Here is a 57,671-nt window from a genome sequence, read left to right on the forward strand (position 1 = left end):
TAGGCTCGATAATGGCTGGTTTTGCTCCCACGCTAAAATCCACTCGGGTCGATAGACTAAGTATTGGTCAAAAATATCGGCAATACGGCCACACAATTGAAACAGCTTAATCGCGTCATGTGACTGATTGAGTTGCAATAAGGCGTGGGTATTTGCTGTATTAACATCGGTATCAGTATTCGCGTCTACACCTACATCTGTATCAGCAACATCAGTTGATGCGGCAATAGTGCTATTAACTTGAGGTGATAAATACTGTTTAAGTGGGCTAAAGTCTGGGTTATCTAACAGACTGGGTAATAAGTCCATCAATTTCCACGTCATGGCGGCTTTGGTAAAGGCGTTATCTTTTGGCACATTAGGCAGCAAGTCATGGCACAACTGCCAGGTAAAACTTGATGGCAAAGGGAACGATAATGCGGCAGCGATACCATTGTGTTTAGCAATCTCTAAGCGTAGCCAAGTCGACATTCCTGGACTTTGAACTAACACATGCTCACTGGCTAATAAACTGACGTTATCTAAGGGAATGGCCAATAGTTTGGCCAGTTGTTCAGATAACACTTCCATCTGATTAGATTGAATTAAAGTAAGCATGGGCAACCCGCTAATTTGAGATTAATTCATTCTATGGACTCTGTCTGAATTCATCAATCAAAACCGTTAATAATCAGAATGATTGCTGATGTTGTGCCCAACATCAGCGGCGCAGAAGTCGCAGCCGTAATCGACGGTATAACTGCTTAAATTGTTGCTGCCGTTGCTGTGCTTGTTGCACCGTGAGCGGTTGATATTTAAGTGCCACAAAGGCATTGCTTAAGGCTGTAAAGTCAGAGGCTATCTGAGGTGATAGGGCGCTTAAATGTGCGTTAACCGCTGCGGCGTAATCAGACGGGGCTTGGCCTTGTTGGCGGGCGATGCCTTTTTGAGCTAAGCGCTGACAAATGATCTGATAACGTTTATTAAGCGGGTCTTGTTGGCGGTCAACATTGAATAACCCCGCGTAGTAAGCAATCATCAGCGCGATGATCATAAAGCTGAAAATCATCAATAAAGCGATTTTACTGCTACTCACATCACCCAATAATCTTGCTAACACTTGCTGTTTTCGTTGTTCGTCAAAGCCTAGCACCCACACGCTCCAATAATAATCGACACTGGCAAGCTGTTGACGCAACTCGTTTAACCATGGGTATTGCTTCATGTGCAGAGAACTAAAAGGACTGTCTTGTAAGTAGCTGCTTTGGCTGTCAAAGGTGGCATCAAAACCATCGAGTATCCGTTGCGGTGCGATCATCGCGGTAGGATCAAAGCGTTGCCAACCTAGGCCTTCAAACCAGACTTCGGTCCAAGCATGGGCCATGTATTGATAAACGCTATAGTAACCCGCTTTAGCATTGTACTCGCCGCCTTGATAACCCGTTACCATTCTGGTTGGAATACCACTAGCGCGCGCCATAAACACCAGCGCAGAGGCGTAATGGGCACAAAATCCGGCACGGTTTTCAAACATAAAATCATCTATTTGCTGCGCACCGACACTGGGTGGACTTAACGTGTAGTAATAGGCTTGCACAGCAAAGTAATTCATCATTGCATTGATGCGCGCCTGTGGGTCGGGATAATCTTTGGCAAATTGTAAGCCGAGTTTGCGCGTTTTCGGGTTGCTATTGGACGGCAACGTGAGGTTTATCAGTTTGGTATTGTGGTCGAGTTTGGGGTCCATAATGAGATCTGGATATGACGTCACCCGATAGCTCATACGTTGATCGACAGGTCTTAATGAAAACAAACGATAATCTGCTAACTCAACCACGAGATCATTTTGGCTAAACGCTTCATCTAAACCATACAACCATTTTTGATGACTGGGTTCGCTAATGACCACATAGTTAATTTTCCTACTCATATCATTAGCGCTAGGTGCTTGACGTTCGGGCTGTTGAAAATAGGCCTGATGCTGTACCTGCTGAATACTGGGGTCTTGGCGCCAGGTTTTGCCATCATAATTTTCCATCACCAAGGTGCGCCAATAGAGATCTTTATTGGCCGGACCTAAGGTACTGCCGTCTGGGTTTTCAAAACCGGCTCGAAAAGCTAATTCAGCAGAGCGGGTTAACTTGCTAATGTCACCAAAGGAGACTTCATCAGATAAACCCGTTGTGGCGGCTTTCATGTTCGGTACTAACCACAGTGGGCTTAATCGTGGAAATACCACAAATAGCAAGATGGCTAATGGCAAACTCTGCAGCACCAATTTAAGGCTAAAACTGAGGTTGGCGGCTTTATTCGACTTATCCTGGTAAACACTGATTAACACCCCGGTATTGAGTACTGTTACCGCCAACAAGTGCAAGGTATTAAGCATGCTTTGCTGATCAAGCAAGGTCAGCGCGATTAGAAAATAGCCTACTAAGACAATGGCTTTAACGTCTCGGAGTTCCCGCATTTCAATGTATTTTAACGCATAACCTAGGATTAATAAGTTAACCAGCGCATTGAGTAACCCTATTTCACTGGACACCAATGCGAGAGTAATGGCGGCGCCAATAGCTAAGGCGGTCACCAGTATTTTGGGTGGTGCGGCCACTTTACCGAGAAAAATCCCGACTCGCCAAATAAAGCAAATGGCACAAATGCCAAGACTCCATAACGTAGCTTGTTCATGCAAGGGACTGAGGATGGCGACATTGGTGATTAATAACCAAAATAAGGTATTACGACTAATAATAGTATCAAAGTTATCGGTCATAATGGCTCACCTACTGACGACTTTGTCACATGACTTGGACTAAAATCTGGATTCATATTCGCGGGTAAATGATAAGTCCCAATGGCTGTTTGGCAGGCCACTCGGTGTGCTTCGCCTGTTTGCTGGTTGATGATATGTTCATCCAGTATTAAGCCAAATATTTGTTGGGATTGGCTTAGCTTATCGACTTGCCATGCTAATTTACTGAGCTTGTGTTCAATGTTATTCCCCGACGTATTGGCTAATGTTAACCACACAGGTAGCCCTTCAGGTTCAGCAAATTCTTTGGTTAACATCCCTTTGTCTTGAGCCCATTGTTTCCACGCGACTTGTTTGAGTGATTCGCCTGGAATATAGCTGCGTAAGCCTTTGTAGTCGTCAACGCCTGGATGCAATTTGCCGTGTTCATATTGTGTGTCATTGTCGCTGATGTGGCTTGCCAGTTTGATATCACACACTTCTGGTTTGGCGAAAATAACATGATGAATGTCTAAGTCGACATAGGACCAGGCGCGGCATAATCCTAACGGGAAGTACGACGAGACTTTGATCCGTCCCGGATTTAATCGACCGCGTTTGGTGTGTTCAAACACTACGGTTGCAATGGTTTGTTCTTGCATTCTCTTCACGCGAGCATGGCGCTGATGGCTAAATTGCAAGCAAATCTGCTGGTGGGTGGTATCGGGATTATCTTGTCGAGTATGGCCGGTTAACATGATCGGGAATGGCATACTGTCATCAGCATAGGCATGTGGCGGCGTGACGGCCTTGAAGGTTAATCCTGCTAAATTTTTGTAACTGTAAATAATGCAGGTATGGAACACACTGGCGAGTAATAAGCTTAAGCCAATCACTAAGTTGTTTTGATAATTGGTGCCAAATAAATACAGTAAGACGATCAATCCAAGCCAAAATAGACCAAAACCACTGGGTAAGATAAAAATGCCTTTATGGCTGAGGGTAACTTGTTTTTGCGGTGGCAGACGTTTACTTATCCATCTTGACCAGCGTTGTGTCAACCATGAGGGTGTTAGGCGACTTAATCGAGATGGCTTGAACGCGCCACTAGCATCATGTGGTGAAGCATGCTTTTTTGCTGTTGTCGATTTAGCCATGTGAGCCAGTACCGTTAACGTATGGGGTTGACGCTGGCGAGTATGGTGTCAGACAAAGCTTGGCCTTGAAATTGACTACTGCTGCGAATGCGATGTTCGGCAACCGAGGCAAATACCGCCTGAATATCTTCGGGTACCACGTACTGGCGCTGATGAATAAAGGCCCATGCTTTGGCTGCTTGTAATAGGGCGATACTGGCTCGTGGCGATAAACCGTTGGCGGTATTGTGTTGACGAGAAAAATCCACCAAGGCAATTAAATAATTAAGTACCGCATCAGAAGCTGACACTTGGGCCACTTGTTGTTGCAACAACATCAGCTCTTGCGGGGTTAAACATTGTGATAATGATGCCGGTTTACTGGCTTGGGTGTGCGACTTTAACATGGCTAACTCGGCTTCGGCGCTGGGATAGCCGATGGAGATCCGCATCATAAACCGGTCAAGTTGCGACTCGGGTAAAGGGAAAGTACCCGCTTGGTCAACCGGATTTTGGGTCGCAATAACAAAAAACGGTGAGCTAAGTGGGTGGGTGATCCCATCAATGGTAATTTGTTGTTCTGCCATGGCTTCGAGTAAAGCACTTTGGGTTTTAGGGCTAGCGCGGTTAATTTCATCAGCCAGTAACATTTGATTAAACACCGGGCCTTTGTGAAATATAAACTGTTGTTGCTCTTTACTGTAGATGGATACTCCAAGAATATCAGCAGGTAACATATCACTGGTAAATTGGATCCGCTGATAACTCATGCCTAAACTGCTGGCAATGCCTTGGGATAAACTGGTTTTACCCATGCCAGGTAAATCTTCAATCAGTAAGTGACCTTTGGCGAGGATACAAGCGACGGCAAGTTTGATTTGCTCAGGTTTACCTAGCAAAACTTGGCTCAGTTGATTGAGTAATGTTTGGATATTTGATTGCGACACGAAAACTCCAACTTTTAGTCATGAACCATTATCGGTTGATTATTGATTATCGATTACTGTATCTAGTGATGGTTTGTCGTTATCGCTTAGCGTTATGGTTTCTCGTTACCGGATCAGCATAAGCGTAATGGGTTAAATCGCAAATGATTATCAACAATTATTGAGTCAGCAGAGAATGGTGATCATACGTTACCCCTGCGACTTGTGTTAAGTAATAATAGCCGCCACGTTGTGGCGGCTATTATTACTAACGACGAGTAAACGGGTCATTATTAATAACGATGGCTGAACTCTTTTGAGCTAAACATCCCCAAACTTGGATTATCTTTGTGTTGAAAAATCATTCTGTAACTGAGCACCGCTTGCACATATTCACGGGTTTCAGTGTATGGAATGGTTTCAATAAAGCTCATCACATCTAAGCTTCCTTTAGAGACTTTTAACCAGCGTCGAACACTCCCGGGACCGGCATTATAAGCTGCCGTTGCGAGCACCCTATTTTGATCAAACTGTTTAAGTAATTCACTGTAATACGCACTGCCCAACATAATGTTCACTTTAGGGTCGTACAGGTCTTTTATGCCATTAAATCGTATTTTGTTCTTTGTAGCGGTTTGCTTGGCGGTGGCGGGCATTAATTGCATTAACCCTCTGGCACCCACACCTGAAGTCGCATAAGGATAGAATGCACTTTCTCGACGAGAAATCGCCCGGATCTCGTCAATGTTTACCGTGAACTTTTTACTGGCTTTGACAAATTCATCATTGGCGGCTTTAGGAAAACGTAAGGCTAATGAATTCCATAATTGGCCTTGAATGCTCGATTCGACACTAAAAGCATGCCAGCCGTTATTTAAGGCCAATAGGCCATATTGTGCCTTCATTTCGCTGTTGTGGCGGCGCATTAAATAGAGCCATTCGTTACGGGCATCAATCTGTTTATCTAAGGCCATTAATTCAATCACGCGAGCAAGCCCTGGGTCTTGGTTTAACCTGGCTTGCAACTCGGGGTTGGGTGCCAAATTATCATCATTCATCGCCAGAGGTTTACCTAAGGCTTCAGCGGCATTAAAACCGTAAAAATTACGTTGGCCACTTAAGCTTGACTGTAATTTTATCGCCGCTGTTTTGTCGTGGCGAGAGGTCATCTTAGCTTGCCAATATTGCCAGCGCGGATCGGCTTTACCTTTATCGCTCAGCAAGGCTAAATACTTCTCTACGGTAGTAAAGTCTTGCTCACCAATGGCCCAACGTAAGCGAATTTCGTATAGGTCATCAGATTTAATTAAGGGCAGCATGGTATCAATGTGTGACACCAGTTTTTCATCTTGCTTAATTAATGCTCGGCGGACTAAATAGCGGTTAAGTTGGCGCCCTTCAACGTCGGTGAAACGATTGGTTTTTTGGTATTTAACATATAATTTAATCGCTTGATGTAAATCTTTGAGTGCCAGTTTACGCAATCCGGCATCGACAATATCACCTATGATCGGTTTAGAACTGGCAAATTTTTTCATATGACGCAAACGATTGGGATCGCGATAAACAGACAATAATAACTTGGCTTCGTCATCATGTTGGGTGACTTTTTGCGATAAATAACTCAGCAAACTAGATTGCCCTGCATTAAAACTCAGCAGCATACGGGCCCAGAGGAGTTCTTGTGTGCGGTAGCCCGCTTTAGTCCATTGGTTAATCACGGCATCACATTCTTTGGGACGTGAGTAACCATGAACCCATAAACGTTCTATCCCCTTGTATGCCATAGTGTTATTACCTGCATCAAGTTGTGCTTGGTAATAATAACACTGTAGACGTACATCATTAGGCGTGTCTGGGGATATCACCAGAAAGTCTTGCCAATGTTGTTTGTTCCCCGCATGGAGCAGGTATCGATAACGTGCATTATTGTATAACGGGGTGGTATCAAATTGGTTAATTGAATTCAGTGCCGTTTGCCCAGAAGATCGCACTATGCTATCGATATTAGCGTGGTAATCGAGGTAAACCGTTAACGGATAATCGGCTAATTTTTGACGTAATGCTTGATACTTGTCGAGTTGATTGTTATCCAGTGCTTGACGAGCATCGAGATAGTTTTGCTGTTGCGATGTCAATGCATGAGCTTGGCCGAAAAAGGCCAATGATGTACAGAGTAATAATGCGCCAGTAATAAAAGTGTTTGCCCAAGTGTTACGCATTTAAATGTGAATCTCCGCCTCAGTATTTCATTTGCTACTAAGTGTTTGTGATAAGTGTTTGCGTTAAGAGTTTGTTGTACGTGTTTTGTCACTATTAGGCTTGTTGATTAAATAAAGATTAATAATTACTCCTGCTAGCCGTTAAATATTTTGTTGATGGTTTTCGGCTGACTCATCTAGTGCACGGTTAAGCAATTGTTTGTCTAACTGTTTGCTGGTGTCGACTCCAAATTGCTGCATCTGATGCGCTTGTCTAATGACATTGCCTTTGCCTGACGATAATTTTGCCATGGCACTTTGATAGCTTTTATCTGCCGTATCTAAGGCGCGACCGAGCTTTTCCATATCTTCAAGATAACCACATAATTTGTCATAAATGCGGCTTGCTTGCTTGGCAATATTTTGTGCATTTTGATTTTGATATTCATAACGCCATATATTATTAATAGTGCGTAAGGCCACCAGTAAATTGGTAGGACTGACGAGCATAATATTTTGTTCAAGCGCGAAATTGACTAAGCTTGGATCGTATTCAATGGCCAGTAAAAAGGCGGGCTCAATTGGGATAAACATAAGCACATAGTCCAAACTCTTGAGGCCGTGCAGCTTATGATAATCTTTTTGGCTTAGGCCTTTAATGTGCTGCCTAATCGACAGTGCGTGTTCTTTTATGGCTTGATCTCGAATCTCTTTATCTTCGCTATTAAAGTAACGTTCATAGCTGACTAGCGACATTTTTGCATCGATCACCACGTCTTTTTGCTCGGGTAAATGCACGATAACATCAGGTTTAAAGCGCTTACCATTGTCGTCTTTTAAATCTTGTTGTGTTTGGTACTCATGGCCTTCACGTAAACCACTTTCTTGTAATACGCGATCTAAAATGACTTCGCCCCAATTACCTTGCTGTTTGTTGTCACCTTTAAGTGCATTAGTCAGGTTAATGGCGTCTTGGCTCATTTTTAAATTAAGATCACGTAAATTATCTAATTGATGTTTTAACGCGCTACGTTCAGATTGTTCATGAGTATATGACTCTTGAATTTGACGTCTGAAGCCTTCTAATTGCTGCTTTAACGGCCCGATTACGCCGTCTATTTGTGAGACATTTTGTTGTTTAAAGCTTTCACTGCGCTCTTCAAAAATTCGATTGGCCAGGTTTTCAAATTGCAGTTTAAGGCGCTCTTCTGCTGACTCGAGTAGAACAATTTTATCTTGTAATGACTTTTGCTCTGTTTCTGCTTTGACCAAAATGGTTTGTTGGACAGCGTTCGACTTGGCTAAATTGAGTTGGGATTCCATTAAACGATGCTGGCTATCGACCATTTGTTGCTCGACGACATTAACCCGATCGGCTTTGGTTTCTGCGCGAGACAGCTGAGCAATCAGTTCTTCTATCTTATGTTGCAGATGATTACTGTGATCGATTTTATCATCGAGTTTATCTTGTAACCTCGACATCTCAATATGCACTTCATTAAGTTGTTGAAGTGTTTGTTGTTCATGTTGAAGTTTTAGCTGCTCCCATCGTTTACGAGTTAATCGTTGATTGATGAGGGCGCCAATTAAAAAGGCAAGGAACGCGACAGCAATCAGAGCTGCAATTTGAGGGGGAGTTAACGACACTGCAAAAGGCATAACAATAACCGATAGAAGATAATGGTTAAGGGTCGCACGGCTAATAAACGCCTGCAAGGGGCAAAACAAGGATTGGATGAAATATTGTTGTTAATGATTAAATTTAAATCTACCTGTAACTTGAGTTCGTATCAACTGTCATTATGGCGGCGGTTATTGTGCTATTTTACTGACAAATTATGACCAAATCTGCTTTTGGCGGTTTTTAATAGTATGTTGAATTAACAAGATCAGTACGTTGAATTAAAAACAGCAATACGTTGAAATAAAAAACCAATGTAACCTGTCTATTGAGAGATGAAGAGCAGATTTTGGTCTCGATAGGCTGTCGACAAACATTTATAAGAGGTGATTTATGGCGGGTAATAAACGCTTTACTAAAGGCATACTTAAACAGGCTCCTTGGCATCTTGCCGATAATCAAGTTACACCTGAATCGGTATTTAATGATCGCCGTAATATCGTTAAAGCCTTAGGTTTAGGGGCGTTAGGGGCCAGTTTGCCGGGGCAAGTTCAGGCGGGTATTTTTGATCTATTTGGTGAACAACAAGCCAAAAATCCCTTTACTACTCAAGGCCTACAATACGCAACACCGGCAAAGTTTGTATTGCCAAGCCCTAAAACCCCAGAAGATAAAATCACTCGTCATAATAATTTCTATGAATTTGGTAATAGTAAGTCGGATCCTTATGACAATGCCCAAGGTTTTAAGGTTGATCCTTGGACGTTAACCATTGACGGCCTGGTCGATAAACCCATCACCTTAGATTTAAATGAACTGACGACACGTTTTGCTCTGGAAGAACGCACTTATCGCCTACGCTGTGTTGAAGCGTGGTCTATGGTAGTCCCTTGGGTGGGTTTTTCGTTAGCCAGTTTACTCAAACAAGCCGGCGTGCAAAGTAATGCAACTCATATTGCTTTTGAGACCTTGTTTGATCCTGAGCAAATGCCAGGGCAAAAGAGTCGCTTAATGGGGGGCGGGATCCATTATCCCTATGTTGAAGGCTTAACGGTTGCCGAAGCGATGAATGATTTATCGTTTTTAGCGGTAGGCTTGTACGGTAAAACGTTGCCGCCGCAAAATGGTGCTCCAATCCGCTTAGTCGTGCCTTGGAAATATGGTTTTAAAAGTATCAAGTCTATTGTGCGTATTCGGGTGATGGATAAACAACCTCCGACAAGCTGGAATCAATTGGCCTCAAGTGAGTATGGTTTTTACGCTAATGTAAACCCAGAGGTGGATCATCCTCGTTGGTCGCAAGCCTCTGAGCGCAGCATCGGAGAAGGCGGCTTATTCTCTGCTAAGCGTATTCCGACCCAAATGTTCAATGGTTATGCTGATTCAGTGGCCGATTTATATAAAAATATCGATCTGAGGAAGTTTTACTAATGCGCATAAGTCCTCGAGGACTGTTTTGGTTAAAGGTGTTATTGCATATTAGCTTTTTATTGCCCGCCTTTTATCTGGTGAAATTAGTGTTAACTGACAATGCGGGTGGCGATCCGGTGCAGTATATTATTCATTATACCGGTATGGGCGCGATTAATAGTTTATTAGCCACGTTACTGATTTCACCCATAGCCAAACGTTTTAAGATAGCGGCGCTAATGCAAACTCGCCGTTTGGTGGGCTTGTATGTGTGTGCTTACGCACTATTGCATATTAGTGCTTTTATTAGCTTAGATTTGCTGTTTGCGTGGGGATTATTGTTTGAGGAGGTGATCAAGCGGCCTTATATCTTAGTCGGCGCAGCAACATTAATTATTATTGTATCACTGGCGTTAACCTCGCCTAATGCTATCAAACGACGTTTGGGAAAGCGCTGGCAGTCATTGCACAATTGGGTTTATCTGGCTGCCATATTGGCACCGATCCATTTTTATTGGTCGGTAAAGTCAGAGATTATTGAACCCAGCATCTATATTGTTTTATTTGCCGCGCTATTGGTTTACCGCAAAGACAGTATTTATAAATGGTTGAAACCGAATAAATAACCTACGTTATGACTAACGGCGCAATTTTTGATTGAGGCCGTTGGTTGAAAATGCCGCAAACACCGTAAATATCATGACTGATACCATGATAATGGCCAATCTTAACCAAGGCTGTTCGAGTGCAATGCGCATATCGATGAAATTGAACGTGGTTACTGCCCACACAAATATCACGCTGATCAGTAAGCCTATCTTGAGTAATGTGTATACAAATGAATGTTTAATAAACATCAGCAAGGGTAAACTTATGGCGATAATGGCCAATATATGCTGATCAAAGCGTAAAAAATGGGCGCCCAATAATAGGTAAGCCAAGCTGATAATGGTTACTCGCCACCACATGCCAATTCTCCTCAATAACGAGTAATAACAAATGTAATTATTAACGTAACAACTCGCGCAATCATTAAGAAAATCACTAGCGCAACAGCTGACGTTGACCTGTGCAGCATAACGTTAAATGAATGGCTATTCTTGATTGTGGTTCACAGATCACTTAATTACCTCTGCTCGGGGTAATAAAGGACCATCAAAACGCTCTTTGTCCTGCTATCTGCGTTGATTTGCAAGCGGCACGCTATTGACGCGTCAATGTACCTTGTGAGTAAAAAAATGCTAAGTTTGATATGACATAGGTTGAAAGACTGTAAGGAGTATTATCAATGAAACAATATATCATCCTAGTATTACTGGGTTGCACTATGGTGTTAAGTGGCGGGGGTTGGGCGCAAGAAACTGACTATCAAGCAAGTGTGCATCAAGAAACAGGCCATGAAGTAGCGGTTGACTGTAGTAATCCGATTAACACCCTTGAAATTAATGACTGTGCTAGGCAGCAAGCCGATGATGCACAAGTAAGATTGGACAAGTATATGGCTAAAGCCAATGAGCAATATCATGATTATCCAAAGGCGCTTGAAGCACTACATCTGTCTCAACGAGACTGGCTGCCATATCGAGAGTCTTATTGTCATGCTATCTATGAGTTATGGCGAGATGGGACTATAAGAGGTGCAATGTACCATGGATGTATGCTGCAACTTACTGTGCAGCGCACTCATAATATTTGGCAACATTATTTAACGTTTATGGACTCCAGTGAGCCTATATTACCCGAGCCAAAATAATGATCTCCAATAAGTGGGTAATGGCTCCCGAATTCAGATAATAACTGTGACGATTATTTACTTGCAGCTTCTAGTGTGACTATTTTAGCCCAAATCTGTTCCGATTCTGCGGTTAGCAGAGAATAGGTTTTTATATCGCCTTTACGCTGTGCTTGCATGGCTTGTTCCAGTATTGAATCATAGCTTTTACGTAATTTTTTGACTGGATCTGGCTTTAAAAATGAAAACATTGTTTGGCTCTTTGTGATGGCTAATAGCATTAGATACGAAGTGACTGAGGTTATAGCCCATTATCATTAATGGTTTATTACTGGATTTTGCTGTTTTTGCAAAGATGGTTTGCTGTTTGTTCGGTCAATAAATTCCCCATAATTAGCCAAGCTGTGGGAGATGTAGACTGATGATATGCATTATGAACGCAACTTTTTTCAACACAACTCTTTTCAACACAACACTTTTCAACTGCTTATATTGGCTAATGTAAGCTTTCTCATTGTTGTATTATTTTACCTTGGCGTGAGTATTCAGCCGCCAAGGTAAATCATTTTCTAATGGGATTATATTGGCCTATTCAACATATTGGTGATGACATTTTCATCTACAATGTTATCGCCAATGAAGTAGATAATGTCATCTACACTGTGATCTACAATCTCAGCAACAAGGTGATTAAGCAGGGCATTGCTGCAATTGGGCATTTTTCTTGCTCATTTGCAGATAACTTAACAGCCACATTATGAAGCCGCCAGTAAATAGTACCGCCGCAACATAACCCGTCTCGTTGGGTAATGCACCTTGTGCGATAACCATGCCGCCTACCCAAGGGCCGATGGCATTGGCGATGTTAAATGAACACTGCACCAAGGCACCTATCATGGCGTGGCCGTTTGGTGATACATCCATCAGTAAGGTTTGAATTAAGGTGGCTAAGCCTAAACTGCAGCCAATAAAGAAAATCACCGCATACAATAGCCAAATGTTATGGCTGGCACCGACGTAGGCAAGGGAAAATATAATCATACAAATTAAGGCTATGCCTGTGGTGTATAAAGCCGCACGATCGGCCGCTTTGCCTAATACATAGTTACCCAATGTACAACCAATACCAAACATCACCATCGCGATTGAAATTGTGTATGCCGGCGTTTGGGTGACCACTAAAATGGTGTCGGCAATATAAGTGTAAATACAAAATACGCCGCCAAAGCCAATAATCACAATACCTAGAATTGACCAGACCAATTTATTTTTCAACACGCCAAATTCATTGATTAAATTTGACGGCTGGCTGTTTTCTATTTTAGGGATCACTACATACACGCACGCCAGTGCAACTAAGGCCAGAGCTGATGCACCCGCCAAGCAATAGCGCCAGCTTAAATTTTGCCCAACTAAAGTGACAATTGGCACCCCGACGATAGTGGCTATGGTTAAGCCCATAAACACTTTGGATATGTAGCTGGCGCGTTTATCTTGTGGGGCAATATCGGCGGCTAATAATATGGCCGCGCCAAAGTAAGCGCCATGGGGCAGGCCACTTAAAAAACGGAATACAATCAGCTGTTCAAGTGAGGTTGCCATGGCACTTAAGCCATTGGCGATAAACATTAGAGTGAGGAAAATAGCCAAGGCATGGCGTTTTTTCATATTGGCCGTCGTTAGCATTAAAATGGGCGCCCCGACAACCACCCCTATTGCGTAAGCACTAATGGCATAACCGCTATGTGACGGTGTTGAGGAAAATGTTTCGCTGATTAAGGGCAGCATTGGCATCATCGAAAACTCCGATAATCCCAATATAAATGTGCCTAAGGCTAATACCAGCAAAATGGCGCGAGTATTAAGTTGACTTGGTAACGTTGCCGCCGATGCCATAAAAATCCTGTAAGTGATAAGAGATAAATAGTGATAAGTACGACTTCACTACTGAGTACATGGCGATAGAGACAAGCACCATTTGGGCTTGAATGTTGCAGACAAACAATAAGCTTTATCTGTCACGCAAAAAGTGTCCGAATCGAGCTAAACATCATCGCAATAATAGTAATGTCGCGATTGATTGTTTTAGATTATCGACGGTAAGGTGAAAAAATATGGGCGTTTATTCGATATTTAATCAAACGTTTTATAAATTAATTGTTTATTTAAACAAGTGGTTATGATTGTTTTTTTTGATTTTTTTGATCTAATCAGTGGCTGTAATGTAATCATGTAGTTAATTAAAGCGGTTAATGCTGCTTAAAATGGATTATTGAAATATTCACGTTCTACAGTGTAACAAATCCCTTCCGTCGGCATCAATCTTTAGTCTAATACCGCCGTTTTTTACTTGTGAGTGACCCCATGTATTGGTTAGTTTGAATAAGACTAATCATAATATTCATTATAATAATAAATGCCATGGAGGCTTCAATGTTTGTCCCGCCAAATCAAGCAACATTTCCACTAACGTTAAGTGAATATCATGGTGCCACTTCAACGACGCTGATTGAAAACACCATTGGCCAATATTTTGATGATATTGCTAATACCTATCCAGATAATCTTGCCGTCGTCGTTCATCATCAAGATATCCGCTGGAACTATCGCCAGTATCAAGCCAAGGTTGACGCACTTGCCACAGGCTTATTGAAACTAGGTATTCAACCTGGGGATAGAGTAGGGATCTGGTCACCCAATAATATTGAATGGTGTTTAACTCAATTTGCTACCGCTAAAATTGGTGCCGTAATGGTGTGCATTAATCCGGCCTATCGAACAGAAGAGTTAGCATATTCCCTCAGTAATGTTGGTTGCCGTGCCGTGATTTGTGCCGATAAATTTAAGTCGAGTGATTACCTGAAAATGTTGAATGAGCTAGTGCCAGAATTAAGCGACAATCTAGGTCACTTATCTGCTCGCGCATTACCCGAACTTGAGTTTGTGATCCGCATGGGAACAGACAAGACACCAGGCATGCTTAATTTTAACGATTTGCTGGTTGATGTTAGCCGTGATGACCAACAGGCGTTAGCCGCTATTGCTGATACACTCAACAGCCATGATTCGATTAATATTCAATTTACCTCAGGCACCACAGGTAGCCCTAAAGGCGCGACGCTTTCGCATCATAATATTTTAAATAATGCCTATTTAGTGGCAGAGGCAATGAAGCTTACTCCTGCCGATAAACTGTGTATTCCTGTGCCGCTATATCACTGTTTTGGTATGGTATTAGGCAGCTTATCTTCTATTATTTACGCTTCAGCGGCAGTGTATCCTAGTGAGTCTTTTGATCCACTAATCACCTTGCAAGTCATCGCACAAGAGCGCTGCACCGCATTACATGGCGTGCCGACTATGTTTATTGCCGAATTAGAACACCCACAATTTAACCAGTTTGACCTTAGCTCATTGCGCACTGGCATTATGGCTGGCGCCACTTGCCCTGAAGAAGTCATGCGACGAGTACAAGAACTGATGTACATGAAAGAGGTGCTGATTGGTTACGGACAAACCGAGTGCAGCCCGTTAAACCACATTACTGAAATAGATTCTCCCATTGAAAAACAAGTGCTCACCGTTGGCCGAGCATTGCCACACACCGAAGTGAAAATCATCAATGAATTTGGCGACGTAGTTGCTATTGGTCAACCCGGTGAAGTGTGCAGTCGAGGCTACTGCATTATGCAAGGTTATTGGAATGACCCTGCTAAAACAGCTGCAACCATCGACAGTGCTGGCTGGTTACATTCGGGCGATATCGGTCAAATGGATGAACTTGGTTATGTGCAAATTGTGGGTCGTATTAAAGACATGATCATCCGCGGCGGCGAGAATATTTACCCACGTGAAATTGAAGAAAAGCTCTACAGCCATAAGGACGTGCAAGACGCCGCCGTATTTGGCGTGCAAAGTGACAAATATGGTGAGGAGGTGTGCGCCTGGATTAAAGTTCGCGCCAATGCCGACATTACCGAAGACGATATTCGTCATTTTCTAACTGAAAAATTCGCCTATTTTAAAGTGCCGCGCTACATCAAGTTTGTCGACCAATACCCCATGACCGTTACTGGCAAAATTCAGAAATTTAAAATGCGAGAGTTAATGTATCAGGAGTTACATAAAGCGATAAATTGATATTTTATGTGTAATCATTTAAGCCCAGTGTTGAGTTATCGCACTGGGCTTTTATGTTGAAGGGCAATCTATTTCAAAGTGAACTAGAGACTACACGCGGCGGACGAGTACAGCATTAAATGGCAAGTCATAACCGTCATAACAGTCATAACATTGACCTAATTGACACAGCCTGACTTTCGACAAAAAATTTGAATTTGAATTTGAATTTGAGTTTGAGTTTGAATTTGAGTTTGAGTTTGAATTAAACACAGCTGTAAATAAATGATGTTTTCTCGATAGCGCATGGATTAAACAAGCCACCAATGCCGACATTACCGAAGATGATATTCGCCATTTTTTAACCGTAAAACTTACCTACTTTACGGTGTTGCGCTAAATAAATTTGTTGATCAATAGCTAGTGACCGTTAGCGTCAAAATGCAGTAATTTAAAATGTGCCAATTGATACGATAAATTGAGGCTTTAGTTTGAGTGATTGCTCGAATCGATGTTGATGGGGTCTGGCACTCGTCGCCAATCGGTCTTCCTATTGACGAGGTTCAGCCCAAAGCGCTTGAATGAGCAGGTTAGCTTCGCTGATATGTGAAAGTGTCGACTGTACTTATGTAAATTATTTTTCATGGCCACCATAGAGGCCGAAAAAACATCCTTCAATAGTTAAATGCTAACGCTTTGTTGATCATCAAAATGGTGTCAAGTCAATCTCGGTGAACGCTTATATTGGCAGCATGTCATAGCCCTCAATGTCACCAAAAGTCATGATCTTTCGATGACATTGAGGAATACTTAAGTCTGCCTTAAAGCTTAAATTTGCTCACAATACCATTTAGAGTATTCGCCATTCCGCCCAGCTCATTTGCAAGTTCGGTAGTGCTATCGGCATGCTTATTGGTTTCTTTTGCCGAATCATTGATCTCCAGCACACTCTGGTTAATTTCCGCGGCGACCTGAGTCTGCTGCTCTGATGCTGTGGCGATCTGGTCATTCATATTAAGAATAACAGAAACAGAAGTGGTGATTTGTGTCAGGGATAGGTTTGCTTCCTCTGTCTTGGTCGACGTTTGTCGAGCGAGCAGTGTACTCTTGCCCATTTGATCTACCGCTTTTTTAGCCTCTGTTTGAAGCTTTTCAATCATCATAGTGATCTCATTGGCGCTATCTTGTGTTCGGCTTGCAAGGTTTCGAACTTCATCTGCGACTACCGCGAATCCGCGACCTTGTTCACCGGCACGTGCCGCTTCAATGGCAGCATTTAAAGCCAAAAGATTAGTCTGATCGGCAATGCCTTTAATCACATCGAGAATGCTACCAATATTGACCGTTTCTGCCTCAACGTTTTCGATGACATGGGTGACACCGTTCATCTCATTGACCAGTAAACGGATATTAGCATTCATATCCTCGACCACTTTCATTCCAACCTCAGAATATTCGCTAGCGCCCTGGGCCGACTCTGCCGCTTGCAGTGCACTTCGTGCTACTTCATCGACGGTGGAGGTCATTTCGTTCATCGCGGTCGAAGTCTGCTCAAGCTGGACTGTTTGTGCCTTCGAGCCATCACTCATCGTTTGGGCAGACGATGAAAGCGAAGCAGAAGAGCGATTAAGATCATTTGTTGTGTTATTAATATTGGCGACAATGGCCCTAAGATTCTGTGCCATGGCGATCACATTGCCATAAATACCTTCCTCCTGCCCGGAAGAGGATAAATTCATACTCAAATCTCCCTCTGCCACTTGCTTAACCATGTTTGATATTTCCAGTGGCTCGCCGCCAATAGGTTTGTAAATAAGGCGAATAACCATCTGGTAAATAACGATCATGAGTACAATCAGGGAGATCATAATCAACATAAGAGCATCATATAGATTATTCATGCTAGCAGCTTCGATGACATCTATTGCTTCATAGCTAGCCACAGTCCAATTACGGACTTTCATCTTATGACTTGTGACAAAGTAATCGCCCAAACCCGGAGCCGAGTATGTCATCGACTTATTTGAGTCAGATATCGCTCGGTATTGTGGGCGCAAGTCAAATATGTTCTTGCCAATATGGTCTTTTACCTCACTAGATACTATGTAGCCATCGCTGCGGTAGACGAACATTTGATTGTTATTGCTAAGAGAGGCAACAAAATCACTGAATAACTTAACCGGGATATTGATTAACACCACCCCAGAAATTTTCCCTTGGTGCATGATAGGCACAGAAAGACCAAACACTTCGACGTTTTTAGTGACATCGACAAACGACGTGCTCACGACGTAGCGCTCACCTGCAAAAATATTTATGAACCATTCACGCTTAGCCGTGATTGCATTAAAATTAGCGACAGCCTTACCGTCACTAATTAGGGTGCCATCCTTCAAACCTAAATAGATCCCCGCTTCACCATTAATCGTCTGGGCTATTTCCTCAACGGTAAGGTTTGCTCGTTCAAGGTCGAGTTCGCCATATTCATCGAAAAAGAATGTGCCAGAATCAATCACATCGAAAAAGCGCATTAATTTTTCATCTAATGCCTGAGCCACCAGTTTAGATTGTGTTTCAACCTTATCTTGATAACTCGCGCGGCTGAATTCTGCAAAGTTTTGATAAGCAACGATGGATACCAGCAACACCATAAAAAAAGATAACGAGGTAAATAGCCCCGTTATTTTGTATTTCAACAACATAAATATTCAACCCATAATATGAAAATAAAAAATCAAAGAGGTTTCAGCTAATCATTACAGACGAGACCAGAAAATCGTGATTTTAATTGAAGGCAACATACAAATAATCTTTATAATTAGCAACTTATTTGCGCCAGACTTTTGAAGCCTTCAGCAACAGGGGGAGCATGTGTAATCTATATCCACTTATGGAATTAATTCCAAATAAATCAATATGCAGTGGTCTATAAAATAGTCACTTTTTAGAGCCTAAGCAGAATAATCGGTCCGATCCATTTGGCGTCAACCCACTCGATAGTGTGTAACAAGGAAGGAGTCTATGAAACAACGTTAAATGAGAATAGACAGGTGAAATAAATAAAATAAAGATAACAAACCGTATGAAACCCCGAAAAATAAAGTTTATTTATTAATTTGCTAAATTAGCTATTCAATTCTGGATATAGTTAATGTTTATATAATACATTTATAATATAAACTAAACACGATGTTTTTTCTGTATCATAATAATAACATTCGTTGATATTTTTGTGTGTAACACAAATAAAAATCGCTTTTTTAAGTACAAAAATATAATCTAAATTTAACGATATGGATGTCAATTCTTGCTGTTTTTAATAGAAACATTCTAATTTAGCTTAAAGAGATTTATTTACTAAGGGATAATTCTACGAGGTCGTAAACCTTTTTAGATGTGAAGTTAATCACAAATGCCTAATGCCCACTATAAGATTACCTGACCATACTGTAATATGTTACTAAGCATATTCGAGGGTAAAAAATGAAATGTCCTTCAGACCAAGTCTGTATCGTTCGGTGCAATAATATACTAAACGCAGCAGACAAACTGATAGAGTCACAAGGTATTGTGTCTTTTAATTTTTCTCAACTTGCCAAAGATGTTAGTTGTTCAACAGGGACATTATATAAGCATTTCAAAGGGAAGGAAGACATCTTAGTTTGTTTATTTTTAAGGAACGCAACATCAAATCACCTGCACGGTTTTGTTGAAAAATTCCCAGAGTTAACCAAATACCAAAAAGTATTATTACCAGTCTTATTCACATTTGAAGCAATAGAGCGTAGCAAGAGCTTTTCTACTTTGCGATCCATTTCTGTTAATCCTATGATCTGGAAACTCGCCAGTGATGAGAAAGTTGAGCGTTTTAAAAAACGTATAAATGCATTTTGGTTTTGGTTCTCAGACTCAATTGCTTCAGCTATTGAGTCTGGTGAGTTAGACGCAACAACAGAAGAAGCGAGTCAACTCGTACAAGGGATTATCTTCTATTTAACGGGTTCATTAACCCAATTTGAAAGCGAACTCATTGAATCAAAATATTTATCTGATCGCAAAAAAACTTGTTATATACACCTTGAAAAACTGATGGCTCAATACCATTGGACGGTACCACTGACAAAAAATGATTTTGAATATTTACAACGTGATGTTAAAAAATATTTTAATACACATTACCAATATAAAATGGACTGCGCCGCTTGCAACTCTATATCAAATAAACTTTAACCATGACAAATATATAATGTTTTTTAAATATGACTCAATAAATAAATAATACTTTAGGTTACCTTGACCCACAATATAATTTTAGTAGGTTCTGATTCTATCGTTAATATTAACAAAGCAACGCCAGTCACTAGGGCAATTGATAATTACGTCTATTTTCAATTTAGTCGACACGCCTAGTGTTATTTAAACTAAATAATTCTGCCAAAAAATTAGTTTTGCCAAAAAATTGAGTAGATCCAATATCTCAGGTGATATCTGTATCTTACACCATTCATTCAAAAACAAGACTCTAAAATACATCAGCTATATTCTATTTTCTGATGGTTATCACTGAGTCATTGCCAGACTCTAATCAACTATCGCATCATTATTACTGACCTCTCCCGTCTCTGGGGGAATATTGCCGCGAAGATTGCACCCATACACAATATGATGTTCGTAATACTGGCTGAAATATTATTATGGTGTGTTGGATTAGCCGCTTATCACTTAGTTTGGCTGAGAGGTTTTAGGCGAATACCGTGATAAACCTGCTGTAGCAAAGATTATCAGATCTAGACAAGATGTATGCAGAAGAGCGAAATATTAGCGAAATGAGGACGTTTATCTTTGGCACGGATTGAATATATAGCTTGGTAAATGACGCTGGAACACCTAAATTATTAGGAACCTCCAGCGCCAGTCATTATCACTCTTAGTTAAGCATAGCTAAGCGTTTTTAAGATAAATAGCATAGATTAGAAATTAAACTGCATCGTAAACTGGGCGTAATTTGATGCACAAGTATTGTGTGTAGAGAATGAGTTATCATCATCCAAAACCTCATATCTTCCTAACTCCAAACCCATAACCAACTCTTTAGTTAAGTTTGTAAACAAGTTAATCCCATAATGAAATCTATCAGTCTCTTCAACATCAGTGACAGTGCGACCATAGAATAAGGTAGATCGCATTTCACTATTCCAGAAATGTCTATATGCAATCATTCCAGATGTTGTTGTTTCTACTTCTCCGTTTGCAATATCCTTTGCTGCAACCGTACCGACATAACGGCCTAAATTACCATAATGAACTTGTACTCGTAAATCATCCTTACCAAAAGTCATAATTCTTGATGAAATAGATCCACCAAAGGCTAACTCTTTAGTGTTGTCAGGATCTAAATATCTAATCAATCCAGAGAAAGACACATTACCCCATTCACCTTTAATATCATTACGCACGATGAAATCAGGAACATAATCATTGTTAGTTTCAGCAGATGTTCCACCTTCTAAAGTGCCATATGTATTTGGGTTTTCAAGAGCGAACTTCCAGTTACCATATTGATAGCGCAGTAAGGTTTGACGCATCATAGCTTCCCCGACTAAAGGGCCACCAAGATCTGCGGTTTCGGGAAATGAACTTGTATTCACTAGTGTCGACCAAGTTTGGCCGAATGTAATATCTTTATAGTTTAAAAAAGCGTGACGTAATCTAGGGCTATATGAATTTGAAATAACTCCGTTACCTTGCGCCGAACCAACAAAGTCTATTTCAACATAACCACTCACTTCACCCTTTTTAATTTTTGCATTAAATCGACTTTCTTGAGCACTAAATTGAAGTCGTGAGTTATCTTCGGAACTCGCCGCTCCGCTTCCTATCCACATTGTGTTATATGGAGCATCGCCACTTATAAATCTAGCGTTGCCTTTAATAAAACCGCCAGCAGTTATTTGGGTGTCATTAATGTTTATTTCGGCGGCATGAGCTTGCGCCAGCGTGAGGAAACTAAAACAAATTGGATATAAAACACTTTTTGTGATTTTCATTATTCATTCTCAGTAACAAATTGATTATATTTTTTAAAGCAGCTGCGATTTTATTTTTATAACGAGCTGCTATTACACTTTTAAACTAGCGGTGATTACATTTTATGAAACCAGCTGCGATGGCACTCTGCGCACACAGGGGCTTTTTTCTCATGTTCCGCGTGACATGCTAAACAGCTAGCACCTTTGTTATAATGGAAGGATTTATGTGGGTTAGCGCCCTCAATGGCTAATTTACTGGTATCTATTTCGATACTATCTATGGTCCCATGACATTCCACACATGCCTGATCCGTTGCACTTGTTTTGCCGGATCCTGCATGACAACTTTTACAACCATCATCATAAATAAACTGATGATTTGTGCGGCCTGCTGTGTTGTTTTGCATTTCAACCAAGTCACCAGCATACGCACTGCTAACCATCAGTCCCAAAACTAGGCTTAATATCAACTTTTTCATTTTTATACTCCTTAAGCTTGGTCGGCCTGAATCGTTTTTGAAACGACAATACCCATTGCAATGCATTCTAAACATGATGTAGAACTAAGACGTGCTCTTCCATGTATTCCACCTGTTACCTCGCCAACGGCATACATTTTCTTGATTGGAGACAGTGTTTTCCCATCAAATACTCTACCGCCGATGTCGGTTCTTAAACCGCCCATGCAGTAATGTACTTTTGGCCAAATGCGAGACACAACAAAGGGGGCTTTTAGCTCAACAGCAGTATCCATTTGACGATTAAAATCATCATCTACACCTGTTTTAACTTGTTGATTAAATCTAATAACCGTTGATTTTAATTCAGAGAGTGGAATGTTGAATTTTTCAGCAAGCTCTTGTAGGCTATCGACTTTCCATGCCATTTTGTCTCGTAATGATCTCGTTACACGGTCATCATCGGCATGATCTAGATAATTGAAAAATACTACCGGGTAAGCAGGAGAGTTATCTTCATAACGCTGTTTTAACATCGCTTCGGTACACGTTTTACGATCCGCTCGTTCATTCATAAAACGCTTACCGCTAAGTACGCTAGCTGAAAGACCTTTGTGCCAACCGATTGACAATAGTGCATTTGACCAACCAAATCCTCCTTCATCAGGTGAACCCCAGTGGCCAGATTGAATCATATCTAAGTGAACAGGTAATGCTCCATGAGCCATTGCCGTTAACATCACTTCACCGGTTGCTCCTGGTGCATTAGTACAATCTAAGTCTGGGTCTAATGAAGGATCAAAGACAGTGCATAGCGGGGCATTTTTAGCGTAGCCACCAGCAGAAATGATTACCCCTTTTGTCGCCTTAATGTAAACACTCTTGCCCGTTGTCATATCGGGGAAACGATAATTCTGACGAACTTTGAGACCAATAATCTCATTACCATCCATGATAAAGTCTTCAACATAACTTTGTAGACGATATTCAATGCCTTCTTTCAATCCTACTTCATACAGTTTGGTTGTAATATCACCACCAGTACCATGCTCAACTCGCATCGCTCTGGCTTTGTTATGGCCCCCAACTTGAATATTGAAGTCCTTTTTAAATTTAACGCCACTATCAATACACAATTGGTATACATCTAAAGCATGATCGGCAATTTGTGTGAGCATGGCTTCGTTTGCCATTCCTCTACCGGCAATCATTTGGTCCTTAACCAATTCGGCTGGTGCGTCGTCGGTAATACCTTGCGCCAATTGAATCGGATTTTTAGGTACGGCTAACCAGCCACCATTTACCGCTGAATTACCTCCGATAACTTGCATTTTCTCTAAAACAAGAACTGAGTTTCCGGTAGTACGTTTAACGTTAAGAGCCGAAGATAATCCAGAAAATCCAGATCCGATTACGATGATATCTTTAGTTTCATCCCATTTAATATCACCACATGGACTTGCTAAAGCAGTACCTGGAATAGCCGTGACTACGCCGCCTAATACCGCACCTGCCCCTAGTTTTAAAAAATTACGTCTATTTTGCATAAATACCTCCTATTGAGTAGAGGTTAATACTAGTTTGCAAAAACGTTATAAGTGGTGACATTCATCACGAGTGAAATTTACGAGAAAACTTATTCATGATCTCCATAACGAAGATCTTTTCTGCCAACGGATTTTTCAATCAACTAGACCTTTTCCCTGTGTCAGGATCATTGTTGCTAGGGCTTGTAATCATATTCAGGATGATTGTTTACATAAACCGTATATTTTTAATGATCTTTAAATAATTTTTTTAATTGAATAATGTTTTTAAAATAAGGCGCGCTATGTGCGTTGATATGTTTAAAGGGCGGAGGCTGTCATGGTGGGAATAAAGAAATAAAGAAATGAGGAGGCGTAATCGATTTGAGATCACTTTTATAATTAAGTTCGCTATTTTATATACTCAGATTACCTGATACTCCTAAAGCACAAAAACAAGCTTGGTTAATGAGCTGACTAAGTCAATTAGCGATAGAAAAAGACTTGTATAGCGTTAGCTAACAAACTGTCCGAACTGCATGGGCTATGCTGTGGTATGAGACCTTGTACATCAACCCTCTTTAATTTTAAAAATATAAATAAAGTTAAAATGTACATAATGACCAACAAAATAAGTAAGACTGCGGCGGCTTCAAAGCTTAGATTGATTAGTGCTAATCCGTTAGCTGGTTATCGGGTGACTTATTCCATCAAAGTGAATGATGCCATGGATACGCGCTTGTTTGAGTCAGATTTGGTCGAGTTGTTTACTCGTTTAGGTGCAGTGGTGATGCCGGTGCAGATGTTGTTTGTGTTGATGATGATGTTTGGTACTCGCATTAACGAAACCCGTTTGGCTCGGTGGGAGCATTTTGCAGGTGATTATTGGGTTATTCCGGCCAGTAATGCCAAGAACAAAGAAGAACATCGTGTACCTATGACGGATTCAGCTAAGGCACTTATTCAGCATTATAAATGTTGGCAGCTAAAGCATGTTGGCAAACGCGCTTATTTGTTCCCTGGCACCAGTGGTGCTATTTCCATTCGTTGTGCTCATGATTGGCACACTCAAATCCGCTTTAAACATTTTACTAGTCATGATTTACGTCGATTGTTCAGGACCATTGTTGCTGACTTAGGTGTTGATACGATGATTGGTGAACGTTTGCTGAATCATGCCTTACCTGTGTTGCTGCGTAAGTACGTTAAATCGACCTTGGATAAGGGCATGAGTTTAGCGTTAGAGCAATATCATCAATATTTAATTTATCGTGGGTTTTCTTCTGTTGCGCCCGAGATATTGCCTAGATCGTCTGTGGAAGTTGAGAACGGTCAAATCATGACTGCGAGTGGGTGGCTGTGATGATCACTGCATCATTATTAGAAGAATATGCAATTAGAGGTTTTGGGGGGCGAAATGGCATTACGCGGGTTTGAATTTTTGAAAACAGGCAGGAATATTCGCGGGCTAACCCAGACCGAAGTGGCCGAGATTTATGGGGTAAGTGAACGGACTTATCAGCGTTGGGAAAGGGGGTGATGTGAGAGTGCCGTATGATGATGTTTCGGCTATATGCGCCCAGGTGTTTAAGTTAGGGATTGATGAAATAAGGGCGATTATTAATGATCAAGAATAATGATGAAGATTAATGTGCAGCTGCAGCATCAACAAGTGACGCTGAACATGAAGGCGTTGCGTCATGGGTTAACGCGCTGGGGTAACTATTGGGCCCATCAAGAATTTGGCCAAGAGTTTGCAAGCCGAAGCCAGTGCGACAAGTTAGGCGAGGTGATTGTTTACGGTAGTTCGGCAGTGGTCGAGATAACGCCCCCGCGTGAAGTTAGACAGTTTGATGTGATGATTGAGCGGTTAACACCGCAATGTATACGGGCCATTAGAGCGCACTACATCTGCAAAGGGCAGTGGGCCTTGATGGGATTCGATAGTAAGAAGTCTTATGTGTATTGGTTGAGAAGGGCCGAGATTGGATTGGTGGGGTGAATAGATACTAGGTAGAAATATTATGTATATGACGTATACATATGTATTGTTGTTTTTTTACAACATGTAAGGTTTGAAAACTGCTAAACAAGTTGAATGTAGTCTAGATAAATTAAAAATAAATTTGCATTTAATCATCGAAAGGTGTGTAATTGCGTTAAGGTTTACATATATGTTAACTATAATAATTGAGAATCATGAAGAGTGGCCCAAAACTTAAAAAAAAACATGTAGGTACACACTTTACAGTTGAGCATTGTGATAAAGCCTTGGACAGTTTTGAGGATGCATTGATTAGCGTTGCCCCTCATAAGAAGCAGAAAACTGTTAGAAATACGATTATACAGCTAATTGAGCGTTTGGCTGATGGCAAGAGAATGTCCAATGAGAATTTTCCGCAAGAAGGGAACTTGCCCCAAGGGAAAGGAAAGTTTAACGCTTTTAAGAAGATACCAGTCAGAGCTTATTGCTGGCTATCTACTAAGTATCCAAACACGTATTTTATTAGTCATTACACTTATAAAGATAAGGGGAAACTCGATTCTAGAGATACTGATAAAGTGCATGCTAATTGGAATAGTAAGGAGAAATGATAATGAGTGCCAAACATATGTTCTATTCTAAAAGTAAAGATTTTAGTAATGCAGATCAAAAAGCTTTCGCTAGAGAAGAACTTGTATTTAATGTGACTGAAGATTTACTTTTGATTCTCGAGGATTTGTCGCTTTCTAAAGCAGAGCTTGCAAGAAGATTAGGGAAATCAAAATCCTACGTAACACAAATATTAAGTGGTTCTAGAAATATGACACTAGGTTCATTTTCTGATATCTGCTTTGCATTAGGGTTTAAGCCTCAAGTCACATTGCCAGTTGAACAGGCTAAGCCTAGTCAAAATGGATGGGTTAAATCTGAGAAGCATTTATTTTTGACTAAAAGCCCTAAAAAACAGAATGTACCAAATGTTTATCTTGCCTTTGATGTTGAATGGTCAAAAAATAAGGTCGCTTGATGACACCTGAAATAAAAAAATGTGCTGATAATTTATTGATTCAGTCTGTGATACTTAAAAGTTTATATGTAAATCTTCGTGACGATGTAGACTCAGAGAGCTTTGATGACAATAATTTAGAAAACTCGCAGGAACTTAAAGGCTTAAGAATGTGCAAAAGCCTAGAAACCGACAATGATAAATGGATTTATAAGTTGTTTACAGTTGTTGGTATTAGATTTCTGTCACCTGAGGATTTGGAGAATGAAGACTCTGTTAAGCCTTTATTAGAAGTAAAAGCAGAATTTATAGCCCAATATGAATCACCTTGTGAGCTATCAGAAGAAGAAATAAACCAATTTGGGGAAAAACATGTGTTCTATCATGTATGGCCCTACTGGAGAGAGATTCTTCAGTCTTCATGCGCTCGCTTAAATATTAGCCCAATAATAATTCCTCCACTAAGAGTCTAATCTGTAAACGTACCTGGCATGGCTTTTAATCCATGCCAGTATCAATCATCTGTTATGCATTTGAAATTAAAAAAATTAAAATAAAGATATTCAAATTCTACTTTGAAGGAGTGCAAGTTAGTCTCTTTGTTATTATCTTGTCCAAATTTAATGGGTCCTTCTGACTCGGTGCACTGCGGGGGAGGACAAGCGCAGTGCTTCACTACATATGAAAATTTTAGGGGGTTATGTTGTTGTTTTATCAACCCTATTAAAGTCAATCAATCTCAATACTGTCAAAGCATAGTTAAGCGGCTGAATATATTGAATAATATATCGTTAAATGTGTTTTTGAATATCGTATAGCTTTTGCTCCCCTCAAACACCAACTTTTGATCACCCTCGATCTTTTTATTTTCCAAGATGAAAATGTTACTGCTGTATGTATACTGAAACTAGGTTGTAGCTATACAAAAATTAACGTTTCACCCACTCTAAATGGTGATTGATATTAGACTGTAAAACTGATAAGTTTCTAAAATTATTGATAATTAAAGATACTCTGGCGTTACGTTATTATGAGTTTCTCAGAATGTTTATCGTAATTCACGCTAATTCGCCTTTAGCTGTTTTCAATTTCAGAGTAATGGAATACCTATGAAGTACAAATGTAGTAAGTGTAATGCTATTTGTGAAATACCAGATGAGGCAACACCAGAGTCCTATTCATGTCATAAGTGTCAAAACACGTTGATTAATTCAACAAAAGCTACGGGTGATACTTCTTCGGCTGTAGGGTTAATTGGCGGTGCAGCTTTAGGAGCGTCAGTCGGTGGACCAGTTGGAGCTATCATTGGTGGCATTTTGGGAGCCATTTTAGGCAAAGAATCTAAAGGAGTTGGATAATGTCTTTAGATAGTACGGCCATTGGAATAACTATATCAATTGTAGGTTGTGTTTTATTTGCTAGCTTAGAGTTTTATAAACGTAAAGAGTTTGAAATAAGCCATATTGTATTGGTTTTCTTGGCAATATTCGCTATTTTGGGCGGTGTGGAAATGATTTACGCAGCCTTAGTGGGAGACTCCAAAAACCTTCCTTCTTCATGGAGAGAGTATCTAGGGGTCGCAGGTATGGCAGGGATCGGACTTTCGCTTAATTATGTAATATCGGCAGTCAAAAAAGTAATGGCAATACCTACGCCATCAAAAAAATCGAAACAGGTTAGTGATTAAACTTTTAAAAAGTCATTTAAGCAGTGCTTTTACCATTGGCTAGGTTCCGCTTCACTCAATCTTAGTCAACTTTCATTCATCGCTTTGCGCCGTTGAACTAAGTGCCAAATGCTGATTCAATCGTGTGTATTAACCTTATTGAATGAGTTAGACTTAAAAAAGATGTGATGGAACACTACAATGACAAGGGAATTGCAATTGAACACATACATACCAAGCCTCATAATCAATTCAAAACTGCTCTACAGCCCAGAGCTAGCATCAAAAAAAGCAAATTATTATAGCTAAAGTGTACCAATTAACCTGGACTCGGCAACGGCTAAGTCCAACAAGCGGTTTGTGCCATGCAAACAGCGCAATGTATAAATACTAAAACGTTATACAGATTTCAGGCTGAAGGAGAATTATCAAATGGAAGTACTTAATAAATTAGTTAATCCACCAAGTTCTAACTCCAAAGATATGCGTGCATACATGCAAGCAATCTTGGAGGTTACAGGATTAATGTCTGGTCAAAAATACCCACTAGAGAAGTTCATGAGTAATTATGGTACTCACCTCAAGCCAAAAGAAAAATTCCCTTATCCTACTTTAAATAAAGACTCTGAAGGTATGTATAAACTTACTCTGGAAGGAGTAAGGTTTTTCTCAAGTCGATTAACTGATGAGCCTATTATTAAAGGTCAATTGGTAACAAGAGATGAAGTAATAAATATGATTAAATGTCTAGTTGCTGACAGCCCAAGAGAAGGTTGGGTAAAAATATCTGTATAACTAGTCATTAAAGCAGGACAAAAAATAGTTGGTTTTTGCTCGTTCCTCGCTTATTTTTACCAACTATTTTATTGCCTCTTAATGAGGCGTTAGTTTAAGAATAACAATCAGGATGTTATATGAAAAAATTTATCTGCTTTTCTCTTGTTGCACTGGCATTCAATTCATACGCAGAAGTTGAAGAGTGCAGTTGGGAAAATAAGAGTAAATATCAGGTCGAAAGCTGTTTAGCTGACCTTGTTGAAGAACGAAAAAGTGAATTGAAAGTGGTATTGGCACAGGTTAATGCGGTTGTTGTGGGCCAGGAGGAATATAAGGTAGCTCCTGATTTAACAAAAGTCTTTCAGAAAAACTCACAAGATTTTGAAAATTATAAAAATTCTTTTTGTAATTTATACTTGGGCGCAACTGGCGCAAATATGGGAACAGGAAGTTATTCAACCGCTTTAGAGTGCGAAGCAAAAGTTCTGAAACAACGTATCCAGCTGCTACGTATCATTGCAAACTAAAACTAACAAGCGCAGGCACAGGGAAAGATTTCTGCTGCGATCCTATTTTTCCCGTGCTCCGGGCGTTGAACTAAGCCGCTGCGCGGAGCCTAATGCTGACTCAATCGAGTGTATTAACCTCATTGAATCAGTTAGACTTAAAAAAGATGTGATGGAACACCATAATGACAAGGGAATTGCAATTGAACACATACAAATCAAGCCTCATAATCAATTCAACATTGCTTCGCAGCCCAGAGCCCACATCAAAAAAAGCAAATCCCTATAGCATAAAGCGTACCAATTAACCTAGACTCGGCATCGGGCAAGTCCAACAAGCGATTTGTGCCATGCAAACGGCGCAACGCATAAATACTAAAACGTTAAGTGTTTCCATCCCATCATTGTAAGGTGTTTATGAAAAATATAATTTTTTTTATTCCAATGTTTTTATTTATTAGTGCATGCTCAAGTATGTCGCCAATTCAAAAAGAAAGTGAAAGCACGTCACATTTTGACGGGGCTGTATATGAAGGGAAAGATTTCTATATTTCAGATGAAGAGATTCAAGGGGAAAGATATAGAATTTTTCATCAGGCATCTACTGGTTTTAGTGGAACATCAGGAATTAGAAGTTCGGCTACTAAAAGAGCAGATGATTTTTGTCGAAAAAAAGATCGTAATAAAAATATGTTAACCGTATCAGAACACACTGCGGCACCACCATATATCCTTGGCAACTTTCCAAGAATAGAAATAATTTTTGTATGTGTTGATAAAGAAGCAACTCAAACAACTCTTGCGGCGACTGATAAATATGATCGTTTAACCAAAATTAAAGAACTTTTAGATAGTGGCGTTTTAAGTCAGGAAGAATTTGAAACAGAAAAGAAAAAAATACTGGCTGAGAAATAACACTTATCAAGTTGCTTAAAGGGACTGCTAACAGTTGGCTGCTGTTCGTTCCTCACGCATTTTAGCCAACTATTATCAGCAGCTTAGCAAGGCGTTGAACTAAGCCGCTGCGCGGAGCCAACAGAGGCTTCAATTGAGTGTATAACCCTCATTGAATCAGCCAAGCTTAAAGATGTATGATAGGAAAATACGATGAAAAGGAATTTCAATGAAAAACTTACCCACTACTCGATATCAACTGACTCAAAACTGCTCTGTAGCCCAGAGCCAGCATCAAAAAAAGCAAATCCCTACAGCATAAAGCGTACCAATTAACCTGAACTCGGCATCGGCCAAGTCCAACAAGCGATTTATGCCTTGCAAATAGCGCAACGCATAAATACTAAAACGTTATGTGGTTTGCCTTGTGGCTGTGAAGGAATAACGAATAATAATTCGATAATTACCCAGATGGAGAATGAAGATGAGTAAAGCAATATTACTACCTTGTGCAGATGGTTCGGACAGACAGTGTCATGGGAAAGTCGAAGCAGAACAGTACAGTGATAGCTATTTTAAATTAACACCAGAGCAGCGAGAGGAAGTTGAGGATATTGCTGAAAATTATACGAGAGACGATGGGAATTTTGAAGAAGAAATCGATGGTATATGGGTAGAGATCATTCCTGTTACTTGCGGTGCTTGCGGTAGTGATTATTCTCGTGATGATGAAGGAAACATCCTTGATTAGACTCAATTAGTAAGAATGAGTAAATATTCCACACATAACAAGTTGCTGCACTAGGACTCGATACAGTTGTCGCGGTTTTTGCTAAAACAAAAGACAGCAAAAACAGCACCAACTTACTTGCCGGTGAGCAAGGCGTTAGGCAATATAGGGAATCAGGCATTGACGGAAATAGAATTACTTATTAAGGCTGTTGAGTCGCTAAAACCAACAGAAAATGTTTTCAAGGACTACGTATTTCCTGTTGTTGCTCCATTTTTAGCTACACTTTTGGGTGCATGGGCTGGCTACTCAGCATCAGTAAGAAAGCAGAACCGTGATAATCATGTGCAAAAGCTTCATGCCCTCAATAAACTGCTTTTACAGGCAGAAAGTTGCTTTCGCTGCTTAGAAGCGATTAAAGATAATTATTCCGAATCCATAGATTCTACCCCCCTGAGAGGAATGTCTTTCGGGCCATTAGTTCTTGATTACGAAAGAGCAGACACTGATGTATCAGGCTTGGTTTTTCTGACAAAATCATTTTCTGGAAACACTAAGAGTGTTGCCGAAAATCGATTGGCTTTTAATAACTTACCCCGCATCAAGCAAATATTTCACAACTACAATCAAGTATTAGCTATATGGGAACAACGAAATATTGAGGTAAAACCAATATTTGAGAAGTTGCGAAAGGATGCTAAGGCGGGTGTCGTTGAAGGTGATATTAACGATTTATTTAAAAAAATAGAAAAAGAAGATGTTGCAGTTGTTTGTCACTTATCTGAAAACGCATTTAAGCTTACAGATGCAGGATTAAAAGAGCTATTGGGATTAATGCAAGAATTACCCGATTTAGCTAAAGGTTGCTTTAAAGAAAGTTTTTTAAAAGAGGAAGGCGGCATTATCGGTTACCTTAACGAACCGTCTGTAACAGGCAAGATACTAAAAAAAGTTCCGGACATTGATGCTGAAACATCTATCAGGGTGTTCGGTGCCGACATATCAGCCTAACAAGGCCACCAATTTGACCGCCTTACGCTGCGCTTCAAGCAGCAAATTATGGCGGCGTTAGGTGCACTCAATAAATACGAGATCTCATGGATAAAAGGTATCAAGTTTTTGTAAGCTCAACATATGCTGATTTGAAAGAGGAAAGGCAGCATGTGATTCAAGCTCTTATGGAAATGGACTGTATTCCGGCAGGAATGGAGCTCTTTCCTGCTGCTGATGAAGAGCAATGGGAGTTTATTAAAAAAGTAATCGATGATTGCGACTACTATTTACTTGTTATAGGTGGGCGTTACGGTTCGACAACAGATGATGGGATTAGCTATACCGAAAAAGAATTTAATTACGCTGTTGAACAAGGCCTTAAAGTTGTTGCTCTAATTCATGGTGATCCAGACGACATTCCCTTTGGTAAGTCGGAGAAGGACCCAGAACTTAGAGAAAAACTCTTAGCTTTTAAAGACAAAGTTATGACGGGGAGATTGGTAAAATTTTGGCAAGCAGGTTCTGAGCTTCCAGGTCTTGTAGCACTTAGCTTAACTAAAACTATAAAGATGTACCCTGCCGTTGGTTGGGTAAGAGCTAATCATGTAGCAAATGAAGACGTTCTCTCTGATATTAATAAACTAAGAAAGGAAAATTCTGAACTTCAATATGCAGTAAACGAACTTGGTAGCCAACAAATTTTGGCCATTGAAGGAATTGCAGATATTGATTCTGAATTTACTATCAATGGTTCCTACTACACCAAGCAGTCTGGTTATTCTGGTAGCACTAAATATTCATTTTCCTCCACCATAACATGGAGGGATTTGTTTGCTCTTATATCTCCTTATCTTGTTGAGAATCCGAATGACGGTATTGTTAAAAGCAAATTAGCATCTAGCTTGCTAGAAAGAGAAGGAAAGTCCGGAACGACTATAAGCATTAATGATCAGAAATTTAAAACTGTCACGATTCAGTTAGAAGCATATGGACTAATCACTACGTCTTATAACAAAACTACCCAAGGTGGTATGGCTTTGTTTTGGAGGCTGACTAGAAAAGGAAAGCAGTTAATGATGGAAAGCAGAGTGATAAAGTAAATGCACCTAACAAATAAGGATAGGCCGCGCGAAGCAGCGTCCTATTACGCGAGCGTTGAACTAAGCCGCAGCGCGGTGAAAAAATAACGGGTGGCAATATTAAGCTTTAAATACTAAAACGTTATATTTTGAGGAGGCTTCATCATTTTTAATCATATAAGCTCAAAGCATTACCTACTGTTACTTTTTTTACTGCTTATAGTAACTGGTTCCCCAATTGTTTTTTACGCTCTCAATGTAGATGGTGGATTATCATCTATACCTAAAGATTGGGGCGCATTTGGTTCTTATTTAGGCGGTACTACATCAACATTCATTGGCTCACTTTCATTTATAGCGATATTAATCACAATCAATATCCAAATGAGAGATAGTAGGTTTAATGTTTTCTCTCAAAAACGGAAAGGTTATTTAGATAATATTGATTTGCTTATACGTGAATTAGAAGAAAGGTACCAGTATTCAATTCTACAAGATAAAACTAATTTAAGTGTTTCTAAGTTTACTTCGAAGATAGATGGTAAAGGTGATATTTCAGCTGAAGGTCAGTTGGTGATAGAAAAGGAAATCGTAGATATGGAAGTAGCTTTACTAAAAAGAAAAGCTACTTTTGTAGAAATGGTCACGGAATATACCACTTTGATGCTAGATATTTCCGATCCTAGGGTTGTTACAGATAAAGAGTTAGACTACATATATTTAGATGGACGAAGTAAAATTCATAATAAAGAGAGTGATAACAAAATATAACAAACGACTATGGCGTCAATAACTTATTTTTACCTGTATTCTCATCCCACATGACGCCATCCCTTAGCATCGAATTAAGGATGACTACCATCTTTCGGACGCATGAAATAATAGCCACTTTCTTGGGCTTTCCTTGCCCAAGTAGTCGCTGATATGCGGCTTTAAACACAGGGTTACACTGCATAGCCGACATCATTGCCATGTATAAAACTGTTCAATCAATGCAAATCACTTAACCGATAACTTCTAAATCAAATCTAGAAATTATCGGTTTTACATATCACGAAAACCCAAACACCTCAACGCCATATGTGGCGTAAAAGACGCCATATATGGCGTGTTTGCGGCCCTTAAAAACGGGTATATTTGGAAATAACATGGCCACCCATCCCAAGCGGCTAAATAACGAACAATAAACTACGCTTTATTTACTCTTCCTAAATGGTAATTGAAGATGGCCAGACCAAGACAAACAATCGTTAGTTTAGAAGATACGCCTTATTATCACTGCTGTTCACGTGTGGTGCGTAAGGCTTTTCTGTGTGGTATCGATAATTCAACAGGTGAGAATTTTGAGCATCGGCGTGAATGGGTTGATTCACGCATCCTTGAACTTGCCACCATTTTTGCCATTGATATCTGCGCCTACGCAGTGATGAGCAATCATTTACATGTCGTCGTTAAAGTCGATGCCGCTAGAGTGAAACACTGGTCAGATAAAGACGTGTTGGTTCAGTGGCACAAAGGCTTTAAAGGGACATTACTGACGCAGAAATTTGTTAAGGGGGAAGACTTAAACGAATTTGAACATAACACCGTGAATGATTGCATTACCCAATATCGACAACGCTTGGTTGATATCAGTTGGTTTATGCGCTCTTTGAGTGAGCCGATTGCCAGACAGGCCAATAAAGAAGATAAGTGCACAGGCAGGTTTTATTCTCCGTCATCCATGGAGCTCACCCTTCGGGCCAGCTAAAGCTGTTCAAATTCATTCCCGATGAATTTGTGGGAGGGGCGGTTTAAATCCCAGGCGTTACTCGACGAAGCAGCTGTTCTGAGCTGTATGGCCTATGTCGATTTAAACCCTATTAGAGCCCAAATGGCCACCACACCAGAAACCTCAGACTACACCAGTATTCAACGTCGAATAAATTCAGCAAAAAAAGGTGAACAACCAATAGCGTTATTTCCTTTTGTGGGCAATGAACGTGTAAACATGCCTAACGGATTAATGTTTAGTGTAAAAGACTATATTGTGCTGGTTGAAGATACCGGGCGAATTATTCGAGAGGATAAACAGGGTGCAATTAGTTCAAGCAGCCAAGCTATTCTTAATAGACTAAACATACCTGCCGAGAACTGGTTAAAAATCACTACAGAGTTTGGGTCATTATTCAAAGGTGCGGTAGGGGCGTTACCTGCCTTAACAGCATATTGTGAGCATCTAGAGCGAAAGCGACGCCAAGGCGCATCAAACTGCCAGCGTTGGTTGTGTGCCTAAGCGCTAACTCTTAACTCCATAACACCACTTTCCACTTGATTGATATCAAGCTTTCCTGCTGCGTTAAATCGACCATATTACTGATGAATTGGCCATCGAGTGCTAATTTGTTAAACCATCCTGTTGAATTTGCTCGATGATAAAATTATACAAAGTGATCGCAACTCAAATAGAAAGGGGTTATGTTGATACTTCAAAAAATGGGTGGCTCTGTATTTCCACTTTATGCATAAGTGAACCATCGGTATTTAATATGGATGAAAAATATATTTTCGGTTTGGTTGGTATCGTTCTTGGTTCTTTGCTAAGTGCAATATTCTCTGTTGTCAGAGAACTGTATGCTGAAAACAGATCGAAAAAAAAAGAAGCGGAGTATTTGGCAATCAGAATGATCTGCGTCTTTGATTCTTTCATGGAAGGGTGCGCTTCTGTCGTTGGTGATAACGGCTTATATCATGGTCAAACAGATGCTGAGGGGTACTCAAGGGTTCAAGTAACTCCTCCACAGCTTGACGTTCAGCTGGAAGATGTAAACTGGAAATCATTCCCCCCTGAATTAATGTATGAGATTCTTTATTTTCCAAATCTCATAAAAGATGCCGTGAGCTATATTGACAGTACGTTTGAGCATGTGGCATCTCCGCCAGACTACAGTGAAGGGTTTGAAGAAAGGCAATATCAATACTCCAAGCTTGGGATTATGGCCGCTGAGTTAACTACAAAACTCAGGGAAAAATATAAAATCCCAAAAAATCACATTTCTAGCTGGGATATAGTTGAATATATGCATGAAGAGAAAGATAAAATAAATCAGCTTCGCTTAATGAAAGAGGCAGAACACAAAGCTATGTTCGCCATAGTAAATGCATAACAAACACATCAAAAATCGCTCCACTTCGTGTGCGGGACGTCGCTGACGCGCCGCCTTTTATATGGGCGTTGAGGCTGTAGAATTACTTTTTTTAGAAAAACAGTCTGTTTTATGGTTTCCAAAAATGCATTACCGAGTGTCTTAAAAGCGCTTAGGATTGATTTGAGGAGCTCATTTTTTAAGTGAATTTGACTGTTAGAGTTATTCTACAGTCCCGTTAGCTTTATCAAGTCTCAGTCAAGGATCGGGGTATATTAATGATTAAAGAAATAACCAACTCGTTTAAGGCGGCTCTTTATCAAAGGGTAAGTAGTCCTCTTTATGGAACTTATATTTTTTCATGGATATTATATAACTGGCTAATAGTTTTACCTTTTATTTTTGGGTCAAAAGTATTTGATGAAAGAATGAGTAATTTTAAATTAGCTATGGCACCATCAGATGATGGTTTTTATACTCAACATTATTAATACCAATGCTAATTACAGGTGTTATTTTACTCCTTCAACCAATCCTTCAACGATTTCATTTTATTTATACAGAATGGAATAAAAGTGAGGGCCTTAAGAAGAGATCAATTTAGTAGTGAAACGATGTTAACTCTGGAACAAAGTAATGAACTAAGATCTTCAGTACAGAAAGTTCAGCAATTCCACCAAGAAGTATTAAAAATAAAGACGAGGAAATTTTAGAATACAAAAATTAGCAACACTGAAAGAAGAGGCTTTGGCAAAACAAAACGCTAATAACATAGAGTTAATAGAAAAAGCATCACAAGCCGAAAGTGCAAAATCTGAATTAGCAACCGAAGTCGCAAATCAAAAAGTGGAAAAGCAAAATTTGAAGCGAAATATAAACGTCTTTCAGCAATATTTTATAAACAAAGGAAAAGCAAATTTCATTAAGAAATAAATTTAATGTTAATGGATGGTTTGCTAATAAGCAGCTCGTTACTGAATTCCTAGACTTATTAACTTTGGTGATGATTATAGACTCAAGGAAAATGTGAAGTATATAGAAAATATGTTATCAATTTCAACCACTCAAGATTGGATAGATTCTTGTCATAGATTAATAATCGAGGGTTTTTCAAATAGTTGGAGTTTTAATATGTCTGATGCATATTTTGATGAGCTAATTCGACCATATTTGAGTTCATTTAATGCTGAAAACTTAAAACTTTTATTATCTATAATGAATACTAATAATCAAATAAATGGTAGAAATAGAGCCGAATCGGACTTCTTAGAAGTTAACGCTGCTGTGAAGTTGAAGGCCGCATAAAGCTGCGAAATATGGCCACCCACGATTATTTGTAGCATAAAGCGTACCAATTAACCCGGACTAGGCATCGGCCAAGTCCAACAAGCGATTTATGCCTTGCAAATAGCGCAACGCATAAATACTAAAAGTTAGGCATCTTTACATATTACGGTTACCAATTTAAGGATAATTTATGGCCAAGAATGATGTGCTCTTAATTGATGGAATAGTTGATGAAAGAGTTGAGATACAGTTACCATCTTCTCGTCGTGACGAGGCTTTTGAATACTTAGCTTTTGAACAAATATTAAAAGATTTCGATTTGTCGAGAGAGGAGATTGAAAGTGGGTCAGTCGATGGTCGTAATGATGGCGGCATAGATGGATTTTTTATTTTCGTGAATGGCCACCTACTGGTGGACCCTCAATCTTTTATATGGCCTAAATCTGGCGCACAGCTCGAGGTTTGGATTATTACTTGTAAGTTACATGATACGTTTAAACAAGCTCCCTTAGATAATTTAGTTGCCAGCGTTTCTGAATTGTTTGATCTTGGATTAGCAAAAGAAGAGTTAAAAGGTGAATATTCTGAAACGATATTAAACTGTCGAGAAAATTTAAAATTTGCATACAGAAAGTTATCAGCCAAAATGAGTGATTTCTCTTTGAATTACTCTTATTCCTCTAGAGGTAACTCTGCAACCGTTGGTGAATCAATCATTGCTAGGGCTGAACAAATAAAATCAATTAGCCATGATTTTTTTGGTAATGTAAATGTCGATTTTAATTTTCATGGTAGTGCTGAGTTAGTAGAGCTACACCGAAAAATACCAAATTTTTGTTTAGAATTACCCTATTCAGAGGTTCTTTCGAGGGGCGAAAGGTATGTACTTTTAGCAAATTTAAAAGATTATTATGGTTTCGTAACTGATGATAATAAGCTAAGGAGATACCTATTTGACTCAAATGTTAGGGACTTCATGGGTATCAATAGGGTCAACGAAGATATTAAGTACACTCTTGAGAATGAAGAGTCTCCTGATTTTTGGTGGTTAAACAATGGTGTAACCATATTAGCAACGTCTGCCAGTTTAGTCGGTGGTTCAATTCAGTTACAAGATATTCAGATAGTTAATGGTTTACAAACTACCGAATCGATATTTAACCACTTCAATGCTGGAAATAATGATGCTAAGAATCGCTCTGTTTTAATTAAAGTAATCGTTTCCCAAGATGAGAATATTAGGGATACGATTATCCGAGCAACAAATAATCAAACAAGTGTAGAATTGTCTTCACTTCATGCTACAGATAAGATACAAAGAGATATTGAGGATATTCTTGAAATAAACGGGTATTTTTATGAAAGAAGAAAGAATTATTATTTAAACTTAGGTCACTCTATTTCAGAAATAATCACACCATTATCCCTTGCTTCTGGTTTTGTAAATCTTATATTGAAGTCACCTCAAAAAGCAACAATTCTTAAATCAAAGTTTATGCGTTCGGATGAATCTTATGAAATGGTTTTCTCAGATAAAACGTTATTATCTGTGTGGCCAAAGATAGCATTTGTTATTAAGTATACAGATGAAGTCTTAGAGGAAATCAGACCTATTGGTAAAAATGTTACAGAACGATTTTTAAAACGTTGGAGACAAATAACTAGTTTTATAGCCATCGCAAGAATATTTAATACTTTTGATTTCAATGCAAAAGATATATCACAGTTGGATACCGATAAATACACTAAAGAGCTAATTGTATCTACTTGGAAGTTTTTTGTTTCTGTTAAACCAGACTCAATAAGTGGTAATGGCTGGAGAAAGAAAAGTTTGTATATAGACCTTTGTAAGGAAGCTACTACCCAATTTAGTCTAAACGGATTTGAGAGAATAAAGGATACCATCAAATTTCAAGAAAGTGGGCCAAGTAAATTGGAAAATAAAAGTAAAGATGCAGTAAAAGTGAGCATGGATTTTGCGTTAAGAGTTCATGAGTTACTACCTCCGCAACCATGGAAGCCCGGCGGCCAACATCCTGTAATAAAAGAATTAAAATGTTCTTCTAGAGAGTACTCTCAAGCAGTAAGTCTCCTCGTTGAAGAAGGGTTAAGGAATAACCAGAAAGACGGTGTTGTGTATGATCAAGAAGGAAATGTACTTTGTTTCGACCCTGAAAGAGTCGATCCTGAAACCATGGAGCTAATTGATGCCTAACAAGAAATAAAACAAGTACTTAAAACAGCTTGCTGTTTTAAGTACCTCAAACATTTTAGCAAACAATTTGAAGCCTGTTAATTAGGCGTTAATCTCAATTAAATATAGTTCGCATAATGTGATTTAGCATGTTAAATCCTAGTGGCTTAACTTTTTTCTATTAATAAGTTTGCCGATAGCTTGTGCACCATTTCTTATTTGCAGCAACTCACTTAGCCGATAACTTTTAAATCTAGGTTAAGAAATATCGGTTTTACATATCACGAAAACCCAAACACCTCAACGCCATATGTGGCGTAAAACACGCCATATATGGCGTGTTTGCGGCCCTTAAAAACGGGTATATTTAGATATGCTTGATACTACTACGTAACTGGCTTTGCTTCCTCTCTCGTTACATCCTCGCCGTTGGGCTCCTTTATAGGAGCCCATTTTTTTACTCGTTATTTGGTGAACACATGATCCGTAAAAAGGTGTATATCGCTGGGCCTATGTCTGGTTTGCCAGATTGCAATCGGCACGCGTTAAACTTGGCAGCACAAGTGCAAAAGTCGTTAACAAAAGCTAAAAGTGCCACCCAACCTAATAAGATTACACTTTAGACATTAGAAAACCTTATTATGAAAATAACGTAAGGTGTAATTGTAGAGCTGATGGTTTGACCTGATTTTGACCTGATTTTGACCTGATTTTGACCTGAGTTTGAAAGTGACAATAGTATTCATGAGTTGTCTTTAGACACAAAAAAGCCTGTAAACAGTTGATGAATACAGGCTTTTCTATTTTAGATTTGGTCGGTATGAGGAGATTTGAACTCCTGACCCCTGACACCCCATGACAGTGCGCTACCGGGCTGCGCTACATACCGAATTTCTTGCTAGTGTTTCACAATGTTAATGCGTCAAATATTCATCTTCAGCAAGATTTGCAAAACATCACTTAGTTAGTCTATTAGCTTTTGGGTGACTAAGTGAATAAGCACTTTATCAACTGTAATTAACTAGTGCAAGTAGTTAATTATCAGCCGTTTATCAATTGATTATAAAATATCCATTTGCTGAAAAGCCTAGATTACTCATTATCGAAATATACCATTAAGATTAAGGATCTGGTCGATAATGAAGGGACTATAGATTGTGAATGCGCCCACTGAGGTTATTGCACACACAATCAATAGTGTTAACTATTGATTGAAGAGCCTACGACCTTCGCGCATCACTTGGATCAATTCTGGCGCACTCAACTTTTTGTCCAAGCGTTTGTTATAGTCTAAATCGTAGATGCGGTATTTGCCGAAACGATCTAATACGGTTATCTCTGATTTTTGATAAATGGCAAAGCGGCGGCTGTCGCCAATATATACCCAGGTTTCATTGTTAGGCTCAAGTAAACCGCGGCCCGAGCTGTAATCTGTGCTTGGGTTCGTGCAGCCTAAAACATGGCTAAGCAAGGTTGGCGCGATGCCATAATGGCTGGTGCGGTAGTTGATTTTATTACTGTGACTATTTGGCCAATGAATGATGAGTGGCACGTTGACATTATCTGGCGATAAATTACTGCGAGCATCATTAGTGTTGCTGGTAAATACTTGGCCGTAAGTGCCGGTGATCAGCACGACGGTATCATCACTGACGTTATCGAGTAGAGTAGCCAGCTGTTGGTCAATAAAGTTAAGTGATTGACGATATTGATTAAACAATACTTTTTGTGCCGGCTTTAATGCCACGTGAGGTTTAACGGTTTGCACGCCTAGAAAACCAACGGGGGTGTCGTAGTCTTTTGGTGCAGTAAGGTTCACTAGGGTAAACCACGGTTGTGTTTGGTTAAGTTGCCATGCATTTACTGCATTAATAGTGTTGATGTCGGCATCGGCGCTGCCATTTCTACCTTCACTGGTGTGCATGTGTATATCGTTAAACATGGCACTATTGGCAATATATTCATCACTTTTAGGCGCAAACATAGCCAATTGATAGCCTTGCTGCGTAAGAATGTTGGTTAAGATCGGGCTGGTGCTATCAAACTCTTTACGATCGCTATAATTGCCTTGTAAACCATACATTAAGGTAAACATGCTGGTTTCAAAGTCAGTGCCACCAGTATAATGGTTCATAAAGCGCTGATTTTGAATACGGTATTGGCTTAAAAACGGCATGGTGACCTTGTCGACCATGTCTGCGCGAAGGCTGTCTATGCTAATGACAAGAATATTTGGCTGGCTGTCTGCAGTACATTGCATCGGGCTGATGGGATAGCTCAGATTGCGTGATTTAGTATTGCGATATTCAGTTGACTGCATGCTGCTGTCAATGCCATGGTTTTCCATAAATGATCGTGCTGTTGCAGGGTATGACACTGGGTATGCATCGTCAAAACGGGTGATTTCGGTTATGTTTGTAGCATCGGCCCAAATATGCAATAAATGGCTGCTGACAAAGCAGATACCAACAAACAGTACGACTTTGTTGCCCCATTGTTTTTTCTGAATTTTGTCGATGCGTTTCCACAAAAAATTGGCAACCGTGAGTTCAACAACCACAATAGCAATAGGGGTAATAATGTATGAGGTACTGTGTAATAGGGCGTTGAGGTCTTGCCAGGCTAAATCGAAGGCAAAGGGGCTTAAGTGGATGCCGTAGTCATCATAAATAATAGTGTCATACAGCAGAGCATATAATCCCATTGAGGCGATAAATGCAGCAAAACCGCGTAAAATTTTAGAATAAGGGAGTAATAAGGTAATCGGGAAGATAAAAATTAAGTAAACGATAAAGGCTAAAAACGTAAAGTGACCAATGGTACTGATGGCAAGATATGACCAACCAATAACGGATTCTGGGTAGCCCACACTGCCAATATATCGAGCGCCAATTAACATCGCCAATATGCCATTAAAGAAGGCAAACCAGTGACCCCAATTAACTAAGCGTGACACTTTATCACGCGTCATTTGCTGCTTTTTACGCTCGATCATGTTAACTCGTATTCCTGCATTATTATCAAAGACTATTCTCAGTGTAACTGATTGTTAGCCTTAGCGATAAAAATTTATTGAGTCGATTACTTAACCGACTGTGTTAAGGCTTTGGCAAATTGCTCCGCGACTTTTTGACGTGATTCACCTGGGACTTTTTGCTCGAGTAAATGCGTCACGCAGTTACCTAATACCATTAGGCTTAAATCGGTGGGGGCTTGATGCTTAGCGAGAACTGCAAGCAGCTCGCTGATAAGTGCTTCAACTTGAGTGTTTGTGTATTTAGATTGAATTGCCATAGTCAGAAAACGTCAATAAAGAATGAATTAGCTGCACATAATAACGGATTTAGTCGTCGCTCGCCTCAAGTTTTATTCGGTCTATGTAAGGAATATCGTAAACCCTGTTCGATTTACACGCTTGGTCTGATATCATTCTTTCATAAATTATCATCTGCGACAGACTAGGATTAACAAGGCTTATGAGCATTAGGATTGAGCAAGCAATTATTCACGAAATCTCTCAAGACAGTCAGGGGGAAATGCGCTGTCGTTTACGCCCGCAACCGTTGTTTAATACTCACGCTGTTGAAACCATGTTAGAAGAGTTACATCAAACCTTTACGGGTAAAGCGGGTAAGGGGTTTGGTTTTTTTGGTACCAGTGGTGATGATGGCGAAGCCAATGATGCTTTTTCTAATGCTCTGACAGGATATCGCAGTGGCGATTTAGGCTTTGTTGAATTTAGCGGCCAAGCGAGCCAATTATTACAGCAAGAACTGGCCAAGTACGATTTTAGCCAAGGCGGTTTTTTATTGATGTCTTGCTACACCAGCATGACGAGCGATTATTTGTTTGTGGCGCTATTAAGCGCGAAGTCGTCGATGACGGTGTTAGATGATATGGAATTGTCGCAAAACAACCATTTAGATTTAAACAATATTCAACTAGCCGCGCGAATTGATTTAACCGAGTGGCAGGCAGATAAAAGCTCTCGTAAGTATATTTCGTTTATTCGTGGCCGCGCGGGCCGTAAAGTGGCTGACTTCTTTTTAGATTTTATGGGCTGTGTCGAAGGCGTTAACATCAAAGCGCAAAACAAAACCTTGATCCATGCGGTTGAAGATTTTGTGTCGGGCAGTGAGTTAACCAAAGATGAACGCCAAGAGTGTCGCAATAAAGTGTTTGAATATTGTTCTGAACGAGCGGATTCAGGGGATGCGATTGAAGTAAAAGATTTAGCCGACGAGTTAGCCGACACGGGTATGGATTCATTTTACGATTTTGCTTGTGGCGGCAGTTATGAGTTAGATGATGAGTTTCCGGCAGATAAAGCCAGTTTACGTAGCTTGAAGAAGTTTTCAGGTACCGGCGGCGGGGTGACATTGAGTTTTGATAGTGGGCATTTAGGTGAGCGGGTTATTTATGACCCGATATCTGACACTCTTTTGATTAAAGGTGTGCCGGCCAATTTGAAAGACCAATTGGATCGTCGTTTAAAAGGCGATTAAGTTAATTTTAACCGGTTATATGTTGTTTATGTATTTTAATCGCGCCCTATTTGGGCGCTTTTTTATGAGCGAAGATACTGACACCAAGTCATGTAAGTCTAACTCGGGTTATGTTTTGTTGAATGTGCGAGCAACTGAGGCTGATGTTAGGTATTTTAGGTATTACTTCACGAGTGATGTTTCCGTTGAGTGGTGCGATGCGTTACGCTAATGAGTAGTAAAAAGTATGCCAACTATTTACCTCAATACACTTAACCGTATCGCTGGATAAGCGTTGAGGTTACTTATAGTTAGACAGTGTAAGTCAGTCTGAACTGATCACTGTGATGTTAGAATTTATGTAACTGTTTATATAATTGGTACGATTTTTGGCGCTATTGAACATTTTACTTTTCATTCATTGGTAGTTGGGTAAACTAGCGCCACTTTTTGAGTGTTTATGTTTGTTATGCTTTGTATGGCCTAACAGACTTTGGGGGAGCGATGATCACTGCATACGCCTATCAAAATAGAGAATTAATCACCACCGAATTGAAGGTTGGCGATAAAGTGCCCGAGTCGACCTTGTGGTTAGATTTATTAAAACCCGACGACGAAGAGCGCAAATGGTTGAGATTATTTTCTGCTGAAGAAGTCCCTGATGAAGAAGATATAAATGAAATTGAAGCCTCAGCGCGTTTTTATCAGAACAAAGATGGTTTACATATTAACTCGTTGTTTCCACAGCGAGTGAGTTCAGATGTACGTGCTGTGAACGTGTCATTCAACTTGCGTGAACGTTTTTTGCTGACATTACGTGAAGAAGATGTGGGTCTTATCCGTTTATTACGTAATTACTTACGTTTAGGCCGCTTGGATATTACGACTCCACAGGGGTTATTGTTAGAGTTGTTTAATTTAAAAGTGGATTATCTATCTGACTTAATTGAAGACGTGTACAGCGTATTAGAAAATGTCGGCGAGCAAGTGTTTAATGACGAAGAGCTTGATGACGTGTTTAAACTGATCATCTTGCAAGAAGATTCTAACGGTAAAATTCGGTTAAGTTTATTGGATACTCAGCGTTCACTTCGTTATATGCAACGTTATTACCGAGACAGTTTATCGGATGACAATTTAAAAGATATTCGTGAGATGTTATCGGATATTGAATCATTGATGCCACACAGTCAGTTTATTTTCGACAAGTTACAGTTCTTGTTGGACGCGGCTATGGGCTTCAGTGGTTTACAACAAAACAAAATTATTAAGATATTTTCGGTATCGGCAGTGGTGTTTCTTCCGCCTACATTGATTGCCAGCAGTTATGGGATGAACTTTCATATTTTGCCTGAACTCGATTGGCGATTTGGCTATCCGATGGCGGTCGCATTAATGCTTGCCAGCGCGGCGGGAACGTACTTTTTCTTTAAACGAAAAGGTTGGTTATAGCAGCAATCTATCTGACAAGATTAACGCCATCAATTGTTGTCAGTTGATGGTTTTTTTATACCCAAAAATAACGGAAGTGGGTATTTAGTTATCTGAATTGACCTTAAGACCATTATTGTTTAATTGGACTCAATAACCCCCAAAAGCCACGCCTTACTTCAATATTATGGTGGTGTTATATTGATCTTTCATTGTTAGATAAGGGCCTGACGGAAAGCCGTAATACTTAACATCAACTCAGAATAAGAGCTGAAATAGGTTGTTTTATAACCGTTTATAATTCCACGTTGAGGTTATTTAGTTTGCAACGTTGAAATGAGCCAGTGATTAACAAAAACAGCGTTATTTCTCTAGCCCACTAGTTTTGGCCAATACCTACGCTAATTTTTTCTCTAGGATTTAAGTATTTATGGATTTTTTCAGGCAATGCTGCGGCAGGTAGACTGCGGACAATACTCAGGCCTTCATCTTGTAAGCTAATGATGGGGGCTAAATCTTTGGGTACCAGTTGATCGTAAACCACAATATTAGGGCACAACAGCTTCTGTAAATTTACCGACATAACCATCGCAAATTGGCCACTGGATAACTCAATAATACTGCCAGGCGGGTAAACACCTAATATTTTGATTAGTTTACTAATGTATTCAGTATTTAATTTACCTTTATAATTTTTATACAACAACCCCAAGGCGATACTGGGCGGTTTCCCCTTGATTTGGTTGGTTCCATTACACAGGTTGTCGTATTCATTAACCACCGCGATCAACTGTGACAGCTTGTCTAACTTGTCGGCTTTGAGCCCTTGTGGGTAGCCACTGCCATCTAAAAACTCGTGGTGATTAGCGATTAACGGTTTGGCTTCATCCGGAAAACTGTCAGCCAGTTTTAAAAAGTTAATACCCATCAGCGGATGTTGTTTAATAAAATTTTGTTCAGGTGTGGTTAGCGCCAGTCGTTTATTGAGGATATTGCTGGGTACTTTTAATTTACCTATATCGTGAAATAACCCACCAATACCAATAATTTCAACTTCTTCGCGACTCCAGCCTAGCTCTTTTGCGGTTAACATACTTAACATGGCGACGTTGAGTGAATGGTGATAAATATGCTCATCATTTTTAGCATCGCCCATTAAATGCAAGGCTAAATTGTCGCTATTAAGTAGCATGTTGGTCATGTTGCTGATGAGGTCTTTCACTTCACTGACCGCATTGAGTGGCCGGCTACTGATTTTAGAGACCATTGAACGCATCATCGACACTGAGCGATTAAATTGTTGTTCGGTTTTCTTTAAATCTCGTTTAAGCTTTTGTTGCTCATCTATTTTGGCCGACTTCTGGCTGATCATTTGTTCTTTTAGTGCGTTTAGGGCCTGCTCGTCGGGTTTTGGAATGTTGGCATTCTGGGACGTTACAGGTTCAACATCACTCTTTTCGGGATCAAAAAAAACATCTTTTAGACCTAAGCCTTTGATAAGTTCGATTTGTGCCGCGTCTTTAATTTTAAAACTGCTAAACAGGAAAGGGTGGTCTTTCCAGGAAATCGGCAAGCGGATAAAGGTACCAACTTGTAATTGTTCAACAGAGATTTTTTGGTTTTTTTTCATATTCAATCGATAGTTACTTTGAAGAACAATGAGCTATGTTATGCATTGCCCTTTACAGGCACTTAAATTGCGTGGCAGCATACTACTATAAATTTATTAACAATAGTTACTCCCTATGGATTTTATTGAAGTATATCCCAATGCGATAAGTAATGATTTATGCGATCGCTTAATTGCGGCATTTGAAACGCATCCGAGTGTGGGTCCTGGCCATACGGGTGCTGGTGTCGATACCGAAAAAAAACGCAGCCGTGATTTAATGTTAGATGCTTGTGATGATTTAGCCGAATTAAAAAACGAACTATTAGCGGCGACGTTTACTCACATCAGCAACTATTTTACTCAGTATTCATTAACTTTAATGGGGGCGGTGTCAGTGCAAGTGACTGATGAAAACGGTCAACCACAAACCTTAACACCTGATAATTTTGCGGCATTGGGTCAACCAAGGGCGGCGGCGTTAACTAAGTACCTGTATCGCAGTGGTACCATCAATGTGCAGCATTATCAGCAAGGTGTTGGTGGCTATCCACATTGGCATTCAGAGCAGTTTCCACAGAATGGCCATAATGAAGCACTTCATCGGGTGGTGTTATATATGTTTTATCTCAATGATGTGGAAGTGGGGGGTCAAACGGAGTTTTACTATCAGCAACGAAAAATAAGCCCTAAAAAAGGCACCATGGTGATAGCACCTGCCGGTTTTACTCATAGTCATCGTGGTAATGTGCCCATTAGCAATGATAAGTATATTGCCACTTCGTGGGTGATGTTTAATCGTGCCGAGCAGCTTTATGCGCCATTAAGTTAGCGATTACTGTCGGGTAAAGCGAGTGATAGCATTATATGCTTAGATGCTTATACGGATAGGTGTTTAGGTGTTTAGGTGTTTAGGTGCTTAGTTGCTTAGGTGCTTAGGCTTATACGGTTAGCGCCACTTGCACTTGATTACCCAGAGTTGATAACGGCACTGGTAAGTGATGTGACAAAATAGGATCCTCTTTAATGACTAATATGCGCATAATTGATCCTTGTTGAACCGTCACTATTTTGAAATTTGTTGTGTTGATATTAGCTGACAAGTTGGTCTGGTTGAGTATTGAAAAGGCTTATAGTGGCCTTTATATAGTGTTTTGTTGCGATAGTGACAATAATCAGCGTTATTTTAACTGCTATTTTGGCTTATGTTTTTCACATTGAATTCGCTTTTCGATGTAATCAAGGATCAGGTACGGTAGAATAGCCGCATTGATAAACTACCGTCCAAGATTGAAATGAAACTAACCCACTTATTATCAGCAAGTTTTTTAAGCTTATTTTCGACGTTTGCATTGAGTGCAACCTTTACCTTTACTGCTATACCCGATGAAGATGAAAGTCAGCTTCGTACTCGCTTTGATAAAGTGGCCGTTTATTTGTCTGAGCAATTGGGCGTGGACGTGAAGTATATCCCGGTAAAGTCTTACTCAGCTGCAGTAACTGCCTTTCGTAATAATCAGGTACAACTTGCATGGTTTGGCGGTTTATCGGGTGTGCAGGCGCGCCGCTTAGTGCCCGGTTCAGAGGCGATAGCACAAGGATTTGAAGATCAGTCTTTCAAGAGTTATTTGATTGCTCATCATTCTACTGACATTACCCCTTCAGAGAGTTTCCCTTTACTCAATGATTATACCTTTACATTTGGCTCTAAAGATTCAACTTCAGGGCGTTTAATGCCGCAGTATTTTATTGAGCGCAACTTAGATAAGCCGATTGAAAAGATTTTCAAACGTATTGGCTTCTCGGGTGATCACAGTCGTACCATTAGCCAAGTTGAAGCCGGTGTATACCAAGTGGGTGCGGTTAATTATAAAGTGTGGGACACAGCCGTTGAAAAAGGTGAGGTTGATACCAGCAAAGTTAAGGTGATTTGGGAAAGCCCTAGCTATCCCGATTATCAATGGACTGTCCGTGCTGGTGTAGATAATGCCTTTGGTGAAGGTTTTAAAGAAAAGTTAACCCAAGTCTTAATTGGGATGACGGATAAGGATTTATTAGCCAGCTTTCCGCGTCAATCGTTTGTACCTGCCCAAAACAAGGACTATGAACCTATTGAGCGTGTCGCGAAAACAATCGGAATGCTTGATTAATGTTGTCGTTGACTGATGTTGATTTAGGTTATAGCCAGAAAATTATTTTACCTAAGGTTAACTTGTCATTTAAAGCAAATGAGCATGTGGCCATTTTAGGCCCTTCTGGCATGGGTAAAACCACGCTGTTGCATTACTTATATCAACAACTGTCTGAGCAAACGTGTTTGTGTTCTCAAGCACAAGGGCTGGTTGATAATTTGTCGATATATCATAATGTGTTTATTGGTGGGTTAGCGCGTTATTCTCGTTGGTATAATTTGGCTAATTTGCTGTTGCCATTTAGCAAACCACAACAACAAATAGCCGTTCTTTGTCAGCAATTAGAGTTAGCGGTGCCGCTGCAACAAAAAGTCAGCGAATTGTCGGGCGGCCAACGTCAACGTGTGGCATTAGCCAGATCGTTATTTCAACAACAAACTATATTTATGGGTGATGAGCCCTTTTCTGCGTTAGACCCATTAATGGGCTTACGATTATTAAGCTTGATTAAGCAAACACATCAGAGTGTGATTTGTGTGTTGCATGATGCCGAATTAGCGTTAGCACATTTTGACCGTATTATCGTGATCAGCGATGGCAAAGTGGCCCTAGATGATAAAGCCGATCAATTATCTCTGGCTTATTTGTCTCAGCATTACGCATTATCTGATGTACCAAAACATGATGTGGCATAAATATGAGCATGTCGATGTTGCTAAGCACATTTTTTATAACCGACTTTTTATCATTCTGTAACAGCCTCTTCTATTATGCCTAAAACCATGACTTTTAGTGGCCGCTCTTTTGTGGGTCACTGGCAGAAAATCACTGTGTTACTTTTATTGATGGTATCTGTGTGTTGGTTTTTTGCTGATACAGAAATCATTGCGCTCGAACCTTGGACTGAGCTTGGGCGTATGATGCAAGGCTTTATTCATCCTGACTTTTTTGCGACAGAGTATTTGCTTGATGCTCTGTGGCAAACCATCAGTTTTGCGCTGCTTGGGATCACGATTGGGTTGCTATTGGGGTTTCCACTGGCATTGTGGTATCAACATCCTTTGATTGCGGCAATGTGTGCATTTATCCGTGCTATTCATGAGATATTTTGGGCGTTGATATTTTTACAAATATTTGGTCTTTCAGCCATTACCGGCATTTTAGCCATTGCGCTTCCTTATGCTGCTACGTTTGCCCGTGTGTTTGCTGATATTTTACAACAAGCGCCAATGCATACCTTATTTTCACTGCCTAAGGGCACCGATAAACTGTCGGCATTTATATATGGTCGCTGGATGCACATGTATCCGCAGATTGTCGATTATATCCGGTACCGTTTCGAATGTGCGCTTCGCAGTAGTGCGGTATTAGGTTTTATTGGCATGCCGACACTAGGCTTTTATTTAGAATCGGCTTTTCGCCAAGGGCATTATCAGCAAGGCGGTGCGTTATTAATCTTATTTGTGCTATTAATCGGAAGTATACGTTTCTGGGCTAAGCCGCTTATGCTTTGGCTGTATTTACCTCTTGCGGTATATTTCTTACCCCCCATACCGGTTATCGACGCGCAACTTATTTGGCGTTTTATCAGTGTTGATGTTTTACCGCCTATGCTGCAAGGGCAAGCCTTCTTAAGCTGGTTTACACCTGATAACCTGTCGAAGGTATTTGACTGGAGTTATAACTTAATAAGCCAGCAAGTCATTCCTGGGATGATTGCTACCTTAGTACTGGCTTTTTGTGCCTTAGGGCTAACTCATATATTGACCATGATATTACTGCCTCTAAACACTCGATTAATGATGCCCAAAGCGGTTATTCTGCTCATGCGTGCTGTGAATTTAATATTACGTTCGCTGCCAGAATATTTGTTGGCCTTTGTGTTTATGATGTTATTAGGACCTTCGATGTTGCCAGCGATTATCGCGTTGGCATTACATAATAGTGGCCTAATGGTCTTTTTAATGGCGCGCCAAGCTGACAAGGTTAGTGTGCCGCTCACTTATCAGCCAAGGGTTGACCAATATAGTTATCTGGTTATTCCTACCATATACCCCCATTTTATGGGATTGTTGTTTTACCGTTTTGAAGTGATTATCCGTGAAACCGCTATTTTAGGTATGCTCGGCGTGATGACGTTAGGATTTTATGTGGACAGTAATTTTTCTGAAATTCGCTTTAGTGGAGCCTTGTTATTATTGGTTTTCACTGCGGGGCTAAACGTCGTAGTGGATTATCTGGCGCGTAGATTATTGCGTTATCCTCAAAATCGTATACAGGCTTGCTAAAATCATTCCATGATGAAGTCGATTGGCTTGATGTTGTTATCGCTAACAACTGATGAATGTGCGAGTAACGTAGCGAATGCTTAATTCGTTTACTCATTAGATGTGAGATGTCATCTGCTTGTGCAAGTTATATCGACAATATGATGTTCAAAATTGGCTAATAATTTGATGGAGAATATTATTAGCAATGGTCACGGCAACGGCAATAAAAATAACCCCTACAAGTAAATCAATAATGCTGTTGGCTGCAAGTAATTTCTGCTGTACCCGAGGTTTAGATAAAATGAGCGCTAATAAACTAAACCATGCTAATGACAAGATAAATAATAATATTGTCGCGGCTACTTTTGTCGAGTCATTGACTTGCGGCGTAATCAATACTGAAAATAAGGTAATAAAAAAGATCAGCGCCTTAGGATTCAGTAGGTTGGTATATAGGCCGACTTTAAATCCTGTTAACGACGACATCCGAGTATTCTTCGCCATATTATGTTGAGTCGGTGATATGGATATGTCTGCAGTACGTCGTTTGCTGATGATACTGGTTAGGGCTGATTTGAGTGCTCCGTACCCCATCCATGCTAAATAGCTACTACCGATCAGTTGTACTGCCATAAAGGCAACATGGGATTGCTGGATCATCACACTTATGCCCATCAAAGATAGAAAGGTGTGAACTAAGATGGCGACGGCAATGCCTAGGGCGCAATAAAGCGCGGTTAAGCGTGTTTGCTGTGTGGCCATTTTGACGATAATGGCAAAATCTGGTCCAGGGCTCATTAATGCCACAATGTGAATAACCGCTAAACTTGCCAATAAAGTCATGTCCATATTTATTCCGTTTGTTGTTAATTAGCCTTAGCTCGGGACAATAATTGGTAATCAAACAACTTGTTGTCCTGCTATTTGTGTGACATTGACTTGAAATCGCTCCGCGATTGACTTGCAGTCGGCCTTAGTTAGTAAAACAAATGACAAGTTTGATAGAGTGGATTATGCATAAATTAGCTTTTGCTGATTTATCTCATGTCCCATCTATTATCTCGAACTGAGGTTAACTAAAACAGGCGACACTAGTCGTTATATCAATGTAAGTTGATGATAATGGCATATTTATGCTGAAAAAAGATAATAAAAAAGCGCTAAATTAGCGCTTTTTTATATAACGAAAGCTATGCGTTAATTTTTGTCATTAAGCACTTGCTCTTCAAACTTTTTACCTGCTTGTGAATTATTGAATATTTCTTCGTTAAATTCACCCTCAGATTTAGCTATGATGACGGTAGCCACAGCATCACCCGTTACATTCACCGCAGTGCGGATCATGTCTAGCATTCTGTCGACACCAATAATCAAGGCAATACCTTCAACCGGCAAACCTACTTGGTTTAATACCAATGCCAGCATAATAAGGCCTACACCAGGCACACCCGCCGTACCGATAGAGGCCAGTGTAGCCGTGAGCACGACCGTGGCATAATCCATGATGCTAAGGTCAATACCATATACTTGGGCAATAAATACCGTTGCAACACCTTGCATAATGGCGGTGCCATCCATGTTGAGTGTGGCACCTAGTGGCAGCGTAAAAGAGGCAATTTTATTGTCGACACCCATTCGGTGTTCGGCGGTTTCAATGGTAACGGGTAATGTTGCATTAGAGCTTGCCGTACTAAATGCAAACAGTTGCACATTGCGAATTTTACGCAAAAACATTAACGGACTGAGGCCTGAAAATAGTTTTAGTAGAGTAGGGTAAACAACAAGCCCTTGTATAAATAGCACTGCTACCACTAAGAAGAAGTATTTGACTACGCTGCCGAAGGTTTCTAATCCTAGGGTTAAACTCAGTTTGGCCATTAATGCGAAAACACCATAAGGCGCCAATTGCATAATTAATGTCACTACTCGCATGATCACATCATTTAAATCGTTAAAAAATGATGCAACACGAGAGCCTTTATCACCGATATGCGCGATAGCAAATCCAAAAATTACCGCAAAGATGATGATCTGCAGCATATTGCCTTCGCTCATGGCTCGCATTGGGTTTGTGGGGACGATATTAATCAGTACCTCAGACAAACTAGGTGCATCTTTAACCGTAAATTCTAGCGCATTATTTGCCAGACTTGCATTACCAGGGTGAATAATTACCGCGGCTAAAATCGCGATGGAGAGCGCGATTGCTGTGGTGAATAAATAAAAGGCAATGGTTTTGCCTCCTAAGCGACCTAATTTAGAGGGATCACTTAACGAACTTGTTCCACACACTAGTGAAACGAACACTAATGGAACAACGAGCATTTTTAAACTCGAAATAAAGATCGTGCCGATCACATGTAAAAAACCATTAGTAATGTATTCTTCAATGAATTGACTATCTGGAAACACATTCCTTAACAACAGGCCTAAAATAATGCCTGCAGCCATACCTATTAAAATTTTGCTCGTGAGCCCGAGCTTAAGTTGTTTACTCACAGAGTGTTCCTTCTAATCATATTATTTTATGCCTTTATTTAATGCGCTAAAGACTAGCAGGAATTGATAACTTAGGAAATGGTCTTAAAGTGAAAGTTTTAGCGGATAAGTAGCGAAGAAAATAGTAGAGTTATGCTAAGGTTACACGATGTCTGCGTATTGTTAATCTATAACAAACTATAATAATTCTTAAGTTTTACCTTAATGTAACAGGGAGCCTGACAATGAAGTCAGCATATAAAGTTTATTTAGCACTTTTATGTACATTTTTTATCGTCGCATGTGGCGGCGGTGGCGGTATAACCGATGATGGAACCGGAGGTGGGACAACTCCTGATCCGACTATATCTATTGCGTTAAGTATCGACAATGATCAAATTTCAGTTGCTGAACCTGCGATTATTACCGCAATAGTGAAAGACTCAACGGGTGCAGCTATTAGCACTTTAGTTTCTTTTTCATTAAATAATGCTGAATACGGCACCTTTTCTCCCGGTACGGGTGAAGTCGCAACTAATGCTGATGGTGTTGCTACTGTACAGTTAAATTCTGCGGCAATAAACACTGGCGCAACCATTAGTGCGACCATTACATCTGGCGAGACTAATTCGCTTAACGTGACTATGGCCGGTGACGGTGGCGTAGCAGGTGGTGGTGCCCAAGTCTCATTGGTACTAACCGATGAAGACGGTAACGCAATACAATCGATTAACACATTATCACCAGGCAAATTAACGGCGACCGTTAGTGGGCTTTCTAAGGCGGTAATTGTGACCTTTGATAGCCCGATAGGTGATTTACCGGTTAAAACGGCCGTCACCAATGCACAAGGCAAAGCGACAGTCGATATCTATGCAGGCAGTTCTTTAGGCGCTGGAGAAGCCACGGCATCGCTCTCGACTAATGAAATCGGTTCAACAATTGTTGTCGTTGGTGCGACCGATGTTGTCATGGGCAGTGGCACACCTTTTGTTCAAGGTGTGGCGGCGGTTAGTGCAACAGATCTTTCTGCGGGTGGGACTGCAACGATTTCAGTGCTGATTCAAGATGATCAAGGCAATCCTTTTACCCAACCTGTTGATGTGAACTTCTCTTCAACATGTGCGACAAAAAGTCCAGCGCAAGCCGTGATTAGTTCTCCAGTTTCATCAAGCAATGGGGTTGCAACCTCAACATATCGTGCCGAAGGTTGTGTTGGTGAAGATCAAATCAATGTAACAGCCAATGCGGGTGGAATAAGTTTATCTGCTGCTGGGACTATTAATGTACTGCAGGCTGATGTCGGTAGTATTGTGTTTGTATCAGCCGCTCCTCAAAACATTAGTATTTTAGGCACTGGAGGTGATGAATCATCAGTGGTTAAATTTAAAGTACTCGATAAAAATAGCAATGTGGTTACCAACCAAAATGTGATTTTTAAACTCAACACCACTATTGGTGGCGTCAAAATTGATCCATTGCAAGCCACAACCGATAACAGCGGTGTGGTACAAACTGTCGTCACTACCGGTACTGTTGCAACATCACTGCGTGTTACCGCGACGGTAGATAATGGCTCAATCCCTGCTATTTCTAGCCAATCAAGTCAGTTGATTATATCAACGGGTATTCCTGACCAAGACAGTTTTTCGTTATCGGCTGAAGTACTTAATGCTGAAGGTTGGGATCTAGACGGGACGATTGTCAAGGTTACTGCTCGGATGGCCGATGCGTTTAACAACCCTGTACCCGATGGGACGACAGTATCTTTTACCACTGAAGGTGGCTCTATTGAAGATGCATGTCAAACCGTAAAAGGTGCGTGTTCGGTCTCTTGGACAAGTCAGCTTCCTCGACCTGAAGGTGAAATGTTACTCAATGGTGCGGGTGCAATGTTCCGTAATCCAAGTGCGCTGTTAGCATATGATTCGACTCTTGAGGTTTATGGTAATATTTACGGTCAAAAATACGGTGGCCGTGCAACGATTACTGCATCGGCTATTGGTGAAGAGTCATTCCCTGACCTCAATGGTAATGGTCGTTTTGATGCCACTGAAGCCGATACGTTTTTAACCGGTAAAGATGTAACTGGTCAGTTATTTGATTTAAATGATGCCTTTAATGACTATAACGAAGATGGGTTGTTTAATCCGCAACAGTCTGGTGGTCAGGATGGTGGTACGTTAGAAGAGTTAGTTGATTTTAACGCTAATGGAGTATTTGACCTCAAAGACCGCAAATATAATGGTGTGCTTTGCTCTGAACCTGTTCATTCAGCTTGTGCTACTGCATCAGACTCTCGGTCTGTATTTGTGCGTCGTAGTTTAGTCATGGTGATGTCTGGTAGTACTGCTTTTGCTACGGACTCAAGTAATATTGTCATTGCAGATAGCACTGGAACTCATACTGGCGGTAGTATCACTATTGTTGGTAAAGGCTCTGCTACTGCAACATTTACCATCTCTGACTTGCATAATCAGCAAATGCCCGCCGGTTCGATTGTGAGATTCAAGACCTCTGCCGGTTCTGTTGTCAGCACCAGCGAATTTACTTGGCCAAGTTCTAACTACAATGGTGGACGTCAGTTCAGCACAACGCTAAAAGGTGAAGATGAACCTAATACAGGGGTCTTTATTGTTGAAGTGGAATCACCAAATGGTTTAATCACCCAAGTGGTATCAATCGGTGTGACCATTCTATAATCGATTGATAGTGACTCTAACCATTGCGTTAGGGAACACCCATTAAAAAAGGCGCTTAAAGCGCCTTTTTTGTTTTTGTTGATAACACCAATTATAAATACTTCTAGGTTGCCGCTTTCATTGCAACGGTAAATTCAGCCATTTTTGCTAGTAATGTGACTTCATCGTGTTGATGAGCGGCAATAATTTTAACCACCGCAGAACCTGAAATTGCCCCCGCGGCGCCAGCCTTGATGGCGGCGCGGACTTGCTCTGGTTCGGCAATACCAAAGCCTAATAGTGGCGGTGGGGCATTAAACTCGACGAGTTGTGTGAGAATATTTTCAATTGGCTCACCGGCTTTTGACTCAGTACCCGTAACGCCGGCACGTGATAATAGGTAGGTATAACCTTCACCTTGTTCACTGACCAGTTTTAGGGTGTCAGAGTCAGCATTTGGCGGAGCGATAAAGATTG

52 protein-coding genes, 1 tRNA gene and 3 pseudogenes (2 of these 56 only partly in view) are annotated in these 57,671 nt (G+C 40.3%); 34 read left to right on the forward strand and 22 right to left on the reverse strand.

Annotated elements, in window-relative coordinates:
- The 6 genes from recC to rmuC form a co-directional block, all read right to left on the reverse strand.
- On the reverse strand, window positions 1-597 hold the 5' portion of the coding sequence (gene recC / locus CXF80_RS01265) for an exodeoxyribonuclease V subunit gamma (protein ID WP_101030366.1). Its footprint begins 3,159 nt before the window's first position; the window shows 597 of its 3,756 coding nt (coding positions 1-597); the start codon lies at window positions 595-597; its stop codon lies off the left edge, out of view.
- A gap of 103 nt (window positions 598-700) precedes the next feature.
- A complete protein-coding gene (locus CXF80_RS01270) occupies window positions 701-2,752 on the reverse strand; it encodes a transglutaminase TgpA family protein (protein ID WP_101030367.1) in 2,052 nt (683 codons plus the stop codon).
- A complete protein-coding gene (locus tag CXF80_RS01275) occupies window positions 2,749-3,867 on the reverse strand; it encodes a DUF58 domain-containing protein (protein ID WP_101030368.1) in 1,119 nt (372 codons plus the stop codon). Before CXF80_RS01275 ends, CXF80_RS01270 begins: the two co-directional genes overlap by 4 nt.
- A 14-nt stretch (window positions 3,868-3,881) precedes the next feature.
- A complete protein-coding gene (locus tag CXF80_RS01280; RefSeq protein ID WP_101030369.1) occupies window positions 3,882-4,793 on the reverse strand; it encodes an AAA family ATPase in 912 nt (303 codons plus the stop codon).
- 272 nt (window positions 4,794-5,065) lie between these two features.
- Window positions 5,066-6,994, reverse strand: coding sequence for a transglycosylase SLT domain-containing protein (locus CXF80_RS01285; protein ID WP_101030370.1), 1,929 nt, complete (start codon window positions 6,992-6,994; stop codon window positions 5,066-5,068).
- A 141-nt stretch (window positions 6,995-7,135) separates the two neighbouring features.
- Window positions 7,136-8,632, reverse strand: a complete 1,497-nt coding sequence (gene rmuC / locus CXF80_RS01290) for a DNA recombination protein RmuC (protein ID WP_101030371.1) — start codon at window positions 8,630-8,632, stop codon at window positions 7,136-7,138.
- Between the two features lie 355 nt (window positions 8,633-8,987).
- Between rmuC and msrP the strand changes: the two genes are divergently transcribed.
- Both msrP and msrQ read left to right on the forward strand, forming a co-directional pair.
- Complete coding sequence (msrP, locus tag CXF80_RS01295) at window positions 8,988-10,025, forward strand: protein-methionine-sulfoxide reductase catalytic subunit MsrP (protein WP_101030372.1); 1,038 nt, start codon at window positions 8,988-8,990, stop codon at window positions 10,023-10,025.
- Window positions 10,025-10,630: a protein-methionine-sulfoxide reductase heme-binding subunit MsrQ gene (gene msrQ, locus CXF80_RS01300; protein WP_101030373.1), complete on the forward strand. Its 606-nt coding sequence runs from the start codon at window positions 10,025-10,027 to the stop codon at window positions 10,628-10,630. Before msrP ends, msrQ begins: the two co-directional genes overlap by 1 nt.
- Window positions 10,631-10,642: 12 nt before the next feature.
- Here msrQ and CXF80_RS01305 read toward each other — a convergent pair whose 3' ends face one another.
- The gene (locus tag CXF80_RS01305) at window positions 10,643-10,972 is read right to left on the reverse strand and encodes a hypothetical protein (RefSeq protein WP_101030374.1); all 330 of its coding nucleotides are present in this window, start codon (window positions 10,970-10,972) and stop codon (window positions 10,643-10,645) included.
- A 320-nt stretch (window positions 10,973-11,292) separates the two neighbouring features.
- On the opposite strand from CXF80_RS01305, the gene CXF80_RS01310 reads away from it, so the two are divergent.
- Entirely contained in the window at window positions 11,293-11,757 is a 465-nt protein-coding gene (locus CXF80_RS01310; RefSeq protein ID WP_101030375.1) for a lysozyme inhibitor LprI family protein, read from the forward strand.
- Between the two features lie 53 nt (window positions 11,758-11,810).
- On the opposite strand, the gene CXF80_RS20010 is transcribed toward CXF80_RS01310, so the two are convergent.
- A complete protein-coding gene (locus tag CXF80_RS20010) occupies window positions 11,811-11,987 on the reverse strand; it encodes a DUF6435 family protein (protein WP_124014189.1) in 177 nt (58 codons plus the stop codon).
- Window positions 11,988-12,426: 439 nt separating this feature from the next.
- Complete coding sequence (locus CXF80_RS01315) at window positions 12,427-13,632, reverse strand: MFS transporter (RefSeq protein WP_101030376.1); 1,206 nt, start codon at window positions 13,630-13,632, stop codon at window positions 12,427-12,429.
- A gap of 537 nt (window positions 13,633-14,169) precedes the next feature.
- Here CXF80_RS01315 and CXF80_RS01320 point away from each other — a divergent pair.
- Entirely contained in the window at window positions 14,170-15,876 is a 1,707-nt protein-coding gene (locus tag CXF80_RS01320; RefSeq protein WP_101030377.1) for an AMP-binding protein, read from the forward strand.
- A gap of 800 nt (window positions 15,877-16,676) precedes the next feature.
- On the opposite strand, the gene CXF80_RS01330 is transcribed toward CXF80_RS01320, so the two are convergent.
- Window positions 16,677-18,557, reverse strand: a complete 1,881-nt coding sequence (locus CXF80_RS01330) for a methyl-accepting chemotaxis protein (RefSeq protein ID WP_101030379.1) — start codon at window positions 18,555-18,557, stop codon at window positions 16,677-16,679.
- A 781-nt stretch (window positions 18,558-19,338) separates the two neighbouring features.
- Here CXF80_RS01330 and CXF80_RS01335 point away from each other — a divergent pair.
- The gene (locus tag CXF80_RS01335) at window positions 19,339-20,085 is read left to right on the forward strand and encodes a TetR/AcrR family transcriptional regulator (protein WP_101030380.1); all 747 of its coding nucleotides are present in this window, start codon (window positions 19,339-19,341) and stop codon (window positions 20,083-20,085) included.
- A gap of 740 nt (window positions 20,086-20,825) precedes the next feature.
- On the opposite strand, the gene CXF80_RS01340 is transcribed toward CXF80_RS01335, so the two are convergent.
- The 3 genes from CXF80_RS01340 to CXF80_RS01350 all read right to left on the reverse strand — a co-directional run bounded on the left by CXF80_RS01340 (window position 20,826) and on the right by CXF80_RS01350 (window position 23,889).
- Window positions 20,826-21,902, reverse strand: coding sequence for a DcaP family trimeric outer membrane transporter (locus CXF80_RS01340; protein WP_101030381.1), 1,077 nt, complete (start codon window positions 21,900-21,902; stop codon window positions 20,826-20,828).
- A gap of 95 nt (window positions 21,903-21,997) precedes the next feature.
- Window positions 21,998-22,363 carry a cytochrome c3 family protein gene (locus tag CXF80_RS01345; protein ID WP_101030382.1) on the reverse strand — a complete coding sequence of 122 codons (366 nt, stop codon included), beginning with the start codon at window positions 22,361-22,363 and terminating at the stop codon, window positions 21,998-22,000.
- An 11-nt stretch (window positions 22,364-22,374) separates the two neighbouring features.
- The gene (locus tag CXF80_RS01350; protein ID WP_101030383.1) at window positions 22,375-23,889 is read right to left on the reverse strand and encodes a flavocytochrome c; all 1,515 of its coding nucleotides are present in this window, start codon (window positions 23,887-23,889) and stop codon (window positions 22,375-22,377) included.
- Window positions 23,890-24,487: 598 nt separating this feature from the next.
- Between CXF80_RS01350 and CXF80_RS01355 the strand changes: the two genes are divergently transcribed.
- From CXF80_RS01355 to CXF80_RS01430, 15 genes are all read left to right on the forward strand, one after another.
- A complete protein-coding gene (locus CXF80_RS01355; RefSeq protein ID WP_232772016.1) occupies window positions 24,488-25,231 on the forward strand; it encodes a tyrosine-type recombinase/integrase in 744 nt (247 codons plus the stop codon).
- 54 nt (window positions 25,232-25,285) lie between these two features.
- Complete coding sequence (locus CXF80_RS20360) at window positions 25,286-25,408, forward strand: helix-turn-helix domain-containing protein (protein WP_232772017.1); 123 nt, start codon at window positions 25,286-25,288, stop codon at window positions 25,406-25,408.
- 96 nt (window positions 25,409-25,504) lie between these two features.
- Window positions 25,505-25,870: a hypothetical protein gene (locus tag CXF80_RS01365; protein ID WP_101030384.1), complete on the forward strand. Its 366-nt coding sequence runs from the start codon at window positions 25,505-25,507 to the stop codon at window positions 25,868-25,870.
- A 197-nt stretch (window positions 25,871-26,067) separates the two neighbouring features.
- Window positions 26,068-26,463, forward strand: a complete 396-nt coding sequence (locus tag CXF80_RS01370) for a hypothetical protein (RefSeq protein ID WP_101030385.1) — start codon at window positions 26,068-26,070, stop codon at window positions 26,461-26,463.
- Window positions 26,464-26,465: 2 nt separating this feature from the next.
- Entirely contained in the window at window positions 26,466-26,879 is a 414-nt protein-coding gene (locus CXF80_RS01375) for a helix-turn-helix domain-containing protein (protein WP_198554719.1), read from the forward strand.
- A complete protein-coding gene (locus CXF80_RS01380; protein WP_101030386.1) occupies window positions 26,879-27,331 on the forward strand; it encodes a hypothetical protein in 453 nt (150 codons plus the stop codon). The genes CXF80_RS01375 and CXF80_RS01380 overlap by 1 nt, the downstream gene beginning before the upstream one ends.
- A 636-nt stretch (window positions 27,332-27,967) precedes the next feature.
- Entirely contained in the window at window positions 27,968-28,216 is a 249-nt protein-coding gene (locus tag CXF80_RS01385) for a hypothetical protein (RefSeq protein WP_101030388.1), read from the forward strand.
- Entirely contained in the window at window positions 28,216-28,545 is a 330-nt protein-coding gene (locus CXF80_RS01390; RefSeq protein WP_101030389.1) for a hypothetical protein, read from the forward strand. The genes CXF80_RS01385 and CXF80_RS01390 overlap by 1 nt, the downstream gene beginning before the upstream one ends.
- 411 nt (window positions 28,546-28,956) lie before the next feature.
- Window positions 28,957-29,319 (forward strand): hypothetical protein, encoded by a 363-nt coding sequence (locus CXF80_RS01395; RefSeq protein ID WP_101030390.1) that lies wholly within the window; start codon window positions 28,957-28,959, stop codon window positions 29,317-29,319.
- A gap of 119 nt (window positions 29,320-29,438) precedes the next feature.
- Window positions 29,439-29,828, forward strand: coding sequence for a lysozyme inhibitor LprI family protein (locus CXF80_RS01400; protein WP_101030392.1), 390 nt, complete (start codon window positions 29,439-29,441; stop codon window positions 29,826-29,828).
- 396 nt (window positions 29,829-30,224) lie between these two features.
- On the forward strand, window positions 30,225-30,722 hold the full coding sequence (locus tag CXF80_RS01410; RefSeq protein WP_101030394.1) for an SHOCT domain-containing protein: 498 nt from the start codon (window positions 30,225-30,227) through the stop codon (window positions 30,720-30,722).
- 463 nt (window positions 30,723-31,185) lie between these two features.
- Entirely contained in the window at window positions 31,186-31,452 is a 267-nt protein-coding gene (locus tag CXF80_RS01415) for a hypothetical protein (protein WP_101030398.1), read from the forward strand.
- Between the two features lie 66 nt (window positions 31,453-31,518).
- The gene (locus CXF80_RS01420) at window positions 31,519-32,442 is read left to right on the forward strand and encodes a hypothetical protein (protein WP_101030401.1); all 924 of its coding nucleotides are present in this window, start codon (window positions 31,519-31,521) and stop codon (window positions 32,440-32,442) included.
- A gap of 86 nt (window positions 32,443-32,528) precedes the next feature.
- Entirely contained in the window at window positions 32,529-33,524 is a 996-nt protein-coding gene (locus tag CXF80_RS01425; RefSeq protein WP_101030404.1) for a DUF4062 domain-containing protein, read from the forward strand.
- A 363-nt stretch (window positions 33,525-33,887) separates the two neighbouring features.
- Window positions 33,888-34,274: a hypothetical protein gene (locus tag CXF80_RS01430; RefSeq protein ID WP_101030406.1), complete on the forward strand. Its 387-nt coding sequence runs from the start codon at window positions 33,888-33,890 to the stop codon at window positions 34,272-34,274.
- 7 nt (window positions 34,275-34,281) lie between these two features.
- Here CXF80_RS01430 and CXF80_RS01435 read toward each other — a convergent pair.
- Window positions 34,282-34,488 (reverse strand): annotated as a pseudogene (locus tag CXF80_RS01435) (IS110 family transposase); the annotation flags it as partial.
- A gap of 240 nt (window positions 34,489-34,728) precedes the next feature.
- Between CXF80_RS01435 and CXF80_RS01440 the strand changes: the two are divergent.
- The 7 genes and pseudogenes from CXF80_RS01440 to CXF80_RS20720 all read left to right on the forward strand — a co-directional run bounded on the left by CXF80_RS01440 (window position 34,729) and on the right by CXF80_RS20720 (window position 40,732).
- A pseudogene (locus CXF80_RS01440) lies at window positions 34,729-35,778 on the forward strand (transposase).
- Window positions 35,779-36,031: 253 nt separating this feature from the next.
- Window positions 36,032-36,649, forward strand: coding sequence for a hypothetical protein (locus CXF80_RS01445; RefSeq protein WP_157822164.1), 618 nt, complete (start codon window positions 36,032-36,034; stop codon window positions 36,647-36,649).
- A 257-nt stretch (window positions 36,650-36,906) separates the two neighbouring features.
- Window positions 36,907-37,119 carry a hypothetical protein gene (locus CXF80_RS01450; protein ID WP_101030412.1) on the forward strand — a complete coding sequence of 71 codons (213 nt, stop codon included), beginning with the start codon at window positions 36,907-36,909 and terminating at the stop codon, window positions 37,117-37,119.
- 256 nt (window positions 37,120-37,375) lie between these two features.
- On the forward strand, window positions 37,376-37,561 hold the full coding sequence (locus tag CXF80_RS01455; RefSeq protein WP_101030415.1) for a hypothetical protein: 186 nt from the start codon (window positions 37,376-37,378) through the stop codon (window positions 37,559-37,561).
- A gap of 93 nt (window positions 37,562-37,654) precedes the next feature.
- Entirely contained in the window at window positions 37,655-37,933 is a 279-nt protein-coding gene (locus CXF80_RS20015) for a hypothetical protein (RefSeq protein ID WP_157822165.1), read from the forward strand.
- Between the two features lie 172 nt (window positions 37,934-38,105).
- On the forward strand, window positions 38,106-40,130 hold the full coding sequence (locus CXF80_RS01460) for an AIPR family protein (RefSeq protein ID WP_101030418.1): 2,025 nt from the start codon (window positions 38,106-38,108) through the stop codon (window positions 40,128-40,130).
- A 458-nt stretch (window positions 40,131-40,588) separates the two neighbouring features.
- Window positions 40,589-40,732, forward strand: a complete 144-nt coding sequence (locus CXF80_RS20720) for a DUF4406 domain-containing protein (RefSeq protein WP_157822166.1) — start codon at window positions 40,589-40,591, stop codon at window positions 40,730-40,732.
- A gap of 189 nt (window positions 40,733-40,921) precedes the next feature.
- On the opposite strand, the gene CXF80_RS01465 is transcribed toward CXF80_RS20720, so the two are convergent.
- The 3 genes from CXF80_RS01465 to CXF80_RS01475 form a co-directional block, all read right to left on the reverse strand.
- Window positions 40,922-40,998, reverse strand: a tRNA-Pro gene (locus tag CXF80_RS01465).
- Between the two features lie 315 nt (window positions 40,999-41,313).
- The gene (locus tag CXF80_RS01470; protein ID WP_101030420.1) at window positions 41,314-43,104 is read right to left on the reverse strand and encodes a DUF3413 domain-containing protein; all 1,791 of its coding nucleotides are present in this window, start codon (window positions 43,102-43,104) and stop codon (window positions 41,314-41,316) included.
- Between the two features lie 86 nt (window positions 43,105-43,190).
- Window positions 43,191-43,403: a YejL family protein gene (locus CXF80_RS01475; RefSeq protein WP_101030423.1), complete on the reverse strand. Its 213-nt coding sequence runs from the start codon at window positions 43,401-43,403 to the stop codon at window positions 43,191-43,193.
- Between the two features lie 182 nt (window positions 43,404-43,585).
- On the opposite strand from CXF80_RS01475, the gene yejK reads away from it, so the two are divergent.
- Together yejK and corA are read left to right on the forward strand one after the other, a co-directional pair.
- Window positions 43,586-44,614 carry a nucleoid-associated protein YejK gene (gene yejK / locus CXF80_RS01480; protein WP_101030426.1) on the forward strand — a complete coding sequence of 343 codons (1,029 nt, stop codon included), beginning with the start codon at window positions 43,586-43,588 and terminating at the stop codon, window positions 44,612-44,614.
- Window positions 44,615-45,097: 483 nt separating this feature from the next.
- A complete protein-coding gene (gene corA / locus CXF80_RS01485; RefSeq protein ID WP_101030429.1) occupies window positions 45,098-46,045 on the forward strand; it encodes a magnesium/cobalt transporter CorA in 948 nt (315 codons plus the stop codon).
- 358 nt (window positions 46,046-46,403) lie between these two features.
- Here corA and CXF80_RS01490 read toward each other — a convergent pair whose 3' ends face one another.
- Window positions 46,404-47,654 (reverse strand): HD-GYP domain-containing protein, encoded by a 1,251-nt coding sequence (locus tag CXF80_RS01490; RefSeq protein ID WP_101030432.1) that lies wholly within the window; start codon window positions 47,652-47,654, stop codon window positions 46,404-46,406.
- 115 nt (window positions 47,655-47,769) lie between these two features.
- On the opposite strand from CXF80_RS01490, the gene CXF80_RS01495 reads away from it, so the two are divergent.
- On the forward strand, window positions 47,770-48,465 hold the full coding sequence (locus CXF80_RS01495; RefSeq protein WP_101030435.1) for a 2OG-Fe(II) oxygenase: 696 nt from the start codon (window positions 47,770-47,772) through the stop codon (window positions 48,463-48,465).
- Window positions 48,466-48,580: 115 nt separating this feature from the next.
- Here CXF80_RS01495 and CXF80_RS01500 read toward each other — a convergent pair.
- A pseudogene (locus CXF80_RS01500) lies at window positions 48,581-48,676 on the reverse strand (DNA-binding response regulator); the annotation flags it as partial.
- Between the two features lie 252 nt (window positions 48,677-48,928).
- Between CXF80_RS01500 and CXF80_RS01505 the strand changes: the two are divergent.
- The 3 genes from CXF80_RS01505 to CXF80_RS01515 all read left to right on the forward strand — a co-directional run bounded on the left by CXF80_RS01505 (window position 48,929) and on the right by CXF80_RS01515 (window position 52,053).
- Entirely contained in the window at window positions 48,929-49,783 is an 855-nt protein-coding gene (locus CXF80_RS01505; RefSeq protein ID WP_101030438.1) for a putative selenate ABC transporter substrate-binding protein, read from the forward strand.
- On the forward strand, window positions 49,783-50,460 hold the full coding sequence (locus tag CXF80_RS01510) for an ATP-binding cassette domain-containing protein (RefSeq protein ID WP_101030441.1): 678 nt from the start codon (window positions 49,783-49,785) through the stop codon (window positions 50,458-50,460). Before CXF80_RS01505 ends, CXF80_RS01510 begins: the two co-directional genes overlap by 1 nt.
- A 75-nt stretch (window positions 50,461-50,535) precedes the next feature.
- Window positions 50,536-52,053, forward strand: a complete 1,518-nt coding sequence (locus tag CXF80_RS01515; protein WP_101030444.1) for a PhnE/PtxC family ABC transporter permease — start codon at window positions 50,536-50,538, stop codon at window positions 52,051-52,053.
- Window positions 52,054-52,200: 147 nt separating this feature from the next.
- On the opposite strand, the gene CXF80_RS01520 is transcribed toward CXF80_RS01515, so the two are convergent.
- Together CXF80_RS01520 and CXF80_RS01525 are read right to left on the reverse strand one after the other, a co-directional pair.
- Complete coding sequence (locus CXF80_RS01520; protein ID WP_101030447.1) at window positions 52,201-52,884, reverse strand: LysE family translocator; 684 nt, start codon at window positions 52,882-52,884, stop codon at window positions 52,201-52,203.
- Window positions 52,885-53,232: 348 nt separating this feature from the next.
- On the reverse strand, window positions 53,233-54,534 hold the full coding sequence (locus tag CXF80_RS01525; protein WP_101030450.1) for a dicarboxylate/amino acid:cation symporter: 1,302 nt from the start codon (window positions 54,532-54,534) through the stop codon (window positions 53,233-53,235).
- 224 nt (window positions 54,535-54,758) lie between these two features.
- On the opposite strand from CXF80_RS01525, the gene CXF80_RS01530 reads away from it, so the two are divergent.
- Window positions 54,759-57,215: a hypothetical protein gene (locus tag CXF80_RS01530; protein ID WP_101030452.1), complete on the forward strand. Its 2,457-nt coding sequence runs from the start codon at window positions 54,759-54,761 to the stop codon at window positions 57,213-57,215.
- A gap of 103 nt (window positions 57,216-57,318) precedes the next feature.
- Here the strand turns inward: CXF80_RS01530 and trpA are convergent, their stop codons facing one another.
- Window positions 57,319-57,671, reverse strand: partial view of a tryptophan synthase subunit alpha gene (gene trpA / locus CXF80_RS01535; protein WP_101030455.1) — the 3' portion only. It continues 451 nt past the right edge of the window; only the last 353 of its 804 coding nucleotides appear in the window; its start codon lies off the right edge, out of view; the stop codon is at window positions 57,319-57,321.

This window comes from Shewanella sp. Actino-trap-3, assembly GCF_002836275.1.
Classification (GTDB): domain Bacteria; phylum Pseudomonadota; class Gammaproteobacteria; order Enterobacterales; family Shewanellaceae; genus Shewanella; species Shewanella psychromarinicola.

Bases quoted from the DNA above. Each gene is read 5' to 3' on its own strand.
- CXF80_RS01270 (WP_101030367.1), bottom strand. From the start codon at position 2,752: ATGACCGATAACTTTGATACTATTATTAGTCGTAATACCTTATTTTGG.
- CXF80_RS01275 (WP_101030368.1), bottom strand. From the start codon at position 3,867: ATGGCTAAATCGACAACAGCAAAAAAGCATGCTTCACCACATGATGCT.
- CXF80_RS01285 (WP_101030370.1), bottom strand. From the start codon at position 6,994: ATGCGTAACACTTGGGCAAACACTTTTATTACTGGCGCATTATTACTC.
- rmuC (WP_101030371.1), bottom strand. From the start codon at position 8,632: ATGCCTTTTGCAGTGTCGTTAACTCCCCCTCAAATTGCAGCTCTGATT.
- msrP (WP_101030372.1), top strand. From the start codon at position 8,988: ATGGCGGGTAATAAACGCTTTACTAAAGGCATACTTAAACAGGCTCCT.
- msrQ (WP_101030373.1), top strand. From the start codon at position 10,025: ATGCGCATAAGTCCTCGAGGACTGTTTTGGTTAAAGGTGTTATTGCAT.
- CXF80_RS01305 (WP_101030374.1), bottom strand. From the start codon at position 10,972: ATGTGGTGGCGAGTAACCATTATCAGCTTGGCTTACCTATTATTGGGC.
- CXF80_RS01310 (WP_101030375.1), top strand. From the start codon at position 11,293: ATGAAACAATATATCATCCTAGTATTACTGGGTTGCACTATGGTGTTA.
- CXF80_RS20010 (WP_124014189.1), bottom strand. From the start codon at position 11,987: ATGTTTTCATTTTTAAAGCCAGATCCAGTCAAAAAATTACGTAAAAGC.
- CXF80_RS01315 (WP_101030376.1), bottom strand. From the start codon at position 13,632: ATGGCATCGGCGGCAACGTTACCAAGTCAACTTAATACTCGCGCCATT.
- CXF80_RS01320 (WP_101030377.1), top strand. From the start codon at position 14,170: ATGTTTGTCCCGCCAAATCAAGCAACATTTCCACTAACGTTAAGTGAA.
- CXF80_RS01330 (WP_101030379.1), bottom strand. From the start codon at position 18,557: ATGTTGTTGAAATACAAAATAACGGGGCTATTTACCTCGTTATCTTTT.
- CXF80_RS01335 (WP_101030380.1), top strand. From the start codon at position 19,339: ATGAAATGTCCTTCAGACCAAGTCTGTATCGTTCGGTGCAATAATATA.
- CXF80_RS01340 (WP_101030381.1), bottom strand. From the start codon at position 21,902: ATGAAAATCACAAAAAGTGTTTTATATCCAATTTGTTTTAGTTTCCTC.
- CXF80_RS01345 (WP_101030382.1), bottom strand. From the start codon at position 22,363: ATGAAAAAGTTGATATTAAGCCTAGTTTTGGGACTGATGGTTAGCAGT.
- CXF80_RS01350 (WP_101030383.1), bottom strand. From the start codon at position 23,889: ATGCAAAATAGACGTAATTTTTTAAAACTAGGGGCAGGTGCGGTATTA.
- CXF80_RS01355 (WP_232772016.1), top strand. From the start codon at position 24,488: ATGACCAACAAAATAAGTAAGACTGCGGCGGCTTCAAAGCTTAGATTG.
- CXF80_RS20360 (WP_232772017.1), top strand. From the start codon at position 25,286: ATGGCATTACGCGGGTTTGAATTTTTGAAAACAGGCAGGAATATTCGC.
- CXF80_RS01365 (WP_101030384.1), top strand. From the start codon at position 25,505: ATGATGAAGATTAATGTGCAGCTGCAGCATCAACAAGTGACGCTGAAC.
- CXF80_RS01370 (WP_101030385.1), top strand. From the start codon at position 26,068: ATGAAGAGTGGCCCAAAACTTAAAAAAAAACATGTAGGTACACACTTT.
- CXF80_RS01375 (WP_198554719.1), top strand. From the start codon at position 26,466: ATGAGTGCCAAACATATGTTCTATTCTAAAAGTAAAGATTTTAGTAAT.
- CXF80_RS01380 (WP_101030386.1), top strand. From the start codon at position 26,879: ATGACACCTGAAATAAAAAAATGTGCTGATAATTTATTGATTCAGTCT.
- CXF80_RS01385 (WP_101030388.1), top strand. From the start codon at position 27,968: ATGAAGTACAAATGTAGTAAGTGTAATGCTATTTGTGAAATACCAGAT.
- CXF80_RS01390 (WP_101030389.1), top strand. From the start codon at position 28,216: ATGTCTTTAGATAGTACGGCCATTGGAATAACTATATCAATTGTAGGT.
- CXF80_RS01395 (WP_101030390.1), top strand. From the start codon at position 28,957: ATGGAAGTACTTAATAAATTAGTTAATCCACCAAGTTCTAACTCCAAA.
- CXF80_RS01400 (WP_101030392.1), top strand. From the start codon at position 29,439: ATGAAAAAATTTATCTGCTTTTCTCTTGTTGCACTGGCATTCAATTCA.
- CXF80_RS01410 (WP_101030394.1), top strand. From the start codon at position 30,225: ATGAAAAATATAATTTTTTTTATTCCAATGTTTTTATTTATTAGTGCA.
- CXF80_RS01415 (WP_101030398.1), top strand. From the start codon at position 31,186: ATGAGTAAAGCAATATTACTACCTTGTGCAGATGGTTCGGACAGACAG.
- CXF80_RS01425 (WP_101030404.1), top strand. From the start codon at position 32,529: ATGGATAAAAGGTATCAAGTTTTTGTAAGCTCAACATATGCTGATTTG.
- CXF80_RS01430 (WP_101030406.1), top strand. From the start codon at position 33,888: ATGAGAGATAGTAGGTTTAATGTTTTCTCTCAAAAACGGAAAGGTTAT.
- CXF80_RS01445 (WP_157822164.1), top strand. From the start codon at position 36,032: ATGGATGAAAAATATATTTTCGGTTTGGTTGGTATCGTTCTTGGTTCT.
- CXF80_RS01450 (WP_101030412.1), top strand. From the start codon at position 36,907: ATGATTAAAGAAATAACCAACTCGTTTAAGGCGGCTCTTTATCAAAGG.
- CXF80_RS01460 (WP_101030418.1), top strand. From the start codon at position 38,106: ATGGCCAAGAATGATGTGCTCTTAATTGATGGAATAGTTGATGAAAGA.
- CXF80_RS20720 (WP_157822166.1), top strand. From the start codon at position 40,589: ATGATCCGTAAAAAGGTGTATATCGCTGGGCCTATGTCTGGTTTGCCA.
- CXF80_RS01470 (WP_101030420.1), bottom strand. From the start codon at position 43,104: ATGATCGAGCGTAAAAAGCAGCAAATGACGCGTGATAAAGTGTCACGC.
- CXF80_RS01475 (WP_101030423.1), bottom strand. From the start codon at position 43,403: ATGGCAATTCAATCTAAATACACAAACACTCAAGTTGAAGCACTTATC.
- yejK (WP_101030426.1), top strand. From the start codon at position 43,586: ATGAGCATTAGGATTGAGCAAGCAATTATTCACGAAATCTCTCAAGAC.
- corA (WP_101030429.1), top strand. From the start codon at position 45,098: ATGATCACTGCATACGCCTATCAAAATAGAGAATTAATCACCACCGAA.
- CXF80_RS01490 (WP_101030432.1), bottom strand. From the start codon at position 47,654: ATGAAAAAAAACCAAAAAATCTCTGTTGAACAATTACAAGTTGGTACC.
- CXF80_RS01495 (WP_101030435.1), top strand. From the start codon at position 47,770: ATGGATTTTATTGAAGTATATCCCAATGCGATAAGTAATGATTTATGC.
- CXF80_RS01505 (WP_101030438.1), top strand. From the start codon at position 48,929: ATGAAACTAACCCACTTATTATCAGCAAGTTTTTTAAGCTTATTTTCG.
- CXF80_RS01510 (WP_101030441.1), top strand. From the start codon at position 49,783: ATGTTGTCGTTGACTGATGTTGATTTAGGTTATAGCCAGAAAATTATT.
- CXF80_RS01515 (WP_101030444.1), top strand. From the start codon at position 50,536: ATGCCTAAAACCATGACTTTTAGTGGCCGCTCTTTTGTGGGTCACTGG.
- CXF80_RS01520 (WP_101030447.1), bottom strand. From the start codon at position 52,884: ATGGACATGACTTTATTGGCAAGTTTAGCGGTTATTCACATTGTGGCA.
- CXF80_RS01530 (WP_101030452.1), top strand. From the start codon at position 54,759: ATGAAGTCAGCATATAAAGTTTATTTAGCACTTTTATGTACATTTTTT.